53 protein-coding genes (2 of these 53 only partly in view) are annotated in these 56958 nt (G+C 61.5%); 22 read left to right on the top strand and 31 right to left on the bottom strand.

Annotation, left to right across the window (positions count from 1 at the left end; translation table 11 throughout):
* Positions 1 to 744 carry the beginning of a sensor domain-containing phosphodiesterase gene (locus BM279_RS08810; protein ID WP_093502903.1) on the bottom strand. The gene continues 1053 nt to the left of window position 1, outside the view, so only the first 744 of its 1797 coding nucleotides appear in the window; it begins with the start codon at positions 742 to 744; the stop codon falls past the left edge of the window.
* Positions 745 to 1022: 278 nt separating this feature from the next.
* Here BM279_RS08810 and BM279_RS08805 point away from each other — a divergent pair, with 278 nt between their 5' ends.
* Entirely contained in the window at positions 1023 to 3563 is a 2541-nt protein-coding gene (locus BM279_RS08805; protein WP_093502901.1) for a PAS domain-containing protein, read from the top strand.
* 150 nt (positions 3564 to 3713) lie between these two features.
* Here BM279_RS08805 and BM279_RS08800 read toward each other — a convergent pair whose 3' ends face one another.
* Positions 3714 to 3983, bottom strand: coding sequence for a DUF1652 domain-containing protein (locus BM279_RS08800; protein ID WP_093502899.1), 270 nt, complete (start codon positions 3981 to 3983; stop codon positions 3714 to 3716).
* 365 nt (positions 3984 to 4348) lie between these two features.
* On the opposite strand from BM279_RS08800, the gene BM279_RS08795 reads away from it, so the two are divergent.
* From BM279_RS08795 to BM279_RS08785, 3 genes are all read left to right on the top strand, one after another.
* Positions 4349 to 4528 carry a con-10 family general stress protein gene (locus BM279_RS08795; RefSeq protein ID WP_093502897.1) on the top strand — a complete coding sequence of 60 codons (180 nt, stop codon included), beginning with the start codon at positions 4349 to 4351 and terminating at the stop codon, positions 4526 to 4528.
* Positions 4529 to 4850: 322 nt separating this feature from the next.
* Positions 4851 to 5255 carry a DoxX family protein gene (locus BM279_RS08790; protein ID WP_093502895.1) on the top strand — a complete coding sequence of 135 codons (405 nt, stop codon included), beginning with the start codon at positions 4851 to 4853 and terminating at the stop codon, positions 5253 to 5255.
* Positions 5256 to 5460: 205 nt separating this feature from the next.
* Positions 5461 to 5847 (top strand): NUDIX hydrolase, encoded by a 387-nt coding sequence (locus tag BM279_RS08785; protein ID WP_093502893.1) that lies wholly within the window; start codon positions 5461 to 5463, stop codon positions 5845 to 5847.
* A gap of 18 nt (positions 5848 to 5865) precedes the next feature.
* Here BM279_RS08785 and BM279_RS08780 read toward each other — a convergent pair whose 3' ends face one another.
* Positions 5866 to 8325 (bottom strand): PAS domain-containing hybrid sensor histidine kinase/response regulator, encoded by a 2460-nt coding sequence (locus BM279_RS08780; protein WP_093503519.1) that lies wholly within the window; start codon positions 8323 to 8325, stop codon positions 5866 to 5868.
* A 154-nt stretch (positions 8326 to 8479) separates the two neighbouring features.
* Positions 8480 to 10438: a methyl-accepting chemotaxis protein gene (locus BM279_RS08775; protein ID WP_093502891.1), complete on the bottom strand. Its 1959-nt coding sequence runs from the start codon at positions 10436 to 10438 to the stop codon at positions 8480 to 8482.
* Positions 10439 to 11136: 698 nt separating this feature from the next.
* Between BM279_RS08775 and BM279_RS08770 the strand changes: the two genes are divergently transcribed.
* The gene (locus BM279_RS08770; protein ID WP_093502889.1) at positions 11137 to 12783 is read left to right on the top strand and encodes a methyl-accepting chemotaxis protein; all 1647 of its coding nucleotides are present in this window, start codon (positions 11137 to 11139) and stop codon (positions 12781 to 12783) included.
* A 38-nt stretch (positions 12784 to 12821) separates the two neighbouring features.
* On the opposite strand, the gene BM279_RS08765 is transcribed toward BM279_RS08770, so the two are convergent.
* From BM279_RS08765 to pnuC, 8 genes are all read right to left on the bottom strand, one after another.
* Entirely contained in the window at positions 12822 to 13466 is a 645-nt protein-coding gene (locus BM279_RS08765; RefSeq protein WP_093502887.1) for a cytochrome c oxidase assembly protein, read from the bottom strand.
* The gene (locus tag BM279_RS08760; protein ID WP_093502885.1) at positions 13459 to 14067 is read right to left on the bottom strand and encodes an SCO family protein; all 609 of its coding nucleotides are present in this window, start codon (positions 14065 to 14067) and stop codon (positions 13459 to 13461) included. Before BM279_RS08760 ends, BM279_RS08765 begins: the two co-directional genes overlap by 8 nt.
* A gap of 119 nt (positions 14068 to 14186) precedes the next feature.
* Positions 14187 to 14735: a RipA family octameric membrane protein gene (locus tag BM279_RS08755; RefSeq protein ID WP_093502883.1), complete on the bottom strand. Its 549-nt coding sequence runs from the start codon at positions 14733 to 14735 to the stop codon at positions 14187 to 14189.
* A gap of 77 nt (positions 14736 to 14812) precedes the next feature.
* Entirely contained in the window at positions 14813 to 15322 is a 510-nt protein-coding gene (locus tag BM279_RS08750; RefSeq protein ID WP_093503517.1) for a ferritin-like domain-containing protein, read from the bottom strand.
* A gap of 279 nt (positions 15323 to 15601) precedes the next feature.
* A complete protein-coding gene (locus tag BM279_RS08745) occupies positions 15602 to 15955 on the bottom strand; it encodes a DUF3509 domain-containing protein (RefSeq protein ID WP_013790729.1) in 354 nt (117 codons plus the stop codon).
* A 313-nt stretch (positions 15956 to 16268) separates the two neighbouring features.
* The gene (locus BM279_RS08740; protein ID WP_093502881.1) at positions 16269 to 17435 is read right to left on the bottom strand and encodes a zinc-dependent alcohol dehydrogenase; all 1167 of its coding nucleotides are present in this window, start codon (positions 17433 to 17435) and stop codon (positions 16269 to 16271) included.
* 90 nt (positions 17436 to 17525) lie between these two features.
* Positions 17526 to 18569, bottom strand: coding sequence for an AAA family ATPase (locus tag BM279_RS08735; RefSeq protein ID WP_093502879.1), 1044 nt, complete (start codon positions 18567 to 18569; stop codon positions 17526 to 17528).
* A 1-nt stretch (position 18570) separates the two neighbouring features.
* The gene (gene pnuC, locus BM279_RS08730; RefSeq protein WP_093502877.1) at positions 18571 to 19143 is read right to left on the bottom strand and encodes a nicotinamide riboside transporter PnuC; all 573 of its coding nucleotides are present in this window, start codon (positions 19141 to 19143) and stop codon (positions 18571 to 18573) included.
* A 168-nt stretch (positions 19144 to 19311) separates the two neighbouring features.
* Between pnuC and BM279_RS08725 the strand changes: the two genes are divergently transcribed.
* From BM279_RS08725 to BM279_RS08715, 3 genes are all read left to right on the top strand, one after another.
* The gene (locus BM279_RS08725; protein ID WP_093502875.1) at positions 19312 to 20349 is read left to right on the top strand and encodes a LacI family DNA-binding transcriptional regulator; all 1038 of its coding nucleotides are present in this window, start codon (positions 19312 to 19314) and stop codon (positions 20347 to 20349) included.
* A gap of 280 nt (positions 20350 to 20629) precedes the next feature.
* The gene (locus tag BM279_RS08720) at positions 20630 to 21790 is read left to right on the top strand and encodes an L-talarate/galactarate dehydratase (protein WP_093502873.1); all 1161 of its coding nucleotides are present in this window, start codon (positions 20630 to 20632) and stop codon (positions 21788 to 21790) included.
* Positions 21791 to 22044: 254 nt separating this feature from the next.
* Complete coding sequence (locus BM279_RS08715) at positions 22045 to 23844, top strand: methyl-accepting chemotaxis protein (protein ID WP_093502871.1); 1800 nt, start codon at positions 22045 to 22047, stop codon at positions 23842 to 23844.
* 80 nt (positions 23845 to 23924) lie between these two features.
* On the opposite strand, the gene BM279_RS08710 is transcribed toward BM279_RS08715, so the two are convergent.
* A complete protein-coding gene (locus BM279_RS08710) occupies positions 23925 to 24266 on the bottom strand; it encodes a hypothetical protein (protein WP_093502869.1) in 342 nt (113 codons plus the stop codon).
* A 414-nt stretch (positions 24267 to 24680) separates the two neighbouring features.
* On the opposite strand from BM279_RS08710, the gene BM279_RS08705 reads away from it, so the two are divergent.
* Both BM279_RS08705 and BM279_RS08700 read left to right on the top strand, forming a co-directional pair.
* A complete protein-coding gene (locus BM279_RS08705) occupies positions 24681 to 24905 on the top strand; it encodes a PLD nuclease N-terminal domain-containing protein (protein ID WP_093502867.1) in 225 nt (74 codons plus the stop codon).
* An 80-nt stretch (positions 24906 to 24985) separates the two neighbouring features.
* On the top strand, positions 24986 to 25261 hold the full coding sequence (locus BM279_RS08700; protein WP_167363123.1) for a DUF1652 domain-containing protein: 276 nt from the start codon (positions 24986 to 24988) through the stop codon (positions 25259 to 25261).
* A 9-nt stretch (positions 25262 to 25270) separates the two neighbouring features.
* Here BM279_RS08700 and BM279_RS23360 read toward each other — a convergent pair whose 3' ends face one another.
* Entirely contained in the window at positions 25271 to 25708 is a 438-nt protein-coding gene (locus BM279_RS23360) for a hypothetical protein (RefSeq protein ID WP_093502863.1), read from the bottom strand.
* Positions 25709 to 25914: 206 nt separating this feature from the next.
* Between BM279_RS23360 and BM279_RS08690 the strand changes: the two genes are divergently transcribed.
* The gene (locus tag BM279_RS08690) at positions 25915 to 26133 is read left to right on the top strand and encodes a hypothetical protein (protein WP_093502861.1); all 219 of its coding nucleotides are present in this window, start codon (positions 25915 to 25917) and stop codon (positions 26131 to 26133) included.
* Positions 26134 to 26249: 116 nt separating this feature from the next.
* Here the strand turns inward: BM279_RS08690 and BM279_RS08685 are convergent, their stop codons facing one another.
* The 4 genes from BM279_RS08685 to BM279_RS08670 form a co-directional block, all read right to left on the bottom strand.
* Positions 26250 to 27155 (bottom strand): SDR family oxidoreductase, encoded by a 906-nt coding sequence (locus BM279_RS08685; RefSeq protein ID WP_093502859.1) that lies wholly within the window; start codon positions 27153 to 27155, stop codon positions 26250 to 26252.
* 187 nt (positions 27156 to 27342) lie between these two features.
* Positions 27343 to 29691 carry an FdhF/YdeP family oxidoreductase gene (locus tag BM279_RS08680; RefSeq protein ID WP_093502857.1) on the bottom strand — a complete coding sequence of 783 codons (2349 nt, stop codon included), beginning with the start codon at positions 29689 to 29691 and terminating at the stop codon, positions 27343 to 27345.
* Positions 29692 to 29886: 195 nt separating this feature from the next.
* Positions 29887 to 30246, bottom strand: a complete 360-nt coding sequence (locus BM279_RS08675; protein WP_244154143.1) for a hypothetical protein — start codon at positions 30244 to 30246, stop codon at positions 29887 to 29889.
* Positions 30233 to 30706 carry a hypothetical protein gene (locus tag BM279_RS08670; protein ID WP_093502855.1) on the bottom strand — a complete coding sequence of 158 codons (474 nt, stop codon included), beginning with the start codon at positions 30704 to 30706 and terminating at the stop codon, positions 30233 to 30235. The genes BM279_RS08675 and BM279_RS08670 overlap by 14 nt, the downstream gene beginning before the upstream one ends.
* A gap of 185 nt (positions 30707 to 30891) precedes the next feature.
* Between BM279_RS08670 and BM279_RS08665 the strand changes: the two genes are divergently transcribed.
* Together BM279_RS08665 and BM279_RS08660 are read left to right on the top strand one after the other, a co-directional pair.
* Positions 30892 to 31446: a nucleotidyltransferase family protein gene (locus tag BM279_RS08665; protein WP_093502853.1), complete on the top strand. Its 555-nt coding sequence runs from the start codon at positions 30892 to 30894 to the stop codon at positions 31444 to 31446.
* 261 nt (positions 31447 to 31707) lie between these two features.
* Positions 31708 to 33498, top strand: coding sequence for an ABC transporter ATP-binding protein/permease (locus tag BM279_RS08660; RefSeq protein WP_093502851.1), 1791 nt, complete (start codon positions 31708 to 31710; stop codon positions 33496 to 33498).
* 335 nt (positions 33499 to 33833) lie between these two features.
* On the opposite strand, the gene hrpA is transcribed toward BM279_RS08660, so the two are convergent.
* Positions 33834 to 37865 (bottom strand): ATP-dependent RNA helicase HrpA, encoded by a 4032-nt coding sequence (gene hrpA / locus BM279_RS08655; RefSeq protein ID WP_093502849.1) that lies wholly within the window; start codon positions 37863 to 37865, stop codon positions 33834 to 33836.
* A gap of 387 nt (positions 37866 to 38252) precedes the next feature.
* Between hrpA and BM279_RS23115 the strand changes: the two genes are divergently transcribed.
* From BM279_RS23115 to BM279_RS08645, 3 genes are read left to right on the top strand one after another with little or no spacing between them, the layout of a single operon-like run.
* Positions 38253 to 39140: a sce7726 family protein gene (locus tag BM279_RS23115; protein WP_075935079.1), complete on the top strand. Its 888-nt coding sequence runs from the start codon at positions 38253 to 38255 to the stop codon at positions 39138 to 39140.
* Entirely contained in the window at positions 39101 to 40006 is a 906-nt protein-coding gene (locus BM279_RS23110) for a sce7725 family protein (protein WP_075935080.1), read from the top strand. Before BM279_RS23115 ends, BM279_RS23110 begins: the two co-directional genes overlap by 40 nt.
* A 3-nt stretch (positions 40007 to 40009) precedes the next feature.
* On the top strand, positions 40010 to 41038 hold the full coding sequence (locus BM279_RS08645; protein ID WP_167363122.1) for an RES family NAD+ phosphorylase: 1029 nt from the start codon (positions 40010 to 40012) through the stop codon (positions 41036 to 41038).
* A gap of 378 nt (positions 41039 to 41416) precedes the next feature.
* On the opposite strand, the gene BM279_RS08635 is transcribed toward BM279_RS08645, so the two are convergent.
* Both BM279_RS08635 and BM279_RS08630 read right to left on the bottom strand, forming a co-directional pair.
* A complete protein-coding gene (locus BM279_RS08635; protein WP_093502847.1) occupies positions 41417 to 42739 on the bottom strand; it encodes an APC family permease in 1323 nt (440 codons plus the stop codon).
* A 102-nt stretch (positions 42740 to 42841) separates the two neighbouring features.
* Positions 42842 to 43657, bottom strand: a complete 816-nt coding sequence (locus BM279_RS08630) for a carbon-nitrogen hydrolase family protein (protein ID WP_093502845.1) — start codon at positions 43655 to 43657, stop codon at positions 42842 to 42844.
* 139 nt (positions 43658 to 43796) lie between these two features.
* On the opposite strand from BM279_RS08630, the gene BM279_RS08625 reads away from it, so the two are divergent.
* Positions 43797 to 44579, top strand: a complete 783-nt coding sequence (locus BM279_RS08625) for a helix-turn-helix transcriptional regulator (protein WP_093502843.1) — start codon at positions 43797 to 43799, stop codon at positions 44577 to 44579.
* Positions 44580 to 44603: 24 nt separating this feature from the next.
* Here the strand turns inward: BM279_RS08625 and BM279_RS08620 are convergent, their stop codons facing one another.
* The gene (locus BM279_RS08620) at positions 44604 to 44822 is read right to left on the bottom strand and encodes a hypothetical protein (RefSeq protein WP_013790706.1); all 219 of its coding nucleotides are present in this window, start codon (positions 44820 to 44822) and stop codon (positions 44604 to 44606) included.
* A gap of 199 nt (positions 44823 to 45021) precedes the next feature.
* On the opposite strand from BM279_RS08620, the gene BM279_RS08615 reads away from it, so the two are divergent.
* A complete protein-coding gene (locus BM279_RS08615) occupies positions 45022 to 45243 on the top strand; it encodes a hypothetical protein (RefSeq protein WP_093502841.1) in 222 nt (73 codons plus the stop codon).
* A gap of 135 nt (positions 45244 to 45378) precedes the next feature.
* Here BM279_RS08615 and BM279_RS08610 read toward each other — a convergent pair whose 3' ends face one another.
* The gene (locus BM279_RS08610) at positions 45379 to 45861 is read right to left on the bottom strand and encodes an Lrp/AsnC family transcriptional regulator (RefSeq protein WP_093502839.1); all 483 of its coding nucleotides are present in this window, start codon (positions 45859 to 45861) and stop codon (positions 45379 to 45381) included.
* Positions 45862 to 46100: 239 nt separating this feature from the next.
* Here BM279_RS08610 and BM279_RS08605 point away from each other — a divergent pair, with 239 nt between their 5' ends.
* On the top strand, positions 46101 to 47141 hold the full coding sequence (locus tag BM279_RS08605; protein ID WP_093502837.1) for a zinc-dependent alcohol dehydrogenase family protein: 1041 nt from the start codon (positions 46101 to 46103) through the stop codon (positions 47139 to 47141).
* Between the two features lie 148 nt (positions 47142 to 47289).
* Here BM279_RS08605 and BM279_RS08600 read toward each other — a convergent pair whose 3' ends face one another.
* Positions 47290 to 47739, bottom strand: coding sequence for a hypothetical protein (locus BM279_RS08600; protein WP_093502835.1), 450 nt, complete (start codon positions 47737 to 47739; stop codon positions 47290 to 47292).
* A gap of 111 nt (positions 47740 to 47850) precedes the next feature.
* Complete coding sequence (locus BM279_RS08595) at positions 47851 to 48339, bottom strand: ProQ/FinO family protein (RefSeq protein WP_093502833.1); 489 nt, start codon at positions 48337 to 48339, stop codon at positions 47851 to 47853.
* Between the two features lie 168 nt (positions 48340 to 48507).
* Here BM279_RS08595 and BM279_RS08590 point away from each other — a divergent pair, with 168 nt between their 5' ends.
* Positions 48508 to 50139 (top strand): hybrid sensor histidine kinase/response regulator, encoded by a 1632-nt coding sequence (locus BM279_RS08590; protein WP_093502831.1) that lies wholly within the window; start codon positions 48508 to 48510, stop codon positions 50137 to 50139.
* Here the strand turns inward: BM279_RS08590 and BM279_RS08585 are convergent.
* From BM279_RS08585 to BM279_RS08570, 4 genes are all read right to left on the bottom strand, one after another.
* Positions 50120 to 50791, bottom strand: coding sequence for a LuxR C-terminal-related transcriptional regulator (locus BM279_RS08585; protein WP_093502829.1), 672 nt, complete (start codon positions 50789 to 50791; stop codon positions 50120 to 50122). The genes BM279_RS08590 and BM279_RS08585 overlap by 20 nt on opposite strands.
* A gap of 110 nt (positions 50792 to 50901) precedes the next feature.
* Positions 50902 to 52209: a methyl-accepting chemotaxis protein gene (locus BM279_RS23660; RefSeq protein ID WP_093502827.1), complete on the bottom strand. Its 1308-nt coding sequence runs from the start codon at positions 52207 to 52209 to the stop codon at positions 50902 to 50904.
* A gap of 388 nt (positions 52210 to 52597) precedes the next feature.
* Positions 52598 to 52897: a chorismate mutase gene (locus tag BM279_RS08575; protein WP_093502825.1), complete on the bottom strand. Its 300-nt coding sequence runs from the start codon at positions 52895 to 52897 to the stop codon at positions 52598 to 52600.
* Between the two features lie 185 nt (positions 52898 to 53082).
* Positions 53083 to 54252: an MFS transporter gene (locus tag BM279_RS08570; protein ID WP_093502823.1), complete on the bottom strand. Its 1170-nt coding sequence runs from the start codon at positions 54250 to 54252 to the stop codon at positions 53083 to 53085.
* A 94-nt stretch (positions 54253 to 54346) separates the two neighbouring features.
* Here BM279_RS08570 and BM279_RS08565 point away from each other — a divergent pair, with 94 nt between their 5' ends.
* Positions 54347 to 55240 carry a LysR family transcriptional regulator gene (locus BM279_RS08565; RefSeq protein ID WP_093502821.1) on the top strand — a complete coding sequence of 298 codons (894 nt, stop codon included), beginning with the start codon at positions 54347 to 54349 and terminating at the stop codon, positions 55238 to 55240.
* A 219-nt stretch (positions 55241 to 55459) separates the two neighbouring features.
* Here BM279_RS08565 and BM279_RS08560 read toward each other — a convergent pair whose 3' ends face one another.
* Complete coding sequence (locus tag BM279_RS08560; protein ID WP_093502819.1) at positions 55460 to 55756, bottom strand: hypothetical protein; 297 nt, start codon at positions 55754 to 55756, stop codon at positions 55460 to 55462.
* 14 nt (positions 55757 to 55770) lie between these two features.
* Positions 55771 to 56268 carry a MarR family winged helix-turn-helix transcriptional regulator gene (locus BM279_RS08555; RefSeq protein WP_093502817.1) on the bottom strand — a complete coding sequence of 166 codons (498 nt, stop codon included), beginning with the start codon at positions 56266 to 56268 and terminating at the stop codon, positions 55771 to 55773.
* Positions 56269 to 56353: 85 nt separating this feature from the next.
* On the opposite strand from BM279_RS08555, the gene BM279_RS08550 reads away from it, so the two are divergent.
* Positions 56354 to 56958, top strand: partial view of a DMT family transporter gene (locus BM279_RS08550; protein ID WP_093502815.1) — the 5' portion only. It continues 283 nt past the right edge of the window; only the first 605 of its 888 coding nucleotides appear in the window; the start codon lies at positions 56354 to 56356; its stop codon lies off the right edge, out of view.

Genomic DNA, 56958 nt, shown 5'->3' with positions numbered 1-56958 from the left:
CGTGCTGATCTTGTAAAGCTCCCAACTGGCCGGAAGCAGACTTCGCAGAGTGTTCTTCACCGACAGGGTGAAATCGGTCAGGAATTGAAAACCCAACGACTTGAGCATGTCGTTGCGCTGCGCCGGCGACACCAGTTCGATCGCCACGGCCAGCGCAGTTTCGCCGCGCTCAAGGGCATCGCTGATGTCTTCGTCCAGCTTGGCATGATTGAACAACCCGGTAGTGCCATCAACAAAGGCAGCAGTACGCATTTCGTCGAGCCGGGCGATAGCCAGGCGGGCAATCTGCTGCAGCATCGCCATATCGGCGGCGGACATCGGCGGGCGTGGTCGGGTATCGATTACACACAGGTTGCCGAGCACCAGACCGCCCTCGAGTACCAGCGGCACACCGGCGTAGTAGCGGATGCCGGGCTCACCGGTGACCAGGTTGTTGTAGCGAAAGCGATCGTCCTGCAGCGCATCGCACACCTCGACGCTTTCGCCGGTGGCCACGCTGTAGGCACAGAAGGAATCGGCGCGCGGGGTTTCCGGGCGGTCGACGCCGAAGCGTGCACGGAACCACTGGCGATTGCGCTCGACGATAGTGATCAGGCAGATGGGCGTGTTGAAGTACAGGGCGGCGATCTTCACCACTTCGTCGAGAAACGCATCAGTGTTGCTCTCGACGAAACACGGGTGCGCGTCTATCAGCCGCTGGCGGCTCAGCTCGTTCAACGGCAGGGGGGGATATGGCGCCCGCATCTTTGCTCTCTCGGTTGTTGCACGCAAAAGACGGGTGCCGGAGTCCTTTTCGTAGACCGTTCACCCGATGATAACCAAATGACATCACGCCTAATACGGAGTTGCCTAAATAATTGCGACCGTCCAGCTGTTGAGAAATCGACGCATCGCCGAAGAGGCCCTTGGGCAGCGCACAGATCATCAGAAACTGCGAAAATATGGCTGAACGCGGTGCGGCTTAGGTGTCTCTTACCTAGTAGACAAGATCGTCCTGCCACGACTGCGCCCGCCTTGATGATATGGATTTATTGACCAAGCCCGCACCCGCCCCCTACTCCACCGAGCGCCTGGGTTTTCTCGCCAACGGCGGGGAAATTGGCCAACTGCTGCATACACTTGATGCGGGCAACTCACCGCTGGGCGCCGCCCGCGATTGGTCACAGACACTCAAAACGCTGATGAGCACCGTGCTGCCGGTCAAGGCGCAGATCGTGATTTTCTGGGGCCCGCAGTACATCGCCCTGTACAACGACGCGTACGCATCGAGCATCGGCAACAAGCACCCGCGCGCGCTGGGCCGCCCGGCAGTAGAGAATTGGACCGAGCTGTGGGACGACCTCGAACCACTGCTGCGTGGCGTGCTTGAAAGCGGCGAAACTTTCGCCGCCAAGGACCGCCCCTTCTATATCGAGCGCCACGGCCGCGGCGAAGCGGTGTATTTCGATGTGTCCTACTCGGCAGTGCCCGAGGCCGATGGCTCATTGGGTGGCGTGCTGTGCGTAGTCAATGAAACCACCCAGCGCGTGCAGTTCGAGCGGCGCCAGGCGTTTCTGCTTGAGCTGGGCCAGGCATTGCCGTCGATCAGTGAACCCGATCAGGTCGAAGCCCTGGTGCTGCGCCGGCTTGCCGAGGAGCTGAGTGCCGAAAAGGTGTTCTTCGCCGAAAACCTGCAGGCCGAGGCCGCACTGAGCATCCGCCAGAGCGCAGCGCACACCTGCGCCGGGCATCCACTGCAGCCCTACGACGCCGGGCAAAACGAGGTGCTACTCAGCGGCCGTACGCTGGTACAACCGGCGACGGATGACACTCCGGCAACCTTGCACGTTCCCGTGGTGCGTAACGGCGTGCTGGATGCGGTGCTGGTGATCGAGCAACAGGGCCTGCACGAATTTTCCGACTACGAAATCCACCTGGCTGACGAGACGGCCAAGCTGGCCTGGGCCTGGATCACCCGCGCCCGCGCCGAGGTGGCGCTACGCCTGAGCTCCACCCAGCTGTCGGCAATGTTCGACCAGGCCGGCGCCGGCATCGCCGTGTGCGACGCCGGCATGACCCTGATCCGGGTCAACGATCATTACTGCGAGATCGTTGGCCGCAGCCGCGAGCAGTTGCTCGGCCAGAGCCTCTACGAGCTGGCCGAAGCCGGCGAATGCGCCTCGGTCGCTTCGCCCTGCGAATACAGCCTGCGCCATGGTCGCCCATTCGAAAACACGCGCTGTCATAGTCGCGCCGATGGCAGCGTGGTGTGGGTGCAGAACCATGTGACGCCACTGCTCGACGACCAGCAGAGGATCGTCGGCACCATCTGCGTGTGCGTCGATATCAGCGAGCGGGTGCGCGCCGAGGCCGACCTGCGCGAGCTCAACGATTCTCTCGAAGACCGCGTGGCGACCATGGTGGCGCAACGTGAAGCGGCCGTCGCGCAGCTGCACGAAGCCCACAAGATGGAAATGGTTGGCCAGCTCACCGGCGGCATCGCCCACGACTTCAACAACCTGCTGACGCCCATCATGGCCTCGCTGGAGCTGATCCGACGGCGCCTGCCGGACGAACGCTGCACCAAGCTGGCCGACGGCGCGCTGCAGGCCGCAGACCGCGCACGCATTCTGGTCGGCAGACTGCTGACCTTCGCTCGCCGGCAAACCCTCAAGCCGCAGCCGGTGGCATTGAGCACACTGATCCGCAATATGCGCGACCTGATCCAGAGATCCCTCGGACCGATGATCGAGCTGCGCATCGATATCCCCGAGCGCCTGCCAACAGTGTTTATCGACCCGCACCAGCTGGAACTGGCAGTGCTCAACCTGGCGGTCAACGCCCGCGATGCCATGGACGAAAGCGGCCGGCTTAGTATCGCTGCCGAGCTGAGCGAGATATCGAGCAACACCATCACAGGCCTCAGAGGCGGCCAGTACGCACGCCTGACCATCAGTGACTCCGGCTGCGGCATGGACGATGAAACCTTGCGCCGTTGCACCGAGCCGTTCTACTCCACCAAGGGCGTTGGCAAGGGCACGGGACTGGGGCTGTCGATGGTGCAAGGCTTGCTGGTGCAGTCCGGCGGCGGCTTTGCCATCGACTCGTTACGCGGGCAAGGCACCCGGGTCAGCCTGTGGCTGCCAACCACCGATGCACCGGTGGAGAGCGACAAGCCCGAACGCGATGAGGAAGTACCGCGAGCGGCGCGGCCGACCCATATCTTGCTGGTCGACGATGAGGCGCTGGTACGCGACACAACCGCCCTTCAGCTACACGATCTGGGTTATGAGGTGACCGAAGTGGATAGCGCCGCTGCGGCGCTGAAGCTGATCGACGAGGGCCTGCGCCCTGATGCGCTGGTGACCGATCACATCATGGAGAACAAGACCGGCGCCCAGCTGGCCCAGGAACTGCGCCAGCGTTTCCCCGATCTGCCGGTGCTGATCATCACCGGCTACGCCAACCTGACGCCGACCCAAATCAGTAGCTTCGAAGTGCTGGCCAAGCCGTTCCGCCGCCGCGACCTGGCCGATCGTCTGGCACAGCTACTGAGTAACAGTGAGCCGGCCGGATCGAATTAAACCGGCAAGCATTCAGGCGCTTTCAAGCCCACACTTGAATGGCAGCCTTACCGCACGGCCGCCAAGCGCTTCTGCCATCACCGCGTAGCTTGTCGCTCAGCCCAGCACGCGGCCATGGATTCGCCGCTCATCCGACCGCTCTTTTTGCCATCAGGCGATGCTGCTTTGGCGCTTTGGCGCCGCCATGCCGGGCTCCAGAAGCACAAGTTGCTGACGCACACGCAGCACCAATTGGGAAATGCTCCGCGAGCTGGCCAATTCTGCGCGCTGGGCATCGGCCACGCTCAGTAACAGGCGATCATCACCCGGATCGCGCAGCTCGAGTGTCACCAAGTCATTAGTGCCGATAGTGCAACGGCAGGCCAGGGGCAAAAAAGCGGCTTCGACAATCTGCCGCTGTTCGAGAATGGACATCATCATGCGTCTCTCCATTGCAAAACACCTCGCTGATACCTTCTACAAGCGAAGCGTGTTGCATCGATTTGAGTGATTGCCACATAGCAATTACCAAGAGAGTTGCATCAGCAATGCCAGGTAGTTTCTTCAAACAAATCAGCTTGAGCGCTCAAGCGCCCTCATGCAACTTGCACTGGCGCGCTTACTTACTCAGGTATTTTGCACGAACCCCAGCCTCTACAAATTACATCCTTGTACAACGACATAATTTACAAATAACCACCACTCGTCTCTCCGCCTTTATATAACTCGAACGAATACAATAAAACCCGCTTCGTAATCGATGAGGATGTCCTCATTTCGACAATTGAGATTGTGGAGATAACAAGATGGCACATAGCAACCCAGGTAACTTCGCCAACGACCGCGACAAAGCAGCCGAAGCGGGCCGCAAAGGTGGCAAACAAAGCGGCGGAAATTTTGCCAATGATCGCCAGAAGGCAGCGGAAGCAGGTCGCAAAGGTGGTCAGAACAGCCATGGCGGTGGTGGAAAGCGCAGTTCTTCCTGAGAAGCACAAATACTGCGAAACCTGCCGCTGCGGGTTTCGCGTTTCTTTTAAACGCTTATAAAGAGTTGCCACAGCAACTTCCCCTACACGCTATTTAATCAACGTTGAAACATAGCGTCCGCCATCCCCACCGGCTTTCTAGCTGCTCCATACAGAACAATTTCCTGCCTCGATATTCTGGAAACTGCCACTTCTGAGTCCATCCCCCATAAGGCAATAAATCATTTGCTCAATAATTCGACGCCGATCGCGCACAGGCATCCAAGACCAGAAGGCAGACTGAGCCGCATAGTCGTCTCTCTATAACGAAGGGAGACGGACCATGAATCACGATGATCCTCAACGGCGCAGCCACGACTGGGCTCTACTGTTTCTGCGCATCAGCGCCAGCCTGTTGTTGCTGGCCGTTCACGGCCTACCGAAGCTGCTTGATCTGCAGGCGGAGCTGGGCCGAATCGAAGACCCGCTCGGTTTGGGTCAGGGCATCACCCTGGGCCTGGCGCTATTCGCGGAAGTAGCGTGCCCGCTGCTGATCGCGTTGGGTCTCTTTACCCGCCTGGCCTGTTTGCCGATTCTCGCTGTACTGGCGGTGTCGCTGACGCTGGTACACCCCGAGTGGAGCCTGGCCGACGGGCAGTTCGCCTGGCTGCTGACGATCATCTTCGTCACGCTGCTTATCGGCGGTGCCGGTCGTTTCGCGCTGGGCCACAACCTTCGCTGGCAATAAGCGCCCGGCGCTTAGGAGATCCGATTTCGGCACGGCAAGCGTGACCCACGCCACGGGTGGCTCGTCATCATTCTGTAATAAAACTGAAATACGCCTAGAATGCGCTTATCGGCCATGCACTCGTAGAAGTGCAACGCCGGAAACAGTCCGAACTTTCTGCCATTTCAGCCACCTATGCACACTGCAAATGACAGTTGGAAGTCCCATGATCAAGACCACCAAACCTCGCGCTACCGTGATCTGCCAGCAGCGGGACAAAGTGCTGCTGGTGCGCAAGGCCGATGCCAAATGGACACTGCCCGGTGGCAAGATCGAAGCTCACGAGCGGCCAGCCGAAGCAGCGCTGCGTGAACTCTGCGAGGAAACCGGGCTGGATAGCACAGCGCTGGAGTTTCTGGCTCTGCACGAATTCGACAGCCGCCCCCATCACGTCTTTCGCGCGACGGTGCCCGAGTACCTGGCCGCGCAACCGCAGAACGAAATTGCCGATTGCCGCTGGTTCTCAGCCGTCGACTTGGACAAGGCGATCAAGAAATCGGCGCGCAAGCTGCTAGAACTGTACTTCGCCAGCAGCCACGGCAAGCCTGCCTGACAGCCTTTCACCGCGCGATCAGCCGACCTGATCGCCCTCGATCATCTCGTGAATACGGCTGGCGATTGCCTGCATGGTGAAGGGCTTGGTCAGCAAGCGCATGCCCGGCTCCAGATGGCCATTGCCGATCACCGAATTCTCCGCATAACCGGTAATGAACAGCACCTTCAGCTCCGGTCGCTCCTGGCGAGCAAGGTCCGCAAGCTGCCTGCCGTTCATGCCGGCCGGCAGGCCTACATCGGTCACCAGCAGGTCGATGCGCGCATCGGACTGCACGATCTTCAACGCGGAGGGGCCATCACCGGCTTCCAGCGTGGTGTAGCCCTGCCCTTCGAGTACCTCGATTACCAGCATGCGAATGGCCGGCTCGTCATCGACGATCAGTACCGTTTCGCGGCCGGCATTCGGCTCCTCGGCCGAGGCTTCGACCGTCTCGGCATCCGCCTCGTCGCTGCCATCGTAGAGGCGAGGCAGGTACAGACACATGGTGGTGCCCTGGCCAACCTCGGAATAGATGCACACCTGGCCGCCGGACTGACGCACGAAGCCATAGACCATCGACAGCCCCAGGCCAGTGCCCTCGCCTAGTGGCTTGGTGGTGAAGAACGGCTCGAAGGCGTGTTCGATCACCTCTGGGCTCATGCCAGTACCGGTATCGGTCACGCACAGCGACACGTATTGACCCGGCGGTACATTACGCCCGCGCGCGGCGTAATCATCGATCCACTTGTTAGCCGTCTCGATGGTCAACCGACCGCCGTGGGGCATGGCATCGCGAGCGTTCAGACACAGATTCAGCAAGGCGTTTTCCAGCTGCGGGGCGTCGATGAAGCTCGACCAAAGCCCTGCAGCCAGCACCACCTCGGTCGTGATATGCGGCCCCACGCTGCGACGCACCAGCTCTTCCATGCCGGTGACCAGCCGGTTGACGTTGGTCGGTTTGGGGTCCAGGGTCTGCCGGCGCGAGAAAGCCAGCAACCGATGGGTCAGCGACGCGGCACGCCGCGCCGCGCTTTGCGCAGCACTGACGTAGCGATCCAGATCCCCTAGACGCCCCTGCCCTAGGCGCATCTGCAAGAGTTCCAGCGAACCGCTGATGCTGGTCAGCAGGTTGTTGAAGTCGTGGGCGATGCCGCCGGTCAACTGGCCCACCGCTTCCATCTTCTGCGATTGACGCAGGGCATCCTCTGCCACCCGCAAGCGCTCCTGTTCCTGCAGGCGCTCGGTGATGTCGTAGACGAACTGGTAGGCGCCGATCTGCTGGCCATTACTGTCGTTGAGACGGCTGAAATGCATCTCGTAATGGCGCATGCCCTGCTCCGTCGGCAGCGGCACCACCACTTCGAACTCCTCACCGGCCAGCGCCCGTTGCCAGGGGGCGATCACGATATCCAGGTGTTCGGGGCGTTCCTTGAGCGCATGCTTGAGATCCTCGCCGATCTGCGGGCGGGCGCCAAACACGCGCTCGTACTCGCGCATGCCCGAGCCGTTGATGGCGATCCAGCGGTAGTCGAAGCCCATGATGAAGATCAGCGCATCGGCGCCGTCCACCACCCCGGCCAGCACGCGGCGCGCCTCGTTGGCATCGCGCACTCGCGCTTCCAGGGTCTCGTTGAGCTGGCGCAGCGACTCCTCGGCCTGCTTGCGCTGTGTGATGTCCTGGAACAGCACCGCCACCTGCTTGCGGCTGGCAGGCCCAACACGGAAAGCGCTGATCTCCAGGTGGCGACCGGTTGCGATCAGCTCCTGCTCGAAACGTATCGGCTCGCCGCTATGCAACACATGGGCATAGCGCTCGACCCAGCTGTCGGCCTCCTCGCCTACCATCTCGCGCAGCTTCTGACCGACCACGTTGCGGATTCCGGCGTGCTCGGCGTAGGCCGGGTTGGCTTCGATGTGCACGTAATCGCTGAGCGGCCCATGGGGGCCGTCGAAGAACTCGATGACGCAGAAGCCTTCGTCCATGGTGTTGAACAGAAACTCGTAACGTTCCCGCTCCTGGGCGAAGGCATGCTCGACACGGCGCTGCTCGGCAATGTCGATTTCCTGGATGAACAACCCCTCGACCCGGCCCAGCCCATCGAACTGCGGTTGGTAGCTGAAATCCACCTGATGCCCGGGCCGGCCGGGCACCTCGAAGTTACGCGCCCGCACGGCGCGACCACGCCGGTAGGCCTCTTCGAGCAAGTCGATGAAGCGCCGTGCCATGCGTGTGGCCAACACCTCGCGGGCCGGCTGGCCGATCACATCGTCCAGGCCCAGCAGACGCTGGTAGGCGGGGTTGAGGTATTCGAAACGCAGCTCAGGGCCATGCAGCACAGCCATCGCTGCCGGCGCCTGCTCGAAGGCCTGGCGAAAGCGCTGATCCGCCGACACGCCGTCGCCGGCCGTCGCAGCCAGGCTGGCCCTGAGCTGGGCATTTTCTGCCTCGAGCGCTTGCAACCGATGCCGAAGGGCTTCGACGTCATCAGATATCACGATAGGACCCAGGCGGCAGAGAAAGAGGCTCAGCAAGGCAGCCATTGAAGCCTGTATCGCGGCGTTTTACCACGGCCGCCGCGATTTATATTTTGGGCTGGTTGGTGAGTTCACCGGCAACCGAGAACCCGCTTCTGCTGCGCAGGGCAGCGACTCAGGCCAGCTTGAAACGGTTTACCTGAGCCTGCAGATCCGCCCCGAGGCGCGCCAGATCGACGCTGGCCGCCGAGGTTTCCTCGGTGGCGGCCGACGACTGCTCGGCCACGTCGCGGATGCTCGACACGCTGCGGTTGATCTCCTCGGCGACCGAGCTCTGCTGCTCGGCGGCAGTGGCGATCTGCTGGTTCATCTGCTGAATTTCCGAGACCGCGGCGTTGATCGCGCTCAATGCGCTATTGGCCTGCTTGGCAGCATGCACCGTGGTTTCCGCCTGGGCGCAGCTTTGGCCCATCATCGCTACGGCCTTTTCCGCGCCGTTCTGCAGGTTGCCGATCAAACCCTCGATCTGCTCGGTGGACTCATGGGTGCGCCGCGCCAGAGCGCGGACTTCATCGGCAACCACGGCAAAACCGCGGCCCGACTCCCCCGCCCGCGCCGCCTCGATGGCCGCGTTGAGCGCCAGCAGGTTGGTCTGCTCGGCGATGCCCTTGATCACGTCGAGCACGGTGCCAATATTGCCGCTGTCGTGCTTGAGCGACTCGATGGCATGGGCCGAATCCTCGATGGACACGGCCAGCTTCTCGATACGCGCCACCGCCTGCTGCACGGTGTGCTGACCTTCCTGGGTCTGCTCGTCGGCGTTACGGGCGTACTCGGCGGCCGATTCGGCGTTGCGCGCCACATCCAGCACGGTGGCGGTCATCTCGTTCATGGCGGTGGCCACTTGTTCGGTTTCCATGCGCTGCTGGGACACACCGGCACTGGTCTGCTCGGTCACCGCAGACAGCTCTTCGGCCGCCGTGGCCAGTTGCGCCACGCCATTGCCCAGGCGGCCCAGCAGATCGCGTAGGCTCAGAGTCATGTCCTGCATCGCCTGCATCAGCTGGCCCAGCTCGTCGTGGCGATCCGGCACGATGTCGGCGGACAAATCGCCGTTGGCCACCTGCTTGGCCACGCCGACCACACGCTGCAGCGGGCCGACGATCATGCGGGTAATCACCAGCGCGCACAGCACGCCCAACACAAAGGCGATGGCAGCGGCACCGAAGAGCATGGTCTTGGCGCGGCTGGCATCACCGTTGAGCAGCGTCAATTGCATTTCAAGCGACTTATCGGACGATGCGGCAACCTGACGGGCGCGCTCGGTCATGTCCTTTTCGGTAGCGTTGTAACCCTCGATCGCCTTGCGCATATTTCCGAACTGCTCGTTGTACTGCTGCAATTGAGCCAACCCGGCCTCCACATCCGCCTGATCAGCAGGATTGCTCAACTCACGGTTCAGGGTTCTGCCCTTCTGGGCGAGCGAAGCGAAATGCTCCTGCAATGCAGTGGCATATTTTTCATCTTCACGCAGGAGAAAATCCTTCTCCCGTCGACGCGCCTCAAGCAACTCCATCGCCATGGAGTTAGCCTGGTTGGCCTGACTCAACACGTCGATGCTGGTCTGGTCACCCGTCAGGCGAATCTGCTCCACGGCGGCCTTACGCAGGCGCTCTTCGAGATCCGCAAAGCGCTCGAGCGCTGCACGCGCCGCCGTCTCCATCGCGGCCTGCGCGTTCTTGTTGGCATCGGTGGCTTGCTTGAGGCTTAGCAACTTTTCGCGGTAGCCCTGCAGGTCATCCTGCACGGTGCGCATCATCGCCTTCGTTTCGGGATAAAGCATCTTGCCTTCGCTGACCTTGGCCTGTTGCTCGGTTTCATCGGTCAGTGCAATGGCCTGTTGCATGTATTGGTCGTCATCACGAAGCAGGAAGTTCTTTTCCTGCTGACGAGCCTGGCTGAGCTTGCCGTCGATGCTGCTGACGCCCAGCAGGATGTCGATACGCTGCAAGGTGGTGTGCAAGGCGGACTGGCCAACCCAGACAATGGCCAGAGTGATGATCAGAACCAGGCCGAAACCGCTGAGCAGCTTCTTTCTAACGCTCATGTTGAGCAGCAGGTTTGTGACAGGCATAGGGTGACTCCCTGATTATTCGATAGAGCACAGGCGCGTTGGGCGCCATGGTGTGCACAAAGAACCGATACGATTCGGCAACGGCTTTTCTGCTGCATAAACAGCACTATCGGCAGGCAGACACGAAACTGTAAATTTTGTAATTTTCAATGACCAGCACGCGGGGCAGCGCATGACGCCTGAGGCCAGCACAAAGGCGTTTGAGGACATAAAAGCTGGCGCCATAAAGCCGACACATCGTGCGTTTTAAGCTCCGGCGCCCCCTTGATGAGCAGATTTCGCTCACCGGTTGGCGAGGTACTTAAAAGCTGTAAAAGCCAGGCAAGAACCTTTCCGATTGGCACTTTGCTCTGCCAAGCAGGGCCAGTTGCCAGATCACCGGCCCTTGCGCAGCAGTAGCCAACTCCTCCGACACTTCGCCGACGAACGAACGCACTAGGAGCACATCGACAGTGATTGGCACCTGCTCGGCAACTCTTATTCATCTGGGTAAGAGAGCTGTTAGTGAAAGGAGCTCAACGCGGGCCACGGAATGACCAGCCCGAAGCACGTTAGAGTGACCGGCAAACCACTACAGACCGCTCTATATCGGCCTTTCAGGTATCTTCGTACAACTACCCAGCTGGTCAGAAATGTTCACACCTCGATTGTGAAGTGACTCTATACTGGCGCCACTCCAATGACATGGAACTAAACCCATGCGCCTCGACACGCTGACACTCAAGACCCGTCTGATCATCGCAGTGGCTATCCCCTGCATCGCCCTGGTACTGGTCGCGGTGACCAGCCTCAACAGCATGTCCAACATGCAGAAGGAGGCCAGCGCGCTCTACCTCAACACTTCCGCACCCATGCGCGCGATGGCCGAAGCTGCCTCGCGTATCCCGCGCATGCGCGTGGGCATCGACATGATGCTGCTGCAGGAAACCGCCCTGCGCGACGAGCGTGGGGTGAAGACCCGGGTACAAGAAGCGCTCAACGAAGACATTCCCGGCATGCGCGAGGCCATGCGCCACGCCGTCGAGGCCCAGGTCAATCCGGAGCGCCGTGCCCAGGCACAGCGCCTGCTCGACCAGTTCGAGACCATGGTCAGCAATGAGCTGACGCCCATGCTGCAGGCGCTGGACGCAGGCGATATGGCCCGCGCCCAGCAGATCTACCGCGACCAGTACGCCAAGAGCTACGGCGTGATGCGCGGCGGTGCCAACGAGCTGCTCGACACCCTGCTGCAGCAGGCCGAACAGCAGAATCAGAGCAGCACCGACAACTATGAAGAAGGCCGCACGCGGCAACTGGTGATCATCGCTCTGGGCCTACTGGTGTCGTTCGTCGCCTCCTGGCTGATCGTCAGCAACCTGCGCCGACGCGTATCCACCCTGCAGAACAGCCTGGGCCATGCCGCCGACAACCTGGCGCTCAACGCACCCATCCAGCTGAACGGCAGCGACGAGCTCAGCGACATCGCCCAGAGCTTCAACCGCTTCCTGGCAAAGGTGCACGGCATCATGCAGCAGCTGGCCGGTAACTCCCGCGAGCTGGCGGCCATGGCCCGAGATGTGGCCGAGCGTGCACGACTGACCCAGAGCAACTGCGTGGCCCAGAGCGACCGCACCGTACAGGTGGCCACCGCCATCCACGAGCTCGGCTCGACGGTCAATGAAATTGCTGGAAATGCCGAGAACGCCGCTCAGGTGGCCCGCGAAGCCACCGACTATGCCAACACCGGACGCGAAGTGGTGGACCAGGCCAACCGGCAGGTCGACTCGCTGAACGGCGAGCTGGAGCAGACCGCCAGGGTGGTCGGCGAACTGGCCGGGCAGATCGAGGCGATCAGCGCGACTCTGGGCACCATCCGCAGCATTTCCGAGCAGACCAACCTGCTGGCCCTCAACGCGGCCATCGAGGCGGCTCGTGCCGGCGAGCAGGGCCGTGGCTTTGCCGTGGTGGCCGACGAGGTACGTACCCTGGCCAGCCGCTCCGGCGCCTCCACCGAGGAAATCCAGAAAGTCATCGACCGCCTGCAGGCCGAATCGCGCTCGGCGGTCGAGGCCATGGCCAAGGGCCGTCAGCAGAGCGAGCGGGTGGTCGAATCCGCCGGCAAGGCGTCCCAGGCGCTGGCCCAGATCAACGGTCATATCACCCAGATCAGCGACCAGAACATCCAGGTCGCCACCGCCACCGAGGAGCAGTCCGCAGTGGTCGAGGAGATCAACCGCAACGTCGAACAGATCAACCAGTTCACCCAGGAAACCACGCAGATCGCCGATCAGCTCAACGACGCCAGCAGCAACCTGCAACAGTTGTCGCGCCAGCTTGACGAGCTGGTCGGTAACTTCAAGCTGTAAAAACAGTTGCCGCCGGCGCAATGCCGGCGGCGGCCTTGCTAGTCCCGCTCCGGCGCCAGCAGGCGCGCGCCCAGCACCACCGCCCCGCCCAGATACGCCACCGCGCTCCACGCCGCCATCAGGATGCCGCCGAAGCGCTGGTCATCCAGTTGCTCGAACCCGAACGCGCCCAGGCAAAGCTCGGCGGGATAGATCAGCTTCGGCGCCATGATCAGCACCACGCCCAGCATGGTCATGTGCACGAAGGTCAGGAAGAAGCCGGACATCGCCGCTGCCAGCCCCCGACGCGAATCGCTGGCAAAACCGAGCAGCCAGACGCCAAGCCCCACGGCAAGAAAGCTGGCCTGCTGAGCGACGAACGCCCAGACGTTGAGCGCCGCCGCTTCATGCAGCGGCGGCGCATGCCAGCCCCACACAATGGCCATTTCAGCAGCGAAGATTAATGAGATCGTCGCGCCGCTGTGGCGCAGCCTGTCTACCCTCAAGCCTGCGCGGGCCAGGCCGATGGCCAACAGCGGCGCCGCCAGGGCAATCACGCCCAGGTGCAGCAGCATATGGGCGGAAAACGCCGTGCGGCTCATCGCCGGCAAGGGCCCCAGCCAGCAGGCGGCGAGCACCACGAAACCGAGCAGCAGCGGCCAGTTGCGCGTTGGCCTGCTTGTCGCGGCGAGCTGATCAGCCATCGCGCGATTGCGCCAGGGCGGTGGAGATTTCCCGTATCGCATCCGTCGGCGCGGTGCGCAGGGGAATCAGGCTGGCCAGCTCGCCCTGCGGGTTCATCAGATAGACCGCGCCGGTGTGGTCGAGCATGTAGGTATCGCCCATTGGCACCTTGCGAAAGTACACAGCGTAAGCATCGGCGACCTGCTGGATCTGCTCCGAGGTGCCGGTCAGACCGAGGATGCGCTCGTCGAAAAAGGTCGTGTAGGCAGCCAGCACCTCGGGTGTATCGCGGTCAGGGTCGAGGCTGATAAACAGCGGCTGCAACCAATCGCCCTGCTCGCCCATACCGTCGAGCACTTTGGCGACCTGCATCAGGGTGGTCGGGCAGATATCCGCGCAACGGGTAAAGCCGAAGAACACCAGCAACCATTGTCCGTCGAAACTCTCGTGCGTAACGGCGCGCCCACTCGGGTCACGCAGTTCGAATGGCCCGCCGATGCGCTGGCCGGCATCGACGGCGGCCGCCACCGGCGTGCGTGCCGGCCATAGTTGATAGGAAAGCGGCAACGCGGCGAGCAGCAACCCGGTGATCACGGCGCTGGCTATCCAGGTGCGTTTCATGTGCGGCTTCCTCATCCGTCGCCGGCAGTGCCCTGCGCCTGCCTGAGGTTAATGACCGCGCCCGATCAGGCAGAGTGCGACCTGTAAAAGGTAACCTCAGATCTCCAGCGCCACTGGCCTCATACCTTGGCCGACGACGACAGCTGCAGCCATACCGAAAACGCGCCCAGAGCAGCCCAGAAAATGGTGAACAGCCAGGGCGAACGCAACGAGAAGCGCAGGGACTTCAAATAGCGCTCCTTGCTGGACTCATGCTCGCTGAACAGCGGCGACTCGTCGTAGGCGTGGCCAAACTTCGGCTCGCTGTGCAACAGCTGCTGTTGCTTGAAATGCCAGTGGCCGATGATCGCGGCCGAGGCGCGAATGCCCGGCCAGGCATTCAGTGAACTGACGATGCCGAGCAGCGCCAGCATGGTGGGCACCACCAGGGTGAACATGTCGCCCCAATCAGGGTTGGCGTTGGCCATCGACGAAGCGAAGGCGATGACCAGAAACGACTGCGCCGCCAGGTAGGCGTTGGTGCGGTCGGCCATCAGGTTGGTTTCGTACTGGATCTCCCGGCGATAGAAATCCAGGCGTTCCTTGGGCGTACCGAACATCAGCGAGTCGGAGACTTCGGAGTCGTCTCCAACCGGTTCGGCTTCAGGTGAGGTGATGATTCTGGACACGTGGAGAACTACCGGTTCGGCGGTGAAAAGAATGACGCCGGCGCCTCGCAGACATGCTGCAGGGCGCCGCAGGGTCGTTAGCGCTTGGCTTCGGTATCCGGCGCTTGCGAGCGGGTCAGGAAGGCATCGGTCAGCTCGGGCAGGTGAGCCTTGATCCACTCGGCCATCGCCTCCTCCTGGGGCAGGATGGTCTCGCAGACACGCTGGGTTTCGCGGTCACCAGCAGCCTTGGCGGCGGCGATCAGTACGGTGTAAGAGGCGATTTCCAAGTTCTCGAACACGTAGCCGCTCATGGCGCCCTTGATCACTTCATCGCTCATGACCGAGCCACCGACCGCCTGACCGAAGGCGGTCAGCTTGCCGGCGATGTCCTTGAGCATGGACGGTTTCTCACCGAGACGCTCCAGGCAGCCTTCCAGCAGTTCACGCTGGCCCTGGGTCTCCTCGATATGCTGTTCGATACGGGTCTTGAGTTTCGGATAATGTTCAAGGCGCGCGGCCTGCGCCTTCAACATCTGCTCGGCCTGCTGTTCCATCGCGTGGGCATCACGAAGCCAGCTCAACAGATTTTCGGTTTTGGTCGCCATGATCATTCGCTCCTAACATATTTGCGGATTCATTATTGGGAACGAGCGCGGCGCCAATACGTTCGCAATTAAGGACGAGCGGTTTATTTGAATGAGCGAACAATTAACCAGCATGTTTTTCTGACAACTAATCCATTCAAGAAAACGGTCAATACCTATACGTACAATCAATAATTTATACACAAATAATTAAATACAGCTTCTAGTACAAGATCATGGCTATTTTTTCGCTATCAATAAAAAGCCCCGCCAAGTGCGGGGCTCGATATTGGGTCCGGCTCAGGCCGTCGGGCGCTGGCGACGGTCCAGATTGCGCCGCGTCCACATCATCTTGGCAGCGGTCGGGCTTACCGGCGCGCCGGTGAAGGTAGGTAGCTTGCGGCGTACCCAACGGGCGCCAGCGCCCTTCCAGGAAATCTCGCCGCTGACCAGCTTCTGGTCGCGCTCCAGCTCGTGGGCCAGGGCACGCAGCTCGTTCTGCTCGACCACGGTGCGGCGGTCGATGGCGCGGCAAAGTTGGGTTTCGCCACCCTTGGCAACTGTCAGCAGAAATTTTCCGTCCGGGCGCGGTGTGAGGGTGATTTCATGATCCGGCAGCGCAGACGCAAGCACTTCAATGGCAACAGCAGTCATTGGAAAACTCCCTAAGTGAATGACGGTTTTTAACGTCATTCGGTATTGCACAGCGCATGCCAAAAAAATGAACTTAGCAAACGCCTGCAAACTGGGCCTTTCGGTCAACTTTTCCAACAATCCACATTGCAAAGTGCAAGATGCAACTTGCAGAGCACCGCATTTTGCATGCCATCAAATTAGAACCACAGAAATAATCTCGACATATATAACTGGCGCACTTTCCAGTTAATTTACAATGCTTACAAAATTAATGACCTCGCTGCCTTTATATAGGCAGCGAGGTCATTGGGCGGTGAAAGTCGAAGATCGATCAGGGGCGCAGAATCACCTTGCGGCAATCGTCCTCCTGCTTGTCGAACAACCGATAGCCCTCGGCGGCATTGGAGAGGTTCATGCGGTGGCTGATGATGATCTCCGGCTGCAGCTCGCCACCCTGGATGCGTTCCAGCAAATCCGGCAGCAAGCCGTGCACATGGGTCTGGCCCATCTTGAAGGTCAGCCCCTTGTCGAAAGCGTCGCCGAACAGGAAGCCGTGGATAAAGCCTGCGTACACGCCGGGCACGCTGACTGTGCCGCCGCGCCGGACCGCCGCAATGCATTGACGCAGCGCCTTGCCACTGCTGCCCTCGAGCTTGAGCTGGGTGAGCAGAGTTTCGGTGGCGCTGCCCTTGGCTTCGAAGCCGACCGCGTCGATGGCCGCATCGACGCCACGGTGGCCGTCGGTCTGCTCGATGATCGCCTCGGCAGGGTCATCGACCTTGTCGAAATTGATCGGCACCACGCCATAGGTCGCCCGCGCGTATTCGAGGCGGTACGGCTGGTTGTCGACCATGAAGATCTGCCGGGCGCCGAGCATCCGTGCACAGGCCGCCGCCATCAGCCCCACTGGGCCGGCGCCGTAGATCGCCACGCTGCTGCCCTCCTTCACCCCGCCATTGATCACCGCCTGGTAGCCGGTCGGCAGGATGTCGGTGAGAAACAGCACGCGCTCGTCATCGAGCTCATCGGGAATCTTGAACGGCCCGGCATTGGCCTTGGGCACCCGCACCAGTTCCGCCTGACCGCCGGGCATTCCGCCATACAGGTGGCTGTAGCCGAACAGCGCGGCGCCAGAAGGAATCTGCTTCTTGTTGAGGATGGCGCCGCGACCATCGTTGGTGGTTTCACAGGCGGCGTGCAGGTTCATGTCGCAGAAGAAGCAGCTGCCGCAGGCGATTACGAACGGCACGATCACCCGGTCGCCCTTGCTGACCGCCGTCACGGCGCTGCCGACTTCCTCGACGATGCCCATGAATTCATGGCCAAACACGTCGCCGTGTTTCACCTGAGGAATCTTGCCGCGGTACAGGTGCAGGTCCGAGCCGCAGATCGCCGTGGCGGTCACCCGCAGGATGATGTCGTCCGGCTCCTGGATGATGGGGTCGGGTACGTTGTCGACGCGAACGTCGTGGCTGCCGTGATAGGTCAATGCGCGCATGCTGCTCTCCAGAACGAGGGTTTGAGTGCCTGTTCTAGAGTCCGAGGAGGCGCCGATTCCTTTGGTTCAGCCCCAGGGATAAGTGGCCGCTTACGCTTGTGGCACGGGGCTTTGCAGCATTTTGATGGCTTGGGCGACGCGTTCGGTGAGGGAGCCGCGCAACTCGTGATAGATGCAGCCGCGGCGCTGTAACTCGTCGCGATACCAGGCCTGCTGGCGACGGCGAAAGGTTTCGTCCTGGCGGGTGCCGTCCTGCACGAAGGGAAAGTCGTCAGCGCACAGGAAGGTGTGCGTATAAGGCCGCTCGGCCAGGCGCTGCAACTCGGGCTCGGCGTCACCGAACATCGCGCCGCTGTAGAACAGCGTGGTCAACGGCGAGGTATCGCAGACCAGGTACCGGTTGGCGCGCTCGGCGGCAGCGTTCTCGCGGGCGACCTGGGTACGGCCGATATGCAGCAGATCGTCGTACTGCAACTCGCCACCCCGCGCCTCCCAACACTCGCGCCCATACTCGGCGACATACACGCTGCCCAACGCCTGGGCCAGGGCTGCGGCCAGGCTACTCTTGCCGGTAGACTCGCCGCCCAGCAGCACGATGCGCTCGACGAAATCGGCATACACCGGCGGCGCCAGAAATGCCTTGAGCCGGTGGGGATCTTCACGCAAGCGAGTACCGGAGATCGGCACGGCAGCCCGCGCCTGATCGATGCAGACATGCTGCACCGGATGGCCAAAGCACTGCGCCAGGTGCGCGGCGAAGCCATCGCCATAGCTTTCACTGGTGAACACCGCATCGACCGTGGTGCCAAGCACACCCTGGCACAGCTCGGCGACGAACTGGCGCTGCTGGTGATCGGGCGCCTCGTTGTGCGGCAGATCAGGCAGCACCCGGCCCTCGCCACGCCAGGCGTCGATACGCGCCTGGGTGACCACCAAAGCTGGCACATCGGCAAAGCGCGTCTGCAACCAGCGCTCGCGGCGTGGCGCCTCGCAGCCGGGCAACTCCGGCAACGAGTAGCTGAGCAGGTGGAGCTGCTCGCACTGGGCCAGCGCCTCGCGGATCAGCAACTCATGGCCCAGGTGCAAAGGTGAAAACTTGCCGACCACCAGGGCGCGTTGAAAGGCTTTGCGCATCTCAGGCCAACCGCTCCTGGCCCTGCAGCTCGCGACGCCAGCGGTACAGGCCGTACCAGGCGTTGCACCAGAACAGCACGTAAAGCCCGGCGGTGAGGTACAACTCGCGGGAGGCGAACAGCGGCACCGCCAGGGTGTTGACCAGCAGCCAGCCGTACCAGGTTTCCACGCGCCGGCGCATCAGCAGCAGTTGCGCCAGCACGCTGAAGGTCAGCACCAGGGAATCCACCAACGGCGCATAGGCGTCGGTGAAACGATGCAGCAACAGGCCGTAGGCAACCGCGACGATGACCGCCAGGGCCAGGTAACCGAGCAGTGCTTGAGGCGGCGTACGGCTGATCGGCAACTCACCGCCAGCGTTGCCGTGCAACCAGGCCCACCAGCCCATGGCGCTAGTGACGATGAAAAAGCCCTGCAGGGTGACATCGGCGTACAGCTGCACGGTGAAGAACAGCCAGCCGAACAGCAGGCAACCGACGATGCCCACCGACCATGTGTGCACACTGTTGCGCGCCGCCAGCAAAACGGCGATCAGGTTGGCGATATTGGCGAACAGCTCCAGATTACTGGGCATCAACGAATCCTTGTCAGGCAGCCTTGGCGCCTGTCAGCCGGGTCGGGAGAGAGTGAGTGGCACATGGGGAGCGAGCCGAGGCGCAGCATAGCGCAACGCTTGTAGCAAGCGCGCGGTCATCGCCTGGCTTGATACTATCGCCTGCTGACCAGCCGCGCGAGGACGACCATGAGTGATGACCGCCCCACCCGCAAGCGCCCGAACCTGCCGACGGGCAAGGCGCCGACCCTGGCCGATGTCGCCAAGGTTGCCGGGGTGTCGCCGATCACCGTATCGCGTACCCTCAACCAGCCGGAGATCGTACGCGCCGAGTTGCGCGAAAAGGTATTCCGCGCGGTACAGCTGACCGGCTACGTACCGGCCATGCTCACCGGCGCCGCCACGCAGCGCAGCCGGTTGATTTCCCTGCTAGTGCCGACCGTGGCCAACTCGATCTTCGCCGACACCGTGCAGGCACTGATCGACACCCTTACCGAGGCCGGCCACGAAACCCTCATCGGCCTGACCAACTACAGCGCCGAGCGTGAGGAACAACTGCTCGACACCATCCTGCGCCGCCGCCCCGATGGCATCGTGCTGACCGGCACCCTGCACACCGAGGCCAGCCGCACGCGCCTGTCGCGCTCGGGTATTCCCATCGTAGAAACCTGGGATCTGGCGCCGCGGCCGCTGGACATGCTGGTGGGTTTTTCCCATGAAGCGGTCGGTGTGGCCACTGCGCGCTATCTAACCGGCAAGGGTTATCGCCGCTTTGCCGTGATCACCCTCGATGACCCGCGCGGCCAGCGCCGTTGCGACAGCCTGGTCGCCGAAATCGCCAGCCAGGGCATCACCGATGTACCGCGCATCGTGCTGCCGCCACCGGCGACGGCCGACCTCGGCCGCGAGGGCCTGCAACGCCTGCTGGGCGCTGGCGAATGCCCGCAAGTGCTGGTGTGCAGCTCCGACACCCTGGCCCATGGCGTGCTGGTCGAAGCTACCGAGCGTGGCATCCGCGCGCCGGACGATATGGCAGTGATGGGCTTTGGCGATCTGAACGTCGCCGCGCACCTGCAGCCGTCGCTGTCCACGGTACGCATCAACGGCGCCGAGATTGGCCAACAGGCCGCCCGCGCCCTGCTCCAGCGCCTCGAGCATCCCGACGAAAAGCCGATTAAGGTGCGCATCGATACCGGTTTCAGCATCGTCGAGCGGCAGAGTGCGTGAGGGCTTACATCACTGCTTGGCTGATTGGTGGCGGAAGCGGTCGGTCGCGCGAACGTGTAGGAGGGCCTTTAGGCCCGAGCTCTTTGCATCTTCATAAAGCTCGGGGCTAAAGCTCCTCCTACAAGAGCCGCGGCGCTCGATGTCCGCTTCTGCCTTGAAGCAGTCCCAAAGCCCTACCCAATCCCTTGAATGATTACCTAATCAGCTTAACGTCCGAATTCAAGCCAGTGATTCACACCACCTGGCGGCGCCAACAAGAACGTCAAGCGAGGTAATCCGCGTGAGTGAACACACCCTTTCCCAAAGCTGTGCAGACCAGGACCAGATCGCCTGGGTGCGCATCGCCTCGGTCTTCCTGCCCCTGGCCAACCCGATCAGCGATGCCAAGGTACTGACCGGCCGGCAAAAGCCGATGACCGAGATCGCCATGCTGTTCGTGGAGATCGAAAGCAAGGACGGCCACCGCGGTCTGGGCTTCAGCTACTCCAAGCGCGCCGGCGGCCCCGGTCAGTTCGCCCATGCCCAGGAAATCGCCCCGGCACTGCTCGGCGAGAACCCCAGCGACATCCAGAAGCTGTGGACCAAACTGTGCTGGGCCGGCGCCTCAGTGGGCCGCAGCGGTTTGTCGACCCAGGCGATCGGCGCCTTCGACGTGGCCCTGTGGGACATGAAAGCCAAGCGCGCGGGCCTCTCCCTGGCCCGCCTGCTCGGCGCCCAGCGCGACTCGGTGCGCTGCTACAACACCTCTGGCGGTTTTCTGCACACGCCGCTGGACCAGCTAAAGGTCAACACCGATCTATCGCGCGAGAAGGGCATTGGCGGCATCAAGCTGAAGGTCGGCCAGCCCGACTCGGCCCTCGACCTGCACCGCGTCGCCACCATTCGCCAGCACCTGGGCGACGACTTCCCGCTGATGGTCGACGCCAACCAGCAGTGGGATCGCCCCACCGCCCAGCGCATTTGCCGGCGTTTCGAGGAATTCAACCTGGTATGGATTGAGGAGCCGCTGGACTGCTACGACGCCGAAGGCCACGCCGCTCTGGCCGCGGCCTTCGACACGCCAATCGCCACCGGCGAGATGCTCACCAGCGTCGCCGAGCATGCCGAGTTCATCAAAGCCCGCGGCGCTGACTACCTGATGCCTGATGGGCCGCGCGTCGGCGGTATCACGCCGTTCCTGAAAATCGCCGCCATGGCGGAACATGCTGGAGTGATGCTCGCCCCGCACTTCGCCATGGAGTTGCACGTGCACCTGGCTGCCACCTACCCGACCGAACCCTGGGTCGAACACTTCGAATGGCTCGAACCGCTGTTCAACGAGCGCCTGGAAACCCGCGATGGCCGCATGCTGGTGCCGAACCGCCCCGGCCTGGGCCTGTCGCTAAGCGAGCACGTGGCTGGGTGGACCGCCCAGCAGGCGGAGTTCGGCCAGCGCGGCTAAGCTCTTCTTTGTGCAACAAAGCGCTACCGGCCCTGTGCCGGTAGTGTCGTTTGTACGAGTGGCCAATTGACGCCATTTTTTGTGTAACCACTCTTTAACGGTCACAAGCGAAGCACTACACTCGCCGCCCCGCGGTGGAACATCCGACAAATCGCGTGGAACGTCGGCGAACAGAGCCCCCTTTGTTAAAGGTTCCGCGCTTCTGGTCGAAGTAATGGAAATCCAAGGATTATTTCTCTGTCAGGAGCTGCGGCATGCAGTCGTTAAAGTCGCTGTACGATTCCATCGAAATGCACTTTTTCGATACCTTGACCAAAAAGCTCTCCAGCCTCTTTTTGTTAGTGGTGGTCAGTGGCCTGCTGGTCTGGGTGGCCTTGAGCCTGCGCGCCGATATCGTGCAGCTGCTGCACGGTGCCCAACTCGACCCGGCATTGCTCAAGCAGGTCGAAGGCAAGCTCGACACCCTGGGCACGGCGCTGACGCTCAGCGCGCTGTTCACGTTGGGCATGGTCAGTTTCATGGTCTGGTATTTCCGCCACCTGATCGTACGCCCGGTCGACAACATGACCCGCGCTTTGGAAGAAATCGCCAGCGGTGAAGGCGACCTGTCCCGCGACCTGCCCCTGCTCACCCACGACGAAATCCGTACCCTGGCCAGCACCTGCAACCGCTTCCTGGCCAAGCAGCGCGAGATCATCAGTAACGTGCAGGCACTGACCGTGCAGATCGCCGTGGAATCGGCCCGCTCGCTGAAGAACATCAGCGACTCCAGCGACAGCGCCACCCACCAGGCGCGCTTCGCCAATGAGGTGATGAGCGAGAGCAACATCGCTGTCGGCCGTATCGACGAGGTGTCGCAGCAGACTCAGGCGATCTCGGCGACCACCGCACATAACCTCGGCATGGCACAGGACTCCTACGCGGAACTCCTGGAAGTCACCGGCAACATCAGCGCCATTTCCAACAGCCTCAACGAATTCAGCACCCTGGTTTCGGCGCTCAACGAGCGTTCGTCGAATATCAAATCGGTGGTCGGCCTGATCCAGCAGATTTCTTCGCAGACCAACCTGCTGGCCCTCAACGCCGCCATCGAAGCGGCCCGTGCCGGCGAAAGCGGCCGTGGTTTCGCAGTGGTCGCCGATGAGGTGCGCACCCTGGCGCAGAACGTCAGCCAAGCCACCGGCGACATCTCGCAAAACATCGACGCCATGCTCAAGGAAGTCAGCACCACCCACGAGCAGACCGCACGCATCAGCCAGAGCGCCCGTGAAACCCAGGTGGTGGTCGAGCGTGCCACAGGGCACTTCGAGACGATGATCGGCGACTTCGAATCCACCACCAGCAAGCTGGCGGAGATCGCCGAGCACATCCAGCAGGTGGCCGATGCCAATACTGGCATCAACGATCGCGTCACCCAGATCCACGCCGACAGCCAGGCCATCGACCAGCGCATGCAGCGCTCGGCCACCGCTACCCGTGATCTCTCAGGCGTTGCCGAACGGGTGCAGGAACTGCTCGGTCGCTTCGTACTTGGCGAGGGCGAACTCGACGCTGCCATCACTCGCGCGACCCAGTGCCGTGACGCCCTGCAAGCGCGCCTGGCAACACTGCAGCGCGAAGGCGTGAACCTGTTCGACCAGAACTACAAGCTGATCCCCAATACCGATCCCAAGCAGTACTTGACCGGATACACCGAACGCTTCGCGCAGATCTGCCAGGAAGAGATCGACCGTCTGACCAAGGGTACGCAAGGCGGCATCGTGACCTTTATCGTCGACAACAAGGGCTACTGCCCGGTGAACAACAGCTGGGTGTCGAAGCCGCCAACCGGCAACCGCGCCGTCGACCTGCCGGTGTGCCGCAACAAGCGCATGTTCTCCGACCCGGTGGGCCTGCGCGCGGCGGGCAACACTCAGCGCTTCCTGCTGCAGACCTACCTGCGCGACACCGGCGAGATCATGACCGAGATCGACGTGCCGTTCTTCTTCGAGGGGCGCCACTGGGGCAACATGCGCATGGGCTTCGATGCCTCGCGCTTGCTCGGCAAATCCTGATGTTGCGATGCGCCTGACAAGCCCTCATGACCCACAAAAAAGCCCCGACGATGCGGGGCTTTTTTGTGGGTGCGCTGCACTCAATGCAGAGAGTCCAGGTTGCGGCGCGACCACATCATCTTCGCAGCAGTCGGGTTGACCGGGGCGCCAGTGAAGGTCGGCAGTTTGCGCGTTACCCATTGCGCGCCAGCGCCCTTCCAGTTCACTTCGCCACTGACCAGCTTGTGGTCCCGCAGGATTTCGCGCTCGAGCGCGCGAGCACCGTCCTCGGTGTCGATGGCCGCCTTGTCGACAGCCTTGAGAAAGATGGACTCACCCTCCCGACTGATGCTCAGCAGGTACATGCCATCCGGGCGCGGGGTAATGGAAACATTGTAATCCGGTAAAGCGATGCTCAGTTGGTCGAGCGCGGCAGTATTCATCGGTGATCCTTTTATTGGTCGGCAGACAGCTATTGATTAATGCACCTGAACGGGTGCATCACACATGCCAACTTTTCAATGTGACGAATACTCCGGTTTTATTGCCTATGGAGCCGCTTACGCTTGTGCAAGGTAATTGCATTTTGCATGAATCGCCTTTATTGCACGGGCATCATGCACGCCTAAAAAGCATTCACTGCGTTTTATATTAAAAGGCCAGCATGGCCGATCATCTTTTCACGCGAACTTAATGGTACCGGGATACTTCGTAATTGAACAGGGTAATTATTCCGGTGACAGGTCGAGGCGCTTTGTGCATGTAACGGCCTCAACACGGGTAAGACGCCCTCCAGCTTCCGTCTAACCTTGCGAACCCAATATCCATGGCTTCGCCGCAACCACAGGAGTTCCGCCATGGGCGATCCATCCCTACTATTCTGGCTCGGCGCCTTTGTCGTCATCGCTTTCGTCGACCTGGTCACCATCATGAATCTGTGGCGCAGTGAAAAGCGCTTCAATACCCGACTGATGTGGGCATTGATTATTCTGTTGCTGCCGGTCATTGGTTTGATCATCTGGGGGTTTATTGGCCCGCGTGGCATGCCCAAACCGCCGACTTCACCCGAGCAGAGCAAATAAAGCAGAACTATTGATTTGACAAGAAAGTCCGGACTGCCACTAATACCGGTAATAAAGGAGTAATACCGAGAGCAATAAATGTGGCAAAGCTTAAATTCCTGGACGCTGCAGCATTGCTGTACAACTATTTCCAGCCACTTGTTGTACAAGTGTCATTACAGTCGCCGACCAGTATGGTCGTGCATCTTTCAGAAAAGGACTCGGAAACCTCTCTCGAAGTACGCGATATCCCCTGCAGGACATCGCTGACTCCGACGGAAGTATTCGCCATCATCGAGCAGATCGAAGCACGCATTCGCTTGGACAAACCCGAGCTGTTCAATCGCCACTGCGTGAACAAGGCGCGCCTGCCATGACTGCAACACTTAGGCCTCGGGCTCGCGCTGACGATCCTGCTGGATGGCATCGAGCAGCACCACCAGCTCTGCCGCGGTGGGTACGGTGCGCCCACCCAGCTCATCCTTGACCGAACCCTGCACGCTCGTGGTCGCAAGCCCGAAACGGTTCAGCGCATTGGTCATCGCCTGGTCATCCAGGCCCTGCTGCTGAAGCAGCCGCATCAGGCTGTCCCACACATCGCGCAGGTCCGGCTGATGGTCTCGGCCGTCCGGCCACGGGTGGCCGACGCGTGGTTCGGGGTGCATTTCCGCCACGGTCACTTCGCCTTCGTAGGCACGTACCCAACCGCCTTTTTCGGCTACACGAGCATCGCGCGAGGCACGGTTCCAGGCGGCCTGCGCCAGTGCCGGCGAGGTGGTCGCACAGAGCAGTTCGTCATCGAGGTAAATCCGGAATTGGCCCATGTCGTTCTCCCATCGAGTGATTGTCGAGCGTCTCCGGATTCGATTCGGCCGATGCCCAGGGATTCAGCTTTTCTGCCGGCCGGAAGCCCCGAAATCCGTGGATTTGAAGCATCCGGATACAGACGGCGATTGTTCGAACTCGTCAGCCCTCAGGGCCTCGTAATTAACAAGGGGCTGACTCACAGCCCACAGCCAGGAGGAAACCCATGAGCCAGAAACCAATCGATTCGACGCCACCTAACAGCCCTGCCAAGGATGTGCAAGGCGAAGACGTCAACGTGGTGAAAAAGCAAACTCAGCGCCACGGTGAGAAGACCGAGGCGATGGATCGGGCCATTACCCCGACAACCATCAAGACCAAGGAGCAGGAAGCGGAAAAGATCAAACAGGCTTCTGAAGAAACGCGTCGCAAGCTCGAGCAATAAGCGTAAAAGATCAACCTCCAGATATCGCTCGGCGGCCGCAAGCTGCGGCGAATGGACCAGGCAACAATGTAATTTCGTAAACGGGCCCGCAGCGGGCGTACTGCGGGCCCCGGGCCTTACGGCAGCGGGTTGCCGCCGGTCACCCCAAAGGTTTCACCAGTGATGTAGCTCGATTCCTGAGACGCCAGCAGCACGTACAGCGGGGCACATTCGGCCGGTTGACCCGGGCGCTTCATTGGCACCTGAGAGCCGAAGGTGGGGATCTTCTCCTGGGGCTGGCCGTCGCTGGGCTGCAGCACGGTCCAGATTGGCCCCGGCGCGACCGCGTTGACGCGGATGCCCTGCTCGATCACCTGGCTCGACAGCGCCTTGGTGAAGGCGACGATGGCCGCCTTGGTGGACGCGTAATCGAGCAGCGTGCCGGATGGATCGTAGGACTGAATTGAGGCCGTGTTGATGATCGCCGCACCTGGCGGCATATGCGCCACTGCCGCCTTGCACAGCCAGAACATGGCGTAGACGTTGGTCTTGAAGGTGTGGTCGAACTGCTCGGTGGTAATCTCGGAAATATGCTTCTGGGTGATCTGCTTGCCGGCCACGTTGACCAGAATGTCCAGGCCGCCGAGCGCCTCGACTGCGTCTCGCACCAGGGATACGCAGAAGACTTCGTCCTTCAGGTCGCCGGGAATCGCCACCGCACGCCGGCCCTCTGCCTCGATCAGCTTGATGACTTCCTGGGCATCCGGCTCTTCCTCGGGTAGGTAATTGAGCACGATGTCCGCACCTTCACGGGCGTAGGCGATGGCAGCCGCACGGCCAATACCGGAATCGGCGCCGGTGATCAGTGCCTTGCGCCCGGCCAAGCGACCGAAGCCGATATAGCTTTCTTCGCCGTGGTCGGGCTCGGGCTTCATCTTGGCATCGAGGCCTGGCTCGGGCTGATGCTGCGCGGGGAACTCGGGCTGCGGATACTGGGTCAGCGGGTTCTGCATGGCGAATTGGTTGGAGGTATTGCGGGTCATCGGATTCTCCTGTGCTTGGATTCACGGTTGCCGCCACGTCTGAAGCGCAATCGCCGCAGGCGAAAATCGCCTGCGTTCCAAGTTGGGAGAAAAGCCCGCCGCTTGAAGTTCAAGCCTTCCGAGCAGCGGGCATGAGCCGCTCTAGCACGGCCGTTTCGCTTGTCCCACAGCGAAACGACTGGTTCGATCAGCGCTGGGCGGCGATCAGCCTCGGCCGCACATCGCCAGGCGCCACCGCGGTGCTTGGGCTCAGGGTCACGGGAATGGACTTGGCCGCCGGCACCTTGCTGCGTTCGGCGTGGTGCCAGAGCGGCACCAGTGGATTGCACTCCGGGTAATAGGCAGCGCAGCAGCCCTGGGGGATGTCATAGGCAAGAATCTGCAGCGGCCCGACCTGGCGCTCCACCTCCGGCTCCACGGCAGTGGTCACATCCACCCAGTCGCCGCCGGCCAGGCCAAGGCGAACGATATCGTCGGTGTTCATGAAGATCACCGATCGGGTGCCATGCACGCCACGAAAGCGGTCGTCGTAGCCATAGACGGTGGTGTTGAACTGGTCATTGCTGCGGATCGTCATCAGCTGCAACACGTCGCGTCGGCCATAAGCTTCGCTCACGTCATTATCGACAACGAGCTGCTGCGGCACCGCGAACTGCGCCTTGCCGCTCTCGGTCGCCCACTTGCGCTGCGCGGCGGCCAGCGGTCGATGGAAGCCGCCGGGCTCCCACATGCGCACCTCGAAATCGTGGAAGATCTCGGGGTAGATCGTGGCGATAGCCTTGCGCACCAGCCCGTAATCACGGCGCCAGGCGTCCCAGTCGATGCCGATCTCGGCGCCTAGCGTGGCGCGGGCCAGCCCGGCGATGATGGCCGGCTCCGAGCGCAAATGCTCGCTGGCCGGCTCGCTCTTGCCGCTCCAGGCATGGATGCAGCCGGTGCTGTCCTCGGTGCTGTGGCTCTGCTCGACGCCGTCCTGACGGTCGATCTCGATGCGCCCCAGGCACGGCAGCAGCCAGGCCTGCTCGCCCGGCAGCAGGTGCGAGTGGTTGAGCTTGGTGGCCACCTGCACGTTGAGCGCCAGGCGCTGCCAGGCCGGCTCGATCTGCCCGGTATCCGGCACCGCGCGCAGGAAGTTGCCGCCCAGGCTGACGAAACCGCGCACCCGACCATCGAGCATGGCATTGCAGGCATCGACGGTGTTCAGGCCCATGCGCTCGGGCACCTTGAAATTGAAGTGCCGCTCGATCAGCTCGCCCGGCACCTTGGCCGGGTCTTCGGTGATGCCGACGGTACGCTGCCCCTGTACGTTGGAGTGGCCACGCACCGGGCAGATGCCGGCGCCCGGCTTGCCGATATTGCCGCGCAGAAGCAGCAGGTTCACCAGCATCTGCACGTTCTGCACACCCTGGCGGTGCTGGGTCAGGCCCATGCCGTAGACGATCATCACTCGCTGCGACTGCGCGTAGACCAGCGCCGTGGCCTCCATGGCCGCGCGCTTGAGGCCGGTGATGGCCTCGATCTGCGCCCACCCTTGGTCCCGTACATAGGCGATGAATTCATCGGCGCCGCTGGTGTGCTCGGCGATAAAGGCCATGTCCAGCACACCGGGCTCGCCACGCTGCCGGGCCGCGTCATGCAGATCGAGCAGCGCCTTGGCGACGCCGACGATGGCCGCGGTGTCGCCGCCGATGGCGACCTGGTGATACTGGGTGCTGATCTGCGTCGAGTTCGGGCCGAGCATCTCCAACGGCGACTGCGGGTTCACGAACTCCTGCAGGCCACGCTCCTTGAGCGGGTTGAAGGTGATGATCGGCACATCGCGCTGTCGTGCTTCCTGCAACTGGTGCAGCATGCGCGGCGCATTGCTGCCGACGTTCTGGCCGAAGAACAGCAGGCAGTCGGTGTGCGCAAAATCGTTCAGGGTCACCGTGCCGACCGGCACGCCGATGCTCTCCTGCAGACCCACCGATGTGCTTTCGTGGCACATGTTGGAGCTGTCCGGCAGATTGTTGGTGCCGTAGGCGCGGGCCAGTAGCTGGTACATGAACGACGCTTCCAGCGAGGCACGGCCGGAGGCGTAGAACACCACCTCGTCGGGCTGCAAGGCGCGCAGGCCCACGCCGATTTCCTGGTAGGCAGCTTCCCAACTGGTTTCCTCATAGCGGTCGGTGCCCGGGTTGTAGCGCATGGGATGAGTCAGGCGCCCGTGCTGCTCCAGCGCATGGGCCGACCAGCTGCGTAACTCGCTAACGCTGTGCTCGGCGAAGAACGCCGGGCTGGTGCGCTTGGCCGTCAACTCCCACGCCGTAGCCTTGGCGCCGTTCTCGCAGAATTCCATCGGGCGAGTGTCGCCCGGTTTGGCCCAGGCGCAACTCACACAGGAAAAACCGTCGGGCTTGTTCTGCCTCAGGAGCGCCGCGCCGATCTTCACCACCGCCTGTTCGCGCAGCAGGATACCCGCCACCGACTTGGCCGACCCCCAGCCCCCGGACGCGTCTGTGTAAGGTCGATAACGGGTCTTCGGATCAGTCAGCATGTCCCTCTCCTGCGCATGGCTCGTTCAGGTACGACGAAACCGTTTCGCGAAAGGTTCGGGTTAACGGCCCTGCGGTCTGGCGGGCGATTGATGAGCGGGTGTGTCGGGTGCAGGGAAGCGCTATGGTAGGCTGGCTGCTTGGCGCGAGCTCATTCGCGAAAGCCTCTGTCGCCATTCACGAACGAACTCACAGGTTTAGACGTTCGGACTTAATGGGAATGCGGCAATGCCGAACATAGCCACCAGCAAGATCAGAAGGGCCAGATTGATCAAAATACGTCGTCCTTTGCTGATCCCGATGAACTCTTTGGCGATACCTCCTAAAAACAGGGCCGCTACTGCCAAGAACGCCGGCATCGACACCATCCATTCAGCGATTTGACTGTTCATCAGCAGCTCACTATCTGGATAAAGCCCCTCACTGATGGCCATGTATTGGGGCCTTGCATCAACAAGCCCCCAATACGCCGCCACGGTAATCAGCTGAAGCACCAGCAATATCAGGTTGCAGAAGGTCTGCAGCCGGCGAAAACCTCTCACTTCACGGCTGTGCACAGAGCGCGCTCCCGTTCTGAGTCTTGCCCATCATGTCCTTGATCACACCGCGAATTTTAGTGTCTGCCAGTTGCCCACCTTTGGATTCGACCTTGATCCGGCTGAGCGAGAAGGTAGATTCATTGCTCGCATCATAAATGGTGAAATTCACATCAACGGTACCGCTGAATGCCAGCGTCCCCTTTAACTCGACTTCACCTAGCTTGCCAACCAGCGAAGAGCGGCTGCACAGCCAAGCGTGCTTGATGGTATCGATCTTCATCCAGGCCGTTTCGATATGGCCGGCGATCAGCGTACCGCTGTTGCCACCTATTTCAGGACCGGAGGCAATGCCAAAGGTCTGCGGCTGATCGCTGCTAGAACGCCTTAGCTGAATGTAAACACCGCTAAACAGGCTGAAACCAATGCTGGTTTTGGGTAACGCTGCGCCAATACCGCTGGCCAGTATCTTCATCTCCATCACATGCTCCTTATGTGTGTTCGGGTCGGTGGTTTAGTCGCTGAACAAGCATGACGTCACAGCAACAAATCCACCGTGAGTGACCGCGCACAAAGGAAATAAATCCCAAGTGCCTGCAGAGGATTCGCACGAGGAGTCAGACGACCTACTACGGTCTTAATCTCGATGCTTGATACGATCCGCCCATGAGCCACTTACCTACCCTGGTTGCCCTGCTGAACGCCGATAAGTATCGCAGGCGAATACTGCAGCAGGTCCGAGCCCTGCATCTGCCTGACTGCTGGGTGGCAGCAGGCTTCGTCCGCAGCGCCGTCTGGGATCACCGGCACGGTCGAGCCAGCTCTTCTCTGCCATCCGATATCGACGTGATCTGGTTCGACCGCGGCAATGCCTCGCCGGAGCGAGATAGCGAATTGAAAGCCCAGCTGCAGAATGTTGATAAAGGGCTCGACTGGTCAGTGAAGAACCAGGCACGCATGCACCTGCGCAACGGCGACCGGCCTTATGAATCGGCGACGGATGCAATGCGTTACTGGCCCGAAACTGCCACGGCAGTCGCGGTGCGGCTAAACGCTGATGATGAATTGGAGGTTGCTGCGCCCTTTGGCCTGAACGACCTTTTCGATCTTGTCGTACGCCCAGCCGGAAGATTTCGAGACAAGAAAAGACATCTGTTTCTTAAGCGGCTACAGAACAAAGATTGGCTAGCGAAATGGCCTGGCCTGAAAGTACTCGACTAATCCCGCAGGGTGAATCACGCTTCACCGATCCATCATGGCGGATGTAAACAGCGACATCCGCCCTACAGGCTGCGGGGTCACTTTCACGGCGCACACGAGCGCAACCTGAACGGCCGCCATCAGTCCTGCAAAAAAACAAGGCAGCCAGAAACCAACGCAGCGAAAACAAGTCTCCAGTAGGCGTGTCACCCACGCTTGTAGTCTCGGCAGCCGGCCCTCCGGCACTCCCTTCCTGTCGAAGCATCGCGGACCCTAGATCTTATGGATTGGCACCAAGCTCTTAGCGACAGCCTGATCTGGCTGGCCATCGCCTCGCTGTGCACCTTTATCGGCTTCACCCTCACCGCCACCGCCCTTATCCGCTTCACCCGCTGGGGCCGACAATTCTGGCAGATCACCGGGCCCTATCTCAGCCCGCGCAACAGTTGGCGGCCGCTGCTGACCTTCGCACTGCTCCTGCTACTGGCGCTGTTCGCGGTGCGCATGGATGTGCTGTTTTCGTTCTGGTACAACGGCTTCTACAGCGCCCTGCAGGGGCTGGATCAGCAGGCGTTCTGGTTTCTGCTGGGCGTCTTCGCCATCCTCGCCAGCATCCATGTCGCGCGTGCGCTGTTCGACTTCTACGTGAGCCAGTCCTTGAGCATCCATTGGCGTACCTGGCTCAACGGGCGCCTGACCGACGACTGGCTCAAGGGCGATGCCTACTACAGGGGCCAGTTCCTCGCGCAGCCGGTCGACAACCCCGACCAGCGCATCGAGCTGGACATCGCCGCCTTCGTTTCCAGCTCGCTCAAGCTCTCGCTCGGCGCGGTCAGCGCGCTGGTGTCGCTGGTGGCCTTCAGCGCCATCCTCTGGGGGCTGTCCGCACCGCTGAGCGTGGCCGGCGTGGAGATTCCACGGGCGATGGTATTCGCCGTGTATCTCTACGTGATCATCGCCACGCTGATCGCCTTCCGCCTCGGCCGCCCCTTGATCCGCCTTAATTTCCTCAACGAACAGCGCTCGGCCAACTTCCGCTACGCTCTGGTGCGTCTGCGCGAATACGCCGAAAACGTCGCCTTCTACCAGGGCCGCGACGTGGAGCGGCGTACCCTGCTGGGCCGCTTCGGCGCACTGGTGGAAAACCTCTGGGCGCTGGTCTACCGAAGCCTGAAGTTCGACGGCTTCAACCTCGGCGTCAGCCAGGTGGCGGTGGTGTTCCCCTTCATCCTCCAGGCGCCGCGCTTCTTCAGCGGCGCCATCAAGCTCGGCGACGTGATGCAGACCGCGCAGGCATTCGGCCAGGTACAGGACTCGCTGTCGTTTTTCCGCAGTAGCTACGACACCTTCGCCCAGTACCGCGCCACCCTCGACCGCCTGAGCGGCCTGCTCGACGCCAACCAGCAGGCCCGCGAGCTGCCGCAGGTAACCACCAATTCCCAGGCCAGCGGCCTGAAAGTGAATGACCTACACCTGCAGCGCCCGGACGGCCAGTTGCTGGTCGCGGGCCTCAAACTTGATCTACACGCCGGCCAGGCCCTGCTGGTACGGGGCCCTTCAGGCTGCGGCAAAACCACCCTGCTGCGCGCCATCGCCGGGCTGTGGCCCTACGCAGACGGGCAGGTGGCAAGGCCCACCGGGCACCAGGCGCTGTTCCTCGCCCAACGCCCTTACTTGCCGCTGGGCGACCTGCGCAGCGCACTGGCTTACCCAACCGAACCGGGCGACGACCGCGAGCGTATGCAACGGGTGCTGGAACAGGTGTGCCTGCCGCACCTGGCAACTCGCCTGGACGAGCCCGGTGACTGGAGCCGCGTCCTGTCCCTGGGTGAACAGCAACGCCTGGCCTTCGCCCGCCTGCTCTACAACCGCCCGGCGGTGGCCTTCCTCGACGAATCCAGCTCGGCCATGGACGAAGGCCTGGAGCAGGCGCTCTACACCCTGCTGCGCCGCGAGCTGCCCGACACCCTGTTGATCAGCGTCGGCCACCGCAACACCCTCGCCGCCTTCCACAACCAGCAGCTCGACCTGGACGGCAAAGGCGGCTGGCAAACGAGCGACCGCGAAGGCTGATCGAAAGCAAAGCGCCATAGCCTTTTGGGCTATGGCGCCAAGCATCATTTCGCGACCCAAGTTCCGAAAGCCCGTCAGGCGTAGGGTGGATCTCGCTTAACCGATCCACCATGGCGGATGTAAAAAGCGACATCCGCCCTACGGGCTGAGACCTCGCGCGCCTATATCATGGGACACCTTACCCTTGTGGGAACGGGCCATACCCGTGATCTCGCGCGCATGGCGCGCTCCCACAAATGCCAAAGCAGAACCGCTCCGTAGCCTGGGTTGAGCGCAACGATTCCCAGGGCGATTCCCGGGTGTCGCTACGCTCGACTCGGGCTACGAGATACCCCTCAGCCTTCCACCTGGCTCCACTGCTTGCTCAAGCGCTTGTCCGATACCGCTATCTTGGTGCCCAACTGCTGGGCCCAGAGAGAGACACGGTATTCCTCGAGCATCCAGCGGTACAGGGTCAGGTTGGGGTCGCGCTTGCCTTCCTGCAGGTGCTTGCCCAAGCGCGCCTGGTACTGCTCCCAATAGCCGGCCAGCTCGCCGCTCCATACGCGGTCGCGCTGCAGTTGCGCGGCGATCTTGTCGAAGCGTTGTTCGATGGCCTTGAGGTAGCGCGGCAGTTCCTTGAGCCATTCGGCCGGGGTTTCGCGTACGAAGCCGGGATACACGAGGTTGCCCAGCTGCGCCTTGATGTCGTTGAGCGCCACGGCCTGGGCCAGGTCGATCTTGCCCTTGAAGCGCTTCTGCAGGCCGTGCCACAGCTTGAGGATTTCCAGGGTCAGGCGGGCCAGCTTTTCGGCGTGCTCGGTCCAGGCGCCGCGCTTCTTCTCGGCCAGGGCGGCCAGGGCGGCGCCGTCGCGGGGCAGCGGCTGTTCACCGTCGAGGATGCAGCTGTCCAGGCTGGCCAGCAGAATGTCCTCGACCAGCGCCTCGACGCGGCCCAGCTCGCGGTGCAGCAGGCCCAGCTCGGTCAGCCCCGGCAACTTGCCACGCAGGAATTTGGCCGGCTCGGCCAGTTGTTGCAGCAGCAGGCGCTGCAAGGCGCGACGATGCTGGAACTCGGCCTCGGCCTGGGTCGGGAAACGCCCTTCCTTGACCACGCCACCGTCCTCGACCAGCGCCGGGAACACGGTCATGGATAGCCCGGCCACCTTCTGCTGGGTCTTCTCGGCAACTTGGGCAAAGCCCTTGGCTTCCACCGGCTTCTGCACCTTGTCGGCCTGCGGGATGGCCAGCGCGGCCTGGCTGGCCTCGGCGAAGCGGGCGGTCAGCTCGGCCAGGTCGCGTCCTTCGCCGAGCAGCTTGCCATGGGTGTCGACCACTTCGATGTTCATCTTCAGGTGGTCTTCGAGCTGGCGGGTAGCCTCGACCCATGCCTCGGCGTCGATCCGCGCGCCAGTCATGCGCTGCAGCTCGCGGCCCAGGCTTTCCGGCAGGCTGCCCTGGCCGAAGGTGAGCTTGCTCAGGGCCGCGCCGACGAAATCCGGCACCGGCACGAAGTTCTTGCGCAGCGCCTTGGGCAGGCCTCGCACCAGATCGATGGCCTTGGCTTCGATCAGCCCCGGCACCAGCCATTCCAGACGCTCGCCCGGCAGTTGTGGCAACAGCGGCGCCGGCACACGCAGGGTGACGCCGTCACGGGGGTGGTTGGGCTCGAAATGATAGGTGAGCGGCAATTGCAGCTCGCCGATATGCAGGGTGTCCGGATACTGCGCGGCGGTGACTTCCAGGGCCTCGCGGGCCAACACGTCCTCCTCGCGCATCAGCAGCAGTTGCGGGTCCTTGGCGCTCTCGCGCTTGTACCAGCTCTCGAAGGTGGCGGCCTGATAGATGTCCTCTGGAATCCGCGCCTCGTAGTAGGCGAACAGGGTTTCCTCGTCGGCAAGAATGTCGCGGCGGCGCGCCTTGGCTTCCAGCTCGTCGAGCTTTTCCAGCAGTTGGCGGTTGGCGTTCAGGCACTTGGCGCGGCTGTTGATTTCACTGCGCACCAGGCCTTCGCGGATGAACAGCTCGCGCGAAGCCTGCGGGTCGATGGGCCCGTAATGCACCGGGCGGCGTCCCACCACGATCAAGCCGTACAGGGTGACCTGCTCGTAGGCCACCACCTGGCCGCGCTTCTTCTCCCAGTGGGGCTCGAAGTGGTTCTTCTTGATCAGGTGGCCGGCCAGGGGCTCGATCCAGTCCGGCTCGATCTTGGCGACCTGGCGGGCGAACAGCTTGGTGGTTTCGACCAGCTCGGCGGCCATGATCCAGTTGGGTTTCTTGCGACCGATCACCGACGACGGATGCACCCAGAAGCGCCGCTGCCGCGCCCCCTGGTAATCGCCCTCCTCGGTCTTCTGGCCGATCTGGCTGAGCAGGCCGCTGAGGATCGCCTTGTGCACTGCGGCATAGCTCTTGGCGCGCTGCGCCGCCTCGCTGGCCTCGGCCTGCTCGCGCAGGATCACGTTGACCTTGGTATCGGTGGTCGCCTGCACCGGCTTCGCCGCGGGCTTGCCGCCCTCGGCGGTTTGCGCCGCGGCCCTGGCGGGCGCCAGTTGCAGATCCTTGGCGAGCAGCACCAGTTGGCGGTGAGCATCGCGCCATTCGCGCAAGCGCATGTAGTTGAGGAAGTTCTTCTTGCACCAGGTGCGCAGCGGATTGCTGCCCAGTTCCTGGCGTTTTTCCTCGAAGCCGCGCCACAGGTTGATCAGCGCGGCGAAATCCGAATCCACGTCCTTCCACTGCGCGTGGGCCTGGTCGGCGGCCTGCTGGCGATCCATCGGCCGCTCACGCGGATCCTGCACGGACAGCGCACTGGCGACGATCAGCAACTCCTGCAGGCTGCCGAGCTTGGCCGCTTCGAGCACCATGCGGCCCAGGCGCGGGTCGATGGGCAAGCGCGCCAGCTGGCGGCCCAGGGGCGTCAACTGGCTCTCGCGGTTGACCGCCGAGAGTTCCTGCAAGAGGTTGAAACCGTCGCTGATGGCCTTGCCATCCGGCGGCTCGATAAAGGGGAAATCCTCGATGCTGCCCAGGCGCAGATGGAGCATCTGCAGGATTACCGCCGCCAGGTTGGTGCGCAGGATTTCCGGATCGGTGAAGGTCGGCCGGCCGAGGAAATCCTCCTCGCTGTACAGCCGCACGCAGATGCCCGGCTCGACTCGCCCGCAACGACCCTTGCGCTGGTTGGCGCTGGCCTGGGAAATCGCCTCGATGGGCAAACGCTGCACCTTGGCGCGGTAGCTGTAGCGGCTGATGCGCGCAGTGCCGCTGTCGATCACGTAGCGAATGCCCGGCACCGTCAGCGAGGTTTCCGCCACGTTGGTGGCCAGCACGATCTTGCGCCCGGCCATGGGCGCGAAAATCTTCTGCTGCTCGGCGGGCGTGAGCCGCGCATACAGCGGCAGCACTTCGGTAAAGCGCAGGTTGGCCTTGCGCAGCACCTCGGCAGCCTCACGAATCTCGCGCTCGCCGGGCAGGAAGATCAGCACATCGCCGGGGCGCTGACCGACGCTTTTCTCGTGGGCGGCGATCTCATCCAGTGCAGCGAGAATGCCTTGGTCGACGGTCAGGTCGTCGAGCAGGCTTTCGCCCTCCTCGTCCACCTCAGCGGCCAGCGGGCGATACCAGGTTTCCACCGGGTAGGTGCGCCCGGAGACTTCGACGATGGGCGCATCCGGCCGCCCATCACCACCGAAGTGCTTGGCGAAACGCTCCAGGTCGATGGTTGCCGAGGTGATGATCACCTTGAGGTCGGGGCGGCGCGGCAGCAGGGTTTTCAGGTAGCCGAGCAGGAAGTCGATGTTGAGGCTGCGTTCGTGGGCCTCGTCGACGATGATGGTGTCGTACTTTTCCAGGTAGCGGTCGTGCTGGGTTTCGGCGAGCAGGATGCCGTCGGTCATCAGTTTGATCAGCGTGCTGTCCTTGCTCTGATCCTCGAAGCGCACCTGGTAGCCGACCAGCTCACCGAGCGGCGTACCGATCTCCTCGGCCACCCGCGTGGCCACGCTGCGCGCCGCCAAACGCCGCGGTTGGGTGTGACCGATCAGGCCATGCTGACCGCGGCCGATCTCCAGGCAGATTTTCGGCAACTGAGTGGTCTTGCCCGAACCGGTTTCGCCGGCGATCACCACCACCTGGCTCTTCTCCAATGCTGCCTTGATCTCGTCGCGCTTGGCGGCAATCGGCAAGGCGTCGTCATAACGCATCACCGGCACACTCAAGCGCCGCGCCTCGACCTTGGCGCACGACGCCTGAAAACGCTCCAGCCACTGCGCCTGCTTGGCCTCGTCAGGCTTTTTCTGCAGCTCGTGCAACTGCCGGCGCAGACGATGGCGGTCGGCGATCAGGGCGTGGTCGAGGTTCTTCTGCAGGGCGGCGAGGTCAGTCATCTGGATCGAGGCAATCAGGGCAAAGGCGGGATTGTCGCAGATTACAGTGTAGGGCGGGCAGGCTATGCCGCAGCGGAGGGCGTGAAGGGGGGAGACAGATTTCAGCCAGAAGCGGACATTTAGACTGACTGATTTTGTGACGTTTAAGCAAGAGCTGGGTACTCTTTGCCGGGTATCACTTCAGATACCGCGCTCCTGCCCATCATGGTGCAACGGCTGGTATATTCCGTTTCAGGGAAAGCTGCCTGCATCAGAGATGCAGCGCGCTTAGCGGCTGGCGTCCTGATTTGCTTTGTCTCCGACTCGACTTAAACGGATATAGAGCGGACTCGGAGACGATGAAAATGGTCGTAGACTGCAGAAATAACAGTACGTGAGGCTAATAGATTGTTAACCACAAGGGATGCAGCAAGACTATTCTCAAGCAAGCGCATTGCTGAGATTGCATCTGGAGATTTTTCTTATCTATTGGACATTGCGGCACTCTATCAAAATTCGCTTGAAGAAAACTTCACAGCAGCCGAAGTTATTGATCACGCATACTCCGAACTTTCAAGAAACTATAGGGGCGAGTATTTTTACAAAAACACAGTCGCTGAAAGACTGTTGCTTGGACGACATTCAGTTAACACTGCCACAGTTCTACCGGAGTTCAGAGTTGGACGTAGCAAGGCTGATTGCGTGATATTGAACGGCACTTCTACTTGTTACGAAATAAAGTCAGACTTCGATAACTTGGACAGATTACCAGAGCAACTTTCATTTTATCGCAAGATTTTTGACAAAACATATGTTGTCGTAGGCAAAGCCCATTTAAACAAGGTGCAAGGGCTTTGCCGTAATGACATTGGCATTATCGAGCTTACCCCTAAGAAAAGCCTGCGCATAACTCGAGAAGCAGAGGTCTCCAAAGACCCAGTTGACATCTCAATTCTAATGCGATCTTTACGGGTAAGTGAGTACAAGGAAATTGCCTCCACCGTTTCCAAATCGAACATCGACTACTCTAACACTGAAATTTTTTCTGCCTGTGAAGAAATACTTAAAAACTCCCCACCCGAGGATGTTCGAAAAGCATTTTGCTCTACTTTAAAAAAGAGCAGAAAAGTCGAGGGGGCGTATGTGCTTTCACTTCCTCGCTCGTTATTAATGGCAGGAATAGGATTCAAGCTGCGAGCTAATCAAAAGCGCGACCTTGTAGAAAACCTAAACAAAACATTCAGTAAGGATGCTCTATGTACTACCCAATTTTACGAGGTAAGCAATTTGAACTAATTGCTCTCAGAGAGCTGGCTGGGCACATTCAGCCTGACGTTATTCGCCCTGTGATTGAGCCTGTGAGAGGCAACCTGGCCCCCATAATCAAGACGTTAGAAGCACTATCCGAATCGGGGATAGTTCCTTTGGTGATAATGAACCCGGCCATAGGTGATTTTGCCAAGAGTTCTGATGGGTTGTCTGAGCTTACTAAAATCACCGCCAATTTCACTCCCTGCATAAAAGTAAGAGGCACTGATGACTTATCATTACTAGCTAAGCTTGAACTTTCCTTGTCTAATAGCGCAATCTTTATAGAGGGTGGAATAGACAAGGCGCTAGTTGACCGATTGCAAGAGGCAAGCTGTATCCTCGTGAACAAGGACAAAGTTCACTCAGGTGCAATATCACGCTTAAATAATGTTGTGCTTTTTGGTGATTTCTTTGAAAAGAAGATCCGAAATGCCGACTATAAAGAAAAATCCTTTTATTCTTCCCTTCACACTGAATGGAGGACTTATAAAAATGCTATAGGATTTGGCGACTATACCATCCTGAGTGAAGAGTACAGCGAGGCCGGTGGTCCGGCTTATGTGGTCACCATCCACCTAAGCTATGTTGATGGTGATGAATTTGATGCAATGTACGTTCGGCACTTTTCGTCTTTCAATGACGATTCGCCTGCAAACCCAGGGGGGAAATTTAAGTCGGCGCTTGATAAAGTCCATGAATACATAAATAAAAATCCAGGGATTTTCGTTAGAACAACAGGACTCAATGAGCTATTAAATCTTCATGGAAATCCATTTCCCGGATTAGGGCAAGTGAAGAAATACTCAATGAAGCATCACATTGAAACCACCTGCGAATTTGTTCGGAGGTGAATGATGCCTAGATGCTGCGTTCGATGCTTTCAAGACTCCGTAATTGTAGCAAAGATCATTTCTGAAGGAGAGATTAGTCGCTGTAGTTATTGCGGAACCAATCAGGTTTCCTGTATAGATCCGAGAGCCTTAACCGATAAGCTTGAGCTGTTTACTTACGGCTTATATGCAGATAAAGATGGCCATCCATTTCCTGAAATCCTGGAACTTTACGGACTTTTTAGCGCGCAAGTCCGAAAACCATTAGAGTTAATCGTCGATATATTTGGAGAAGGTGCCGCCGATCGGCGATTTCAGTTTGAATTCAATATCGCCACATACATGGATCAGTGGGAAGAGTTCAAGCTTGAGCTTAAACATAAAAATCGCTTCTTTCCAAAGGCAACCATTCACTCATCCCTGTTCAGCAGGTCAACTACCGACGGCACAGAAGCCGTTCTATTTCAACTTCTGGAGCAGCTAAAAACCCCTGTAAATGAGAGGGAGAGCTTCTTTAGAGCAAGAATATCGGAAGTCCCGCTGGATGCTAACCAAATGGGCTGCCCCCCTCGCGAGCGAGTTACAGGAGGCAGGGCGAACCCACTTGGAATTCCTTACCTTTATGTTGCGGATGATCTACTAACCTGCATTAGCGAGGTAAGGCCTAGCAACTCAAGCTGTGTATATGTCTCTGAGATCACTCCAGTCCGGGAGCTCTCTGTTTTAGATCTAACCTCGCCACGAAAACTGTGTTCCGCCTCTGCTTTTGGGGAAGAGCAATTATACGCTGCATTAGGATTTCTTGGACTTCTTGAGCTGTTCTCCGAAGAACTATCCAAGCCTATTCGGCCGGAAAATGGAAATTTAGACTATATTCCTACTCAGTTCCTTTGCGAATTTATCAAGAGCGAAGCAAAGTTCGATGGAATTATTTTCAATAGTTCATTCGGAGGTGGGAAAAATTTCGTGTTCTTTGATGGTGACAATTTAACCCCTGCGATGCCGAAGAAGTATGTAGTTCACAGAACGTTTCATGAGTATGAGCCTGGATGAAAAGGCTCATTTTCTTCAAGCACGGAGCAAGGAAGAGGCAGATGTCCCCATACACCAATAAGTCAGATTTGGGCCGATAGCAGCCACTTCCACGCCTTGCCCTCTCCCCTCACCCTGCAATGTGGCCGACAAGTGCTCGTTGCAAGCAGCAGTCGAGTGTCGGGCGGTGTCGCTGGCCAAGCTGTTGCGGCGAATGCCAGAGTCGGAGCTGACCAATAGCGCCAGTACGCTGCTGAGCGAATTGATCCTGCTCTACCACCTGGCTATTGCCCTGGCAGCCGGGAGGGTCCCGCAGATGTCCGGAAAGCGCGATTTGCCCGACGCTGGTTGTGCACGCTCTACGAGCCGCCTGCCAGGGCGGCTCGCACCACCTGGTTTCTACTCGGCTTCGAACTGCAGCTGCGGTGGTTGACGGCGGAAGCCGCCGGTCAGCCAGGTCAGGTAGAGGCCGCCGAGTACCAGCCAGGCGCAGCCGAGCATGATCGCCAGGCGGTCGAGGCTGGCCATCAGCCACAGCGTGGCCAGCAGGCCGATCAGTGGGCAGAGCACACAGAGCAATAGTTGCAGCGGGCCGCGCGCCTGGGGTTGGCGGGCGAAGTGGACGATCACCGAGAGGTTGACCAGGCAGAACGCCAGGAAGGCGCCGAAGTTGATGAACGAGGTCGAGGTGGTCACGTCCAGTTTCAGGGCCAGCAGCGCCACCACGGCGCACACCAGGATAGCGCCCACCGGCGTGCCGAAACGCGGGCTCAGGGTGCCGAGCAGCGCGCGCGGCAGCACGCCGTCGCGGCCCATGGCGAACATCAGCCGCGAGGCACTGGCTTGGGCCGACAGCCCGGAGGTGAACTGGCCGACGATCAGGCCGATCAGGAACACCGACACGAACAGGTCGCCGCCGATATTGCGGGCGATTTCGTAGGCTGCCGAGTCGCTGCTCTGGAACACCACCGAAGGATGAGCCAGTTGCACGAAATAGGCGGTGGCCACGAAGATCAACCCGCCGATCAGGGTGATCAGCAGGATCGCCCGCGGGATGGTGCGCTCCGGGTCGTGGGTTTCTTCGGTCAGGGTGCTGACCGCATCGAAGCCCAGGAATGAATAGCAGGCGACCGCTGCACCGGCCATCACCAGGTTCAGGTTCATGCCCTCACCGAAGAACGGTTGCAGCGACCATAGCGGCTTGCTGGCATCGCCCAGCACGTAGTGCACGCACAGCGCCACGAAGGCCAGCAGCACCAGGAACTGCACCAGCATCAGCACACCGTTGATGCCTTTGGCCAGGCGCAGCCCCACCACGTTGATCGCGCTGGTGACCACGATGAAGGTCAGCACCCACAGCGCCTGGGGCAATTGCGGGAACGCCGAATGCAGGTAGGCCGCACCGATCAGCCAGATGGCCATGGGCAGGAACAGGTAGTCGAGCAGCACCGCCCAGCCGGCGATGAAGCCCAGGTGATCGCTGATGCTGCGGCGCACGTAGCTGTAGGCCGATCCGGCGACCGGGAACAACCGGGCCATGCGTGCATAGCTGAGCGCGGTGAAGAACATCGCCACCGAGGCGGCCACGTAGGCGGCCGGCACGGCGCCGCGGGTGATCTCGGCGAGAATGCCGAAGGTGCCGAGCACGATGATCGGCGTCATGTAGGCGATGCCGAACAGCACCACCGCGCCCAGGGAAAGGGATCGTTGCAGACGAGCCATTACTTGCTACTCCAGTTTTATACGTTGTTATGGCAGAGCCGAAGTCGGCAAAAGCACGCGGCGGGGCCGCAGCGGGCGCTTCTGTGGCGCCCGGCAGGTCAATCAGGGAATCAGCAGTTCACGCAGGCCGTTGGCATGGTCGGCACGCGTGCCTGGCAGCGGCATGCGCCGTTCTTCCAGGTAGCGGTAATCGCGGCGCGCCTCGGCCAGGCGCTGGAAGTCCAGCACGATGCTCTGCCGGCACGGCTCGCGGCCGGCTTCCAGCAGCAGGCTGCCGTTGGGGTCGACCACCGCGCTGCCGCCGGCGAACACCAGGCCGCCGTCGCCCTCGCCCACGCGGTTGCTCATCACCGCGTAGGCCTGGTTCTCCATGGCCCGCGCCATGATCGCGGTGCGGTGCGTCGGCCCGTAGGGGTCCATGTTGCCGTTGGTGACGATCAGCAGTTCAGCGCCCAGCTCGCCCAGGGCTCGGGCGCTCTCCGGGAACTCGATGTCGAAGCACACCAGCATGCCGACCCGCACGCCGTCGAGCAGCGCCGTGGCGTAGCGATCACCCGGGGTGAACACGCCACGGTCGGACGCCCACAGATGGGTCTTGCGGTAGCTGAGCAGCAGGTTCTGCCCGTCCAGCAGCACCGTGGTGTTGTAGAAGGTGCCGCCGTCGTTCTCGGCGAAGCCGATGGCCACTGCCAGTCCGCGTGCGGCGGCGGCCTGGCCAATGGCGGTCAGGCTGGGGCCATCCAGCGGCTCGGCCAGCGCGGCGATATTGTCTGCGGTCGGGAAACCGGTCAGGTAGGTTTCCGGGAACACCAGCAGGCGCGTACCTGCCTGGCACGAGGCGATGGCCTCCAGGGCCTGGGCGAGGTTGTGGGCCGTGTCACCGTCACGTCCGGTGAGCTGAGCGAGTTCGACTTGCATGACGGGGCTCCGTTCTTGTTGTTGCATCACGCGGGGGGCGCACACAGAATGCCGACACCCATCCGCCGGGGTTCGAGTATGGAGGCTGAGCCACCCAGGCGAAATCACGCACGCGGGGTAACCCCACAGGGGTAGACAGATGACCATGACCTTGCACGACATCGCCTTCCACCGCAGCGTGGCCGAGCTCATCGAGGCGCTGCACAGCCCGCCGTTCTGGCGCACCCTGGCCCGCACCCTGGCGCAATACGTGCACCACGACAGCTGGGTGGCGCTGATCTTCAGCGAGGGGCGCCCCCAGGTACTGGCCGAGAGCCCCGGCAACGACGGCGCGCCGGATCTGCTGTTCCAGGACTACCTGCACGGTCTCTACCTGCTCGACCCCTTCTACATCGCCAGCCGCGAAAGCACGCGTGAAGGCCTGGTGCGCCTGAGTGAGGTCGCGCCGGAGTGCTTCGAGCAGACGGACTACTACCAGCGTTACTTCAGCCTCAACGTGGTCGCCGACGAGGTGCAGTTCAACGTTGCCCTGCCCGGCGCGCGCACCCTGTGCCTGTCCCTGGGCTCACGGCAACGCTTCCTGCCGGAGCAGATCGCCCTGCTCTCGCTGCTGCAACCCTGGGTGGCGGCGCTGATGCGCCAGCGCCTGGGCTTCGAGCCCGAACCGAGCGAGCCCGCCGCCGCACCACCGTGGCAGGAGCGTCTGGAGCAGATGGCCCATCAGGTGGAAACGGCGCTGACCGGCCGCGAACTGGAGGTGGTGCGCCTGATGCTCGCCGGCCATTCCAGCAAGGAGGTGGCCCGCAAGCTGGCCATCTCCTCGGAGACCGTGAAGGTGCACCGCAAGCACGTCTACAGCAAGCTGGGGATCAAGTCGCAGTCGGAGTTGTTCGCCCTGTTCCTGCAGGCTCAGCGAGGCTGACCCGGCTCAGCCTGCAGGCGGCGATCAATGAGGATGCAGCGCACTGCCCGGCTGGCTGCTGCCCGGCACCACCACCATCAGGCAGGCCGGCAGTTTGCTGCGCAGGCGCTCTGGCGTTTCGATGGCGAAAGCGACCCGCCAGTGGCTGCCCTCGCGAATGGAATCGAGCCGATAGCTACCCACCTCCTCTTCCGAGAGGCCCAGGTAGTCAGCGAGTTGGCGATTGGTTGGTTTGGCGCTCATGGATAACCCTTTCCGTGGATTTTCGACAGGCACACTAAGGCTGAGAGTCGCCACTGTTTCGCGGCGTTGGCTTCAGCGTGGTTGATGACTGGGCAAAGCGCAAAATAAATCGGAACCATTTGTGAAGTGCCCACCTCGGAGCTAGATCGCCTTCACAATTTTTTCTGTGCCTGCAGCCAATTTCACGGAAGACATAACAATGAATCTGAGCGAACACCCTGTCCGAGACATTGCCGCTGATATTCTCAAATGCCTGCCCGTCGGCATGGCTCCGCGCCTCGAAGCCCTGGTGGCGGCACAAAACTCGACTGTCACCGACGAGATCATCCGCGCTATCGAAGCGCACCTGTGCAAGCAGTCAAAGGCCAACATCCTTGCCATCGCCCGCGAAGCCGACGTGCTGGGCCATAGCGAAGCCTGAAGCATGCGAGGGTCATCGACCGGGCACTCCGCTGTACGCCTTCAGCAAAGCGTAAGGACGGCCGTCGCAAACTGGCTGGGCGGACCGTCAGCCAGGTTCGACGAGCAAGCCGGTCCCGTCTTCCACCAGACCGCTCTAGATACTCAGGATTTCGCCAGCCGGCAGCCGATTGGTGGTCTTCATTTCTCGCAATGAGAGGTTGGAGCGAATGCTGCTGACCCCTGGCAACGCCCTCAGTACTTTCTCGACGAAACGGCTGTAGCTGTCCAGATCGCGCGCCACCACCTGAAGCAGGAAGTCGGCCTCGCCAGTGGTGTTGTGGCAACTGAGTACCTGCGGTGCGCAAGCGATGATGCTTTCAAACCGGGCAGTGGCCTCTTCGCTGTGATCGGTGCAGGAAATCTGTACGAAAGCCATGACGCCCAGCCCCAACTTTTTTCGGTTGAGAATGGCCTGGTACCCCTCGATAACCCCACATTCCTCCAGGCGCTTCTGCCTGCGCCAACACGATGCTTCACTAAGGGCGACTTGCTGCGAGAGCTTCACGTTCGACAACCTGCCATCGCGCTGTAGTCGGTCACAGATTGCAATATCCACCTTATCAACGGCGCCATGCATGGCAGCTTCCTTCATATAAAGACTATCGATGAAGGATCATTTCACGCGCAGTGAGCTGTCAATCCCATTCTGAAAGGTAATTTCAAGGCGTTTATTCATAATGACTGCAAAGCCCAAGCCCTCGAGATGCAGCGCGGCAGATTGGCCGTACCGGTCAGCGCGCCGCTGCACTTACTTCGCTATTGCATAGCCAGCGGCACGGGACTGACGCGCATTGAACGTTCAATCCGAGGTGCTCCATGAAAGCCGTAGTCTACGAAGCATTTTCCCAGCCGCCACGCCTGATGACGGTCGCCGACCCCAGCACGGAACGCCACGGCGTGGTCATTCAGGTCAAAGGCACGGGTGTGTGCCGCAGTGACTGGCATGGCTGGAAAGGCCATGACCCGGACATCCAGTTGCCGCACATACCGGGGCATGAGTTGGCCGGCGTCGTGGCGGAGGTGGGTCGTGATGTAACCAAGTGGAAGGTGGGCGACCGGGTAACCGTACCTTTCGTGGGTGGTTGCGGCGCCTGCCCCGAATGCAACAGCGGCAACCAACAGGTCTGCCACACCCAGTTCCAGCCAGGTTTCACCCATTGGGGCTCGTTTGCGGAATATGTGGGCATCCACCAGGCCGACCTGAACCTGGTCGCACTGCCTGAGCACATGGACTATGCAACCGCCGCCAGCCTGGGTTGCCGCTTCGTCACCTCATTTCGCGCGGTCGTCGACCAGGGCAAGGTCAGCGCCGGCCAATGGGTAGCCGTGCACGGCTGTGGCGGTGTGGGCCTATCGGCCGTGATGATCGCCCAGGCCATCGGTGCCAATGTCATCGCGATCGATATCGCTGACGACAAGCTGGCGCTGGCTCGGTCCCTGGGCGCCGTGGCGACGGTTAATGCGACCCAGGTGGCGGACGTAACCGAGGCAGTCATGGAGATTACCCGCGGGGGCGCTCATGTATCGCTCGATGCGCTGGGGCACCCGACCACCTGCTTCAACTCCATCAACAACCTGCGTCGTCGCGGCCGGCACGTTCAGGTTGGCCTAATGCTGGCCGATCACGCCCAGCCGGCGATCCCGATGAGCAAGGTCATCGCCCACGAACTGGAGATTTACGGCAGCCACGGTATGCAAGCGCATCGCTACGACGCGATGATCGAAATGATCGCCTCCGGCAAACTGGCGCCCGAGAAGCTGGTCGGCAAAACCATCAGCCTGGAGCAGTCAATCGACGCGCTGATGAATATGGATCGTTTCGAAACCACTGGCGTTACGGTCGTCACGCAGTTCTAGGGCCGACATAGCCGCGCATTCAAACGCTCTGCGTAGGGATGCGCAGCGTCCGTCAGCCGGTCGGCTAAATGACCCTGCCGGCCCTTCCAGTCTCGACCGGCACGCCCGCACACACGAATCCAGGTGCGGGGCCAGGCCGAGCCATAAGTCAGCGGCTCGGCTCGACCCGTTGCACCACCACTTCCTGTTGGGTGTACATATCCGTCAGTACCACGTCACCCTCGGTGAAATCCGGAGTGATCATCACCGAGCGGATCAGCCGCTGCGACTGCCCTTCTCGCTCCTGAATATTCTCGAATGCCACCACGATCGACTTGTTGCGCCAGTGCCCGACATCGAAGCCACCAGCGGCGATGAATTGCCCGATATCGCGCTGATCGTTGAAGGCCGACGCTGGCAATACCAGCGGCCGATCCTTGAGGAATACTTCGAAGTACTGATGGCTGCCCGCCGGGAAGTTACGCACGATCACATGCTCGATACGCCAGTGGTAAACCGAGTTCTCGTACACCACCTTGCGCTCCAACGGTTTGCCGGTGCAGGCAGTGAGTAACGGCAGAAGCATTGCGCTGAGGCACAGGCCGAGTTTACGCAGCATGGGGGTCGGCTCCAGTAAAGGCAGCAGCACTGTTCAGAGCGTAAGGCTGGCGCCGTTCGCCCTGGCAGCGTTCGCTATCGCGGGAAAACCGCGTGTGCAGTGACTGCGCTATCAGGCATCGCTGTCAGCAGTGGCGGCCGGCTCTTTCGGCTTCTGCTGAGCACGACGCATCTGGCTGCGCTGGCGTCTGGCCTGCTGCTTGGCATGCAGCGCCTGAGCCGCCGTCACCGTGCCGGCCGGCTGGCCGTTCAAGTCCAGGCGCGGCGCATCTTCGACCATGCTGGCCCAGTAGCGACCGCCCCGGCACCAGGATGCCAGGCCGAGCTTTAGCTGCTCCTGAGTAATGCCCAGCTTCTCCAGATGCTGCTCGGCATCCTTGAGAATGCCTTCCTTGAGCGGAACCTTTGGGGCAGGATTGACCGGGAAGGCCAGCGGGAAGTGCTTCTGCAAACGCCAGATCGCTTCCAGTGCAGGATCCTGCTCCTGAGCCTTCTTTGGCGAGGCAGGCTGGCGCTTGCGCGGTTTGGTCGTCTCGGCCTTCACCTGCTGCTTTTCAGCCCGCAGGCGGTCACGTAGATCAGCTAATTGCTCAAAACCCATCGTTCAGTTAACAACTTGGTGGTTGATTGTCGGCGCAAGCTTATCCCATGCAGTGTTACAACACAGCCTGTTGCGCACTTTGATTTTCAGCACGGCGAATCATGCATGGCCGGCCGGGAAGGAATTCCGTTAAGGTCGGCCGCTTGATCAGGTTTCGGAAGGTCCGTCATGAAGTCGCTGTTTCGCCTAGAGGATCTGGAGTTCAGCCAGGCGCAACTGCGCCTTGTGGTGGTTTTCGTCGTGTCGCTCTATGCCGTGGTCATGTATCCGCTGGGGCTGCTCGATGCCAAGCTGCTCAAGGCCGTGCTGGTTACCGGTACGTTATTCACGTTGCTGTCGGTGTTGCTGCTCGCCCACCTCTGGTTCCTGCCGCAGCCCATGGTCTGGCGCAGGGTTGCCGCCATGCTGCTGGACAACCTGGGCGCCTGCGCGGTGATGATTCTCGGCCAGGAAGCGCTGCTGCCAACGTTCTGCGTCCTGCTGAGCATGACGGTCGGCAATGGCGTGCGATTCGGCCGGCCCTACCTGATTCTGGCCACCAGCTTTGGCCTTGGCTCTCTCACCCTCATCGCATTCTTCGTGCCTTTCCTGCAAGAGCACCCGGCGGTTCTGGTGATGATGGTGCTGAGCATGCTGGTGCTGCCCACCTTCAGCTATTTTCTGCTGGGCCGTTTGCAGGAGGCCATGGCGGCCGCCAAGCGCGCCGACCAGGACAAGTCGCGCTTTCTGGCGCAGGCCAGCCATGACCTGCGCCAACCCATCCACGCCATCGGCTTGTTCACCACCTGCCTGCGCGGCACTCCGCTCAATGCCGAGCAGCATCAGCTGATCGACAGCGTCGACCGTTCCCTGCTCAGCGTCGAGCAGCTCTTCCGCTCGCTGCTGGACATCTACACGCTCGACCAGCAGCAGGTGATGCCGCGTAAACAGACGGTGGACCTGCATCGATTGCTGGTCGACCTGAAAAAGCAGAACAGCGAGGCCGCGCGCTGGGCCGGCGTGGATATCAGTATACGTGGCGCCGCCACGCTGACCTACAGCGACCCCGCGCTGCTCGGCACCCTGCTGCAGAACCTGGTATCCAACGCCATCAAATACGCGCCGGGTCGCCCCCTACTCATCGCCTGCCGCCGGCGTGGCTCGACCCTCACCGTGCAACTGCATGATCGCGGCCCGGGGATTGCCGCGGAGCACCTGCCGCACCTGTTCGAAGAGTTCTATCGCGTACGCCAGGAGCGTGACCGGGATGTGGAAGGCATCGGACTGGGGTTGAGCATCGTGCGGCGCATCGCCACCCTCCTCGACCTGCAGATCAGCGTCGCCTCTAGAGTCGGCCACGGTACCTCGATCACCCTGGCAGGCCTGCCGGCAGTCATCCCTCGCCAGGCCACCCATGCACTGCCGCCGACCGAACCTGTCGCCGACCTGCAAGGCATTCATGTGCTGCTCATCGAGGATGACCGCAGCGTGCTGGAGGCGATGGCCAAGCTGCTGCGCGCCTGGGGCTGCCAGGTCACCGCCATCGACGGCCCACCCAATGCCGCGTTGCCCTGCGATGTGGTGGTGACGGACTTCGATCTGGGCCGCGAGGCAACCGGCATCGAATGCCTGGCGCAGCTGGAAGAGTGGCATGGCCGTCCGTTACCGGCCGTGATTCTTACGGGTCACGACCCGCAGAGAATTCGATCAGCGCTACCGGACCCACGCATACCGCTGCTCTCCAAGCCCGTGCGCTCAGCCGAGCTGCAACGGGTCATCGCCGAATTGGCCGGGCGCCAGGTCAGCGCTCCCCTTCCCTGACCTGGGCGCTGCGACTTGCCGCGCCCAGCCCATGCCGTGCGCCCAGCGCCGCGGCTGCCGAACGCGAACTGAGCTTGAGAACGCCGAGCAGCGCCGACACGTGAATGCGCACGGTAAAGGGCGAAATGCGCAGAATCTGCGCGATCTCCTTGTTGCTCAGGCCATCGGTGATCAGTTGCAGCACCTCGAATTGCCGCGCCGTGAGCGACGAGAAACAATCGGCAGCAGTCGGCGGCTCGTAGGCCGTGAAGCTGCCCTGGGACGCACAACGCACCACAGGCTCGCCATTCAACGCAGCAGTCAGCGCTTCGGCGACCTCACTCGGGGGCAGCGATTTGCCGATAAAGGCGCTGGCCCCTTGGCTCATCACGCGCTCGACCACCAGTGGGTCTTCGCACATCGACACCACCACCAGCAACGAGGCGGGAAACTCCAGGCGCCAGTCCGCAATGGAGGCCCAGGCGTTATCGCTCGAGTACATCAGATCCAGCAAGATGCCCGCCGGCGTTTGCGCTCGCGCCAGTTGCAACGCCTCATCCAGCGTCGCCGCTTCCCTGATCAGGGCCTGCGGTCGCGCCTGCGTGAGCAACCGCACCAGCCCATCACGAAAAAGCGGGTGATCGTCGGCGACGATGAAAAGCTCCTGCTGCATCTGCGATGAACGTCCGGGATTCTGAGGTCGATACCATACCCCATCGACGGCAGCTTGGTTGGCGCAATGGATGGTCCAGCCTTCAATTCCGCTTCGCTGAATTACCCCGCTCAGGTACGCATCATCTCAGCCGCCTGCTCAGTGGCCTCCGTAGTGCGGGTCGCAAGCTTACGCACCTCATCGGCCACCACCGCGAAACCTCGCCCCGCCTCACCGGCTCGGGCCGCCTCGATTGCCGCGTTCAGCGCCAGTAGATTGGTCTGGCTGGCGATGCTCTGGATAGTGCCGACGATCTGGGTGAGCTTCACGATGTTGGCTTCCAGGGTGCGCTGGTGCGCCGCCTCGGTATCACGCATGGCGTTCTGCTGATGTTGCAGATCCACGTCTACCAGTGCACCGACCACCCTCAGCGGCGCGCCCGAGGCGTCGCGTTTGGTCTGCCCGCGAGCCCGGAACCAGCGGTACTCACCGCTCTTCATCTTCAGGCGATATTCAATGTCGAAGGGCGTTTTGCCGGTACGATCGTTCAGGTGTGCCTGGAACGCCTCGAGGCTGTAGGCCTTGTCTTCGGGGTGCAGGCGCGATGCCCAACTGTCCAGCACATCGGGAAACTCCTCGACTGTCTCGAAGCCCAGCAGACGACGGAATTGCGGCGACCACCAGAAGGGGTTCTTCGGGTTGACCGGATCACCGGCGATCACCTCCATGTCCCACAGGCCATCCGACAGCATCTCGCGGGCCAGCTCGAAGCGGGTGATGATCACGTCGTGCTCCTGCTCACGCTGCAGCTCATCGTGAATATCACGCAGCGCACCGGCGACCCGCAGTGGTACGCCACGGCCGTCGCGTAGGGTTTCGCCCTGGGCAAAGAACCAGCGGTAGGTTCCGTCCTTCATGGCCAGGCGATTCCTGACCCGGTAAGGCGTCAGGCCCGACTTGTCGTTCAGGTGGCGGGCGAAGGCATCCAGGGTCGCCGCCTTGTCTTCAGGGTGCAAGCGGTCAGCCCAGCTGGCCAGCACGTTGGGAAAATCCCGCTCATCGCGGAAGCCGAGCATGGCCCTCAGCTGCGGCGACCACCAAAATTGGTTGCGCGGATTCACCGGGTCACCGGCTACCACCTCCATATCCCACAGGCCTTCGCTGGAAGCGCGGTTGACCAGATCGAAGCGCGTTTCCGAAGCGCGGGCGCTGGCGTCGGCCTCAGCCAGCATGAGCCGCGCCGCTTCCAGTTCGCGCTCAAGCTCGGCGATGCGATTGTCGCTCTGCGCAGCCTTTTGTTCGCGTGATGTCCATTCACGCTGCACCTCTGACCAACTGGCAGCCCCACGGCTGGTAGTACCCTGGGCAGAATTCGGAAGCGAAGCGGTGAGTTGCTTGAGCGCCAGGAGCTCAGCGCGCGGACGAAAGAGATGGAGCATGGTTCGGTACTCAGAGGCGTTCGAGAGGTGCCGAATCCATGGCCTTGGTTGCGTTTCAACACACTGAAAGCGCCACCCTACGGGCCGATCAGCTATCAGCGCAGAGTAGGACTGGCGAGACTTTGGAAAGGTTGCATCTTTTTGACATCATTATGATATCGGCACACCAAAAGAGTACACACGCCTAAAGGTCATGTTGGCGGGCGCTATTTTCATCGCGCGCCAATAACCGGTCGCGCCCTGACGCGGGCCTGTTCGGTAGCCACATACTTCGCTGTCGCGCTATCTGCAGGCACGCCCACAGATGGTGAAGGGTTTGAACCTGGGCGCCGGGATGACCTTCGTGGACTTTGCGTATCGGTGGCGACTCTCACCCAGTCTTAGCCGCTCAGGCATCTGCGCTCAAGGCGGCATGGGTACGCAGTTCTTCCTCGATGAATGCGGCGATCATCGCTCGATAAACCTGCTCGACGACCGCTGCCGAAGCGCCGTGCTCATCGGCCAGTGCGCGCACCTTGGCGATGACCTGCTCGACACGCGCTGGGGCGCGGACATCTGCACTGTCTTTTTTGAAGTGCGCCGCCTGAGCGACGAAGCCGCCGCGCTGAGCGATGAGGTCGACCATGGCGCGATCGATCTGATCGATGCGCTTGCGTACCTCTTCGAGGGATTTGCATTGCACGTCCATGTGACGATTTCCTGTGATGCTCCAAATGGGGCCATCACGTTAGTCAGCATGGCGACATGTGTCTAGCACGTAGGGCGGACTCAGGAACGCTAGCGAACAGTCCGCTGGAGTACGCAAAACGCGTACTCCTTCACCAACGGCACACCGTCTGGCACGCCATACACCTTGGCAGCCTTGCATGCACATCAACTGCATACCCGCGGAGCAACCGGCCTGGATCGCCAGGCAAATCCAAGCACCATCAGTAGCCCCAACGCAGCCATCGCGGCACCGGCCAGGGAGATCGCCGGGTAGCCGAGGCCTGCACTGATCACCGCACCACCCAGCGCCGCGCCAATGGCGTTGCCGAGGTTGAAGGCGCCGATGTTCACGGCCGAGGCCAGGTTGGGCGCGCCCTTGGCAGCCTCCATCACGCGCATCTGCAGTGGCGGCACGATGGCGAAGCTGGCGATGCCCCAGATGAGGATCGCCACGGCGGCTGGCAGCGGCCAGCGCATCAGCACCGTGAAGGCCAGCAGCACCAGGATCAGCACACTCAGCGAGGCGATCAGGGTGCGGTCGATGGAGCGATCCGCTGCCTTGCCGCCCCACATGTTGCCCAGGGTCAGTCCCACGCCGTAGAGCACCAGCATGGCGGTGATGAAGCCGGTGGACGCGTGGGTCTGGGTGCTGAGGATCGGCGCGATGTAGGTGAACACGGTGAACATCGCACTGGAGCCGACCACGGTCAGGGCCAGCGCGGCGAGTACCGGGCCACGACCCAGCACGCGGATTTCGGCGAGCACGCCGTCGCTCTTCGGCAACTCGACATTGGGCAAGGCGAACCACAGCGCGAGCATGGTGATCAGGCCCAGGCCGGAGATGCCCCAGAACGCTGTGCGCCAGCCAAGCACTTCACCGAACCAGGCAGCCAGCGGCACGCCACCGATGGTGGCCAGGGTCAGGCCCATGAACATCGCGGCGACCGCGCCGGCCCGTTTGTCCGGCGCGACCAGGCTGGCTGCCACCACCGAGCCGACGCCAAAGAAGGCCCCGTGGTTAAGCGAGGTGACCACGCGGGCGATCAGCAGGCTGGTGTAGTCGGTGGCCAGGGCAGACATCAGGTTGCCGAGAGTGAAGATGGCCATCAGCCCGATCAGCAGGTAGCGCCGGGGAATCTTGCCGGTGGTCAGGGTCATCAGCGGCGCGCCGATCAGCACGCCGATGGCATAGGCGCTGACCAGCAGGCCGGCGGCGGGAATCGACACGCCAAGATCACTGGCGATGCCGGGCAACATGCCCATGGGGGCGAACTCGGTAACGCCGATGCCGAAGGCACCGGTGGCGAGCGCGACGAGGGGTGGATTGATACGCATGAGAGGCTCCTTATCTATGCCGCAAATGCTACGATCCCGACCTCACGGGCGGTAGACCGCTTTTCTGGCAAACACCTTTGCTGCAGAGGCACAAATGGACGTAGGCGGCCGATCAGGCGAGATGGAAGTGCTGGTGCGCGTGGCGCAGGAAGGTAGCCTGTCGGCGGCGGCACGCACGCTTGGCCTGACGCCTTCAGCGGTCAGCCGCATCATCGCCCGCACCGAGCAACGCCTGGGTACCCGCCTGCTGCTACGCACTACCCGGGCCATTACCTTCACGGCCGAAGGCGAAGCGTACCTGCGCGGCGCCCGTCGCATCCTGGCCGACCTGGCAGAGGTCGAGGGCGCCATCGCTGACCAGAGCGTGCCCAAAGGACGTATTCGCGTCAGCGCTGCGCTCGGTCATGGCCGGCTGGCCATCGTGCCGCTGGTGGCGGCCTTCAGCGCGCGTTACCCAAACATCGTCGTCGACCTGACCCTGGGCGATGAGGTGGTAGACATTCTTGGCGGCCAGGCCGACGTGGGGGTGCGCTTCGGCCCGCTGCCGGACAGCCCGCTGACCGCACGCAAGATCGGCGACACCGGCCAGGTGGTGGTGGCCTCACCCGATTACCTGGCGCGTCATGGCACACCCGAGGCGCCGGAAGATTTACTCGAGCACAACTGCCTGCGCTTCAATTTCCGCCGCGCTGAGCCCAACTGGCCCTTCGTGCGCGACGGCGACGCGTTCTCCCTGAAGGTGTGCGGCAACATCGAATGCAGCAGCGGTGAGGCCCTGGCACAACTGGCCCGGGTCGGCGCTGGCATCGCCCGCATCGGCGCCTTTACGGTCAACGAGGACATCGAGCGCGGTGACCTGGTGCCACTGCTCGAGACCTTCAATCCGGGTGAGCGCGAGCCGATCCACGCCGTATTCGTCGGCGGCCCGACGATGCCAGCGCGAGTGCGGCTGTTCGTGGACTTTCTGATCGAGCATCACCGGTTGTAGGGCTTGCTTAGAGGGACAACGCTTTGCTTTTCCGCCGTTGTTATCTGAAAGCGATCGGTGCGGCGCCAGTTAACCTCCCTCTCTGCGCCATCACCAAACCAAGGTGGGAACGCGGGACGCCTAGTTCATGCGGACAAAGTCGCGGGCGTGGCCCGCTCCCACAGGTTAGGCAATCCACCCTCAAGGCACAGCTGGATGCGCTCTTGGCGTCCGACCCGCTCAACGACTCAAACTAAACGCAAACAGCAGATACACCCCGAACGCCACCACCGGCAACAGGTGCCAGAAATGGGACAGCCACGGCGCCGAGTTGATGTAGCCAACCACCAGCAAGGCAGCGGTGCCCAGCGAGATGCTGGGGAGCAGCAGCATCAGGGTCGCCAGCAGGCGGTCCTGAAACGGCGTCAGTTCGTTGTCGTTGGCGATGGCAGCAGCGGAAAAGACCACGATCAGGCCTTGCAGGCCGGCAAAGAAGATCTGGGCGATTACGCCAATGATCAGTGCAGCTAGGGACATGGGTTCGCTTCCTTTCATTCACCCGATTGCAGGTTGGCCAGCAGCTTGCCGGTGAGCGCATGCAGCTGCTGTTTTTCCTCGTCACTGAGGACGGCCAGAACGCGCTGCAGGTTAGCAACGTGGGCGGTGAGCATGCTGTCGATCAGTTCAAAACCCGCCGGCGTCAGCGCCACCAGGATGCCGCGGCGGTCCGACGGATGCTTGCGCCGCTCGATAAACCCGGCCTTTTCCAGGCGGTCGATGCGGCTGGTCATACCGCCGGAGGAAATCATCGCGCTTTCGTACAACACCGTGGGCATCAGTGCATAGGGCTCGCCTGAGCGGCGCAGAGTGGCCAGCACGTCGAACTCGCCGGCCTGCAGGCCATGGCTGGCGAAGAACGGCAGCAGATGATCACGACTGATCACCTGACTCAATTCGCCCAACCTGCCGATCACCGCCATGGCAAAACCGTCCAGATCCGGGCGTTGTTCACGCCACTGCTCGGCGGCCAATTGTGCTCGATCCTGCATATGAACCTCGATTTATCTTGCCATCAAGATACTTTTCAAAAAGAATGTTTGCATCCTAGCGTATCCAGTCCAAGGAGACACCTGCATGGCAGGCACGCAGCATCGACCCGTTTTAGCCCTGGCCCTGCTGTTCACCGTCGGCGCACTGATGGGGCTCACCAGCATTCTGGTCAAGCTGGCCGGCAGCGCCGGCTGGCAGCCGATGGCCTATCTGTTGTGGGGCTTGCTCGGCGGCGGCCTGCTGCTGTTGTTGTTCGCCTGGTGGCGCGGCGAGCGGCCGGGCATGAGCCTGGCGCAACAACGCTATTACCTGGCTTCGGGTCTGCTCAGCATTGCCGTGCCGAACGGCCTGCTGTTCAGCTCCATCGGCCATGTCGGCGCCGGATTCGCCTCGATGTGCCTGGCCTTCCCGCCCCTGTTCACCTACCTGCTGGCCCTGGCGCTGCGCATGGAAGCGCTCAGCCGCATCCGCTTGCTGGGCATCTGCATCGGCTTGTCAGGCAGCCTGCTGCTGGCCCTGGGCAAACTGCACGGCGGCGACAGCCCGGCCTTGTGGGTGGTGGCAGCGCTGTGCGTTCCGGTATTCCTGGCGCTGGGCAATATCTACCGCGCCCGATACTGGCCCAGCGGCGCCACGCCGCTCTCGCTGGCGCCCGGCATGCTGCTGGGCGGCGCGGTCCTGTTGGGGCT

This window comes from Phytopseudomonas straminea (assembly GCF_900112645.1).
GTDB lineage: Bacteria > Pseudomonadota > Gammaproteobacteria > Pseudomonadales > Pseudomonadaceae > Aquipseudomonas > Aquipseudomonas straminea.
Note: the sequence above shows the minus strand (reverse complement) of the source record. Positions and strands in the feature narration are given on the sequence as shown.

Coding starts and splice junctions, on each gene's coding strand:
- BM279_RS08805 (WP_093502901.1), top strand. CDS start 1,023: ATGGATTTATTGACCAAGCCCGCACCCGCCCCCTACTCCACCGAGCGC.
- BM279_RS08800 (WP_093502899.1), bottom strand. CDS start 3,983: ATGATGATGTCCATTCTCGAACAGCGGCAGATTGTCGAAGCCGCTTTT.
- BM279_RS08795 (WP_093502897.1), top strand. CDS start 4,349: ATGGCACATAGCAACCCAGGTAACTTCGCCAACGACCGCGACAAAGCA.
- BM279_RS08790 (WP_093502895.1), top strand. CDS start 4,851: ATGAATCACGATGATCCTCAACGGCGCAGCCACGACTGGGCTCTACTG.
- BM279_RS08785 (WP_093502893.1), top strand. CDS start 5,461: ATGATCAAGACCACCAAACCTCGCGCTACCGTGATCTGCCAGCAGCGG.
- BM279_RS08775 (WP_093502891.1), bottom strand. CDS start 10,438: ATGCCTGTCACAAACCTGCTGCTCAACATGAGCGTTAGAAAGAAGCTG.
- BM279_RS08770 (WP_093502889.1), top strand. CDS start 11,137: ATGCGCCTCGACACGCTGACACTCAAGACCCGTCTGATCATCGCAGTG.
- BM279_RS08765 (WP_093502887.1), bottom strand. CDS start 13,466: ATGGCTGATCAGCTCGCCGCGACAAGCAGGCCAACGCGCAACTGGCCG.
- BM279_RS08760 (WP_093502885.1), bottom strand. CDS start 14,067: ATGAAACGCACCTGGATAGCCAGCGCCGTGATCACCGGGTTGCTGCTC.
- BM279_RS08750 (WP_093503517.1), bottom strand. CDS start 15,322: ATGGCGACCAAAACCGAAAATCTGTTGAGCTGGCTTCGTGATGCCCAC.
- BM279_RS08745 (WP_013790729.1), bottom strand. CDS start 15,955: ATGACTGCTGTTGCCATTGAAGTGCTTGCGTCTGCGCTGCCGGATCAT.
- BM279_RS08740 (WP_093502881.1), bottom strand. CDS start 17,435: ATGCGCGCATTGACCTATCACGGCAGCCACGACGTTCGCGTCGACAAC.
- BM279_RS08735 (WP_093502879.1), bottom strand. CDS start 18,569: ATGCGCAAAGCCTTTCAACGCGCCCTGGTGGTCGGCAAGTTTTCACCT.
- pnuC (WP_093502877.1), bottom strand. CDS start 19,143: ATGCCCAGTAATCTGGAGCTGTTCGCCAATATCGCCAACCTGATCGCC.
- BM279_RS08725 (WP_093502875.1), top strand. CDS start 19,312: ATGAGTGATGACCGCCCCACCCGCAAGCGCCCGAACCTGCCGACGGGC.
- BM279_RS08715 (WP_093502871.1), top strand. CDS start 22,045: ATGCAGTCGTTAAAGTCGCTGTACGATTCCATCGAAATGCACTTTTTC.
- BM279_RS08710 (WP_093502869.1), bottom strand. CDS start 24,266: ATGAATACTGCCGCGCTCGACCAACTGAGCATCGCTTTACCGGATTAC.
- BM279_RS08705 (WP_093502867.1), top strand. CDS start 24,681: ATGGGCGATCCATCCCTACTATTCTGGCTCGGCGCCTTTGTCGTCATC.
- BM279_RS23360 (WP_093502863.1), bottom strand. CDS start 25,708: ATGGGCCAATTCCGGATTTACCTCGATGACGAACTGCTCTGTGCGACC.
- BM279_RS08690 (WP_093502861.1), top strand. CDS start 25,915: ATGAGCCAGAAACCAATCGATTCGACGCCACCTAACAGCCCTGCCAAG.
- BM279_RS08685 (WP_093502859.1), bottom strand. CDS start 27,155: ATGACCCGCAATACCTCCAACCAATTCGCCATGCAGAACCCGCTGACC.
- BM279_RS08680 (WP_093502857.1), bottom strand. CDS start 29,691: ATGCTGACTGATCCGAAGACCCGTTATCGACCTTACACAGACGCGTCC.
- BM279_RS08670 (WP_093502855.1), bottom strand. CDS start 30,706: ATGGAGATGAAGATACTGGCCAGCGGTATTGGCGCAGCGTTACCCAAA.
- BM279_RS08665 (WP_093502853.1), top strand. CDS start 30,892: ATGAGCCACTTACCTACCCTGGTTGCCCTGCTGAACGCCGATAAGTAT.
- BM279_RS08660 (WP_093502851.1), top strand. CDS start 31,708: ATGGATTGGCACCAAGCTCTTAGCGACAGCCTGATCTGGCTGGCCATC.
- hrpA (WP_093502849.1), bottom strand. CDS start 37,865: ATGACTGACCTCGCCGCCCTGCAGAAGAACCTCGACCACGCCCTGATC.
- BM279_RS23110 (WP_075935080.1), top strand. CDS start 39,101: ATGTACTACCCAATTTTACGAGGTAAGCAATTTGAACTAATTGCTCTC.
- BM279_RS08645 (WP_167363122.1), top strand. CDS start 40,010: ATGCCTAGATGCTGCGTTCGATGCTTTCAAGACTCCGTAATTGTAGCA.
- BM279_RS08635 (WP_093502847.1), bottom strand. CDS start 42,739: ATGGCTCGTCTGCAACGATCCCTTTCCCTGGGCGCGGTGGTGCTGTTC.
- BM279_RS08630 (WP_093502845.1), bottom strand. CDS start 43,657: ATGCAAGTCGAACTCGCTCAGCTCACCGGACGTGACGGTGACACGGCC.
- BM279_RS08625 (WP_093502843.1), top strand. CDS start 43,797: ATGACCATGACCTTGCACGACATCGCCTTCCACCGCAGCGTGGCCGAG.
- BM279_RS08620 (WP_013790706.1), bottom strand. CDS start 44,822: ATGAGCGCCAAACCAACCAATCGCCAACTCGCTGACTACCTGGGCCTC.
- BM279_RS08615 (WP_093502841.1), top strand. CDS start 45,022: ATGAATCTGAGCGAACACCCTGTCCGAGACATTGCCGCTGATATTCTC.
- BM279_RS08610 (WP_093502839.1), bottom strand. CDS start 45,861: ATGCATGGCGCCGTTGATAAGGTGGATATTGCAATCTGTGACCGACTA.
- BM279_RS08605 (WP_093502837.1), top strand. CDS start 46,101: ATGAAAGCCGTAGTCTACGAAGCATTTTCCCAGCCGCCACGCCTGATG.
- BM279_RS08600 (WP_093502835.1), bottom strand. CDS start 47,739: ATGCTGCGTAAACTCGGCCTGTGCCTCAGCGCAATGCTTCTGCCGTTA.
- BM279_RS08595 (WP_093502833.1), bottom strand. CDS start 48,339: ATGGGTTTTGAGCAATTAGCTGATCTACGTGACCGCCTGCGGGCTGAA.
- BM279_RS08590 (WP_093502831.1), top strand. CDS start 48,508: ATGAAGTCGCTGTTTCGCCTAGAGGATCTGGAGTTCAGCCAGGCGCAA.
- BM279_RS08585 (WP_093502829.1), bottom strand. CDS start 50,791: ATGCAGCAGGAGCTTTTCATCGTCGCCGACGATCACCCGCTTTTTCGT.
- BM279_RS23660 (WP_093502827.1), bottom strand. CDS start 52,209: ATGCTCCATCTCTTTCGTCCGCGCGCTGAGCTCCTGGCGCTCAAGCAA.
- BM279_RS08575 (WP_093502825.1), bottom strand. CDS start 52,897: ATGGACGTGCAATGCAAATCCCTCGAAGAGGTACGCAAGCGCATCGAT.
- BM279_RS08570 (WP_093502823.1), bottom strand. CDS start 54,252: ATGCGTATCAATCCACCCCTCGTCGCGCTCGCCACCGGTGCCTTCGGC.
- BM279_RS08565 (WP_093502821.1), top strand. CDS start 54,347: ATGGACGTAGGCGGCCGATCAGGCGAGATGGAAGTGCTGGTGCGCGTG.
- BM279_RS08560 (WP_093502819.1), bottom strand. CDS start 55,756: ATGTCCCTAGCTGCACTGATCATTGGCGTAATCGCCCAGATCTTCTTT.
- BM279_RS08555 (WP_093502817.1), bottom strand. CDS start 56,268: ATGCAGGATCGAGCACAATTGGCCGCCGAGCAGTGGCGTGAACAACGC.